Raw genomic sequence first — 57,671 nt, 5'->3', positions numbered from 1 at the left:
AGGCTCTACAATCCAGCCATGACTTATCTGGTACTGGCCCGCAAGTGGCGGCCGAGATCGTTCGATACCCTCGTGGGACAGGATCACGTGGTCCGCGCGCTGACTCATGCGCTCGACTCCCAACGCCTGCACCATGCCTGGTTGTTCACCGGCACGCGGGGCGTGGGCAAGACCACCTTGTCCCGCATTCTGGCCAAGTCGCTCAACTGTGAAACCGGCATCACGTCCAAGCCTTGCGGCGTTTGCCGCGCTTGTACGGAAATCGACGCCGGGCGCTTTGTTGACTACCTGGAGCTGGATGCGGCCTCGAACCGCGGCGTCGAGGAAATGACGCAGTTGCTCGAACAGGCGGTGTACTCGCCGGGCGCGGGGCGCTTCAAGGTCTACATGATCGACGAAGTGCACATGCTCACCGGCCATGCCTTCAACGCCATGTTGAAGACCCTGGAAGAACCGCCCCCCCACGTCAAATTCATCCTGGCCACCACCGATCCGCAAAAGATCCCGGTCACGGTGCTGTCGCGCTGCCTGCAATTCAACTTGAAGCAGATGCCGGCCGACTCCATCGTCGGGCACCTGCAAGCGGTGCTGGGCCAGGAAGAGGTCGCCTTTGAAGTGCCGGCCTTGCGCCTGATTGGCCAGGCCGCCCAGGGTTCGATGCGCGACGCATTGTCCCTGACCGATCAAGCCATTGCCTATAGCGCCGGCAACATGACCGAGGACGCCGTGCGCGGCATGCTCGGCACCATCGACCAGCGCCACCTGGTGCGTCTGCTTGACGCCCTGTCGGCGGGCGACGCCAAAAGCGTGGTGGCCGTGGCGGATGAGCTGGCCATACGCGGGCTGTCGTACGCGGGGGCGCTGGCTGATCTGGCCGTGCTGCTGTCGCGCGTGGCGATCGAACAGCGCGTCAAGGGCGTCACGGCTGCCGAAGACCCGCTGGCCGCCGACATTGCGCGGCTGGCACTTAGCCTGCATCCCGACGCGGTCCAGTTGTTCTATTCAGTGGCCGTGCATAGCCGCAGCGAACTGACGCTGTCGCCGGATGAATACGCGGGCTTCATCATGGCCTGCCTGCGCATGCTGGCGCTCAATGGCGACGCCGGTCCGCAGACCGCCTTGGAAGCGCCTGCTACTCCCGCCCGCCAGACGGCGGAACCGGCTGCGGCTTCCGCGCCCGAAGCGGTTGTTGCGGCGGCCGAGGTTGCGCCTGTTGTTGCGCCAGCCGCCGCAGCCGTCAGCGCGCCAAGGGTTGCGCCCGTTGTTGCTGATGTTGTTGCTTCCGTGGCTGAGCCAGTGGTTGAACCCGCAGCTGCTCCCGCAGCATCCCCGGTGACCACCCCCACGGCTGCGCCCGCGCCTGCCGCAGTGGACGAACCCGCGCCGCAGGCAGCGGTCGCGTCCGCCGCGCCGGTTTCCGAACCTGTCCAGGCGGTTTCCGCACCCGTCGTGCCGACGCCACAAGTTACGGCCCAAGCCGCACCGCAAGCCGCGTCTCAAGCCGCGCCGCAACCGGCCACTGCCGCAACGGCAGTGACGCCCGCGCCAGACAGCGTGCCGCCGTGGGAAGACCTTCCGGCTGGCACGACGTCTACCGCGCAAACGGCGGCAGCGCCTGCGCCCGAATCCATGCTGGCGCCTGCGCCGGAACCCACGCCAGAGCTGTCTCCCGCCGCGCCTGCCTTTGACGCCGATGCGGCCGCTGCCGTCGCGCCCGCCGCTGCTACCGCTCCCGCCGTCGACGCCGCCGCCAAGGGCGCAGGTTCCGCCGCGCTGGCGGTCACGCCCGCGGTTGCTGCCGTGCTGGCTACCGCGCCGGCCGAGGCCGACGACGACGGCCCGCCGTCCTGGGTTGACGAAGAAATTCCGTTTGAAGCCGAAGGCGGCTTTGTGCCGGAGGGCGGTTTCACGTCCAACCCGGACGACGACGAATTTGAAACGCTGGCCAGCGCGCCGTCGGTGGCGCCGCCACCGGCAGCCCGTCGCGAAGCTCCAGCGCCGTCTCGCAAGCGCGCCTCGCGCGCTCGGATGTCTGACATGACGCAGGCCGGCTGGCCCGAATTGGCCGCGCGCCTGCCCGTCACCGGCTTGGCGGCCGAACTGGCGCGGCAAAGCGAATGGGCCGGTGTGCAGGGCGATGCCATCGTGCTGCGCGTGGCCGTCAAGACGCTGGCCGAAAGCGAAAGCCGGGTGCGTTTGCAAACCGTCTTGTGCGAACATTTCGGCCAGGGCATCCGGTTGGATGTGCAAGTCGGCATTACCGGCGACGACACTGCTCACGCGGTTGCGAAAGCCGAACGCGCCGCGCGCCAGCAGGCCGCCGAAGATGCGGTGGCCGTCGATCCCTTCGTGCAAGCGTTGTTGGCCGATTTCGGGGGCCATGTCGTCCCCGACTCCATCCGCCACGTTGATCCCCCGGCCGCTGCCTGACGCGGCGGTCATCTCTTATTTCCCTCGTTCAAGGAACATCCATCATGATGAAAGGACAACTGGCCGGCCTGATGCGCCAGGCGCAGCAGATGCAGGAAAACATGAAGAAGGCGCAAGACGCGCTGGCTGAAATCCTGGTCGAAGGCGCCTCGGGCGGCGGCCTGGTCAAGGTCACCATGACCTGCCGCCACGACGTCAAGCGCGTCGTGATCGACCCGTCGCTGCTGGGCGACGACAAGGACATGCTGGAAGACCTGGTTGCCGCTGCGTTCAACGACGCGCTGCGCAAGGCCGAAACCACGTCGCAGGAAAAGATGGCGGGCGTCACCGCCGGCATGCCGCTGCCCCCGGGCATGAAGCTGCCGTTCTAAGCAAGGCTGCCCTGGGCTGCAATGGATCCCTTACTGCCTGAACCCGAACCGCTGGTTTCCCTGATCGAGGCGCTGCGGCGCCTGCCCGGCGTGGGCGTCCGATCAGCCCGGCGCATGGCTTATCACCTGTTGCAGCATGACCCGCAAGGCGCGGACATGCTGGGGCGGGCGTTGGCCGGCGCGGTGCGGGACTTGAAACATTGCGCCCGTTGCAACAGCTTTTCCGAAGACGAGGTCTGCGGCACCTGCGCCAACCCCAAGCGCGACCCGTCGCTCTTGTGCATCGTGGAAACGCCGGCCGACCAGAACATGATCGAGTCCAGCCACGGCTACCGTGGCCTGTACTACGTGCTGATGGGCCGGGTGGCGCCGCTTGAGGGCATCGGCCCGCGTGAACTGGATTTCGATCGCGTCATCAAGCGCGCAACCGATGGGGTGGTGCAGGAAGTCATCCTGGCCACCAACTTCACCGCCGAAGGCGAAACCACCGCCCACTTCCTGGGCGAAGCGCTGGGTGAACGCGGCCTGCGCGTCACACGCCTGGCGCGTGGCGTCCCGGCGGGCAGCGAACTTGAATACGTGGATGCCGGCACCATCGCCTGGGCGCTGATGGAGCGCAAGACCACATAGCAACGCAAGGCTCGCAACGTTAAAACAGCCTCCCGGCAACGTACCGGCGCGGCACGAAACGTGAGGAAGACAAACCATGTCAGCGCTGACCGGACTGAAAGTCCTGGAACTCGGCACGCTAATCGCCGGCCCCTTCGCCGCGCGCATCTTCGGCGAATTTGGCGCCGACGTCATCAAGGTGGAAACGCCGCACGGGCCGGATGGCACGGGCGGCGGCGACCCCATCCGCAGTTGGCGCCACCTGCATGAGGGCAATTCGCTCTGGTGGACGGTGCAGGCGCGCAACAAGCAATCCATCGCCCTCAATCTGAAAGACCCGCGCGCCCAGGAAATTGCCCGCAAGCTGGCGCTGGACGCCGATGTCGTGGTGGAAAACTACCGGCCTGGCGTGCTGGAAAAGTGGGGCTTGGGCTTTGAACAACTGCGCGCCATCAACCCGGCGCTGATCATGGTGCGCTTGTCGGGCTACGGCCAGACCGGCCCCATGAAAGACCAACCCGGCTTCGGCGCCATCGGTGAATCCATGGGCGGCCTGCGCTATGTGTCGGGGCACCCCGACCGGCCCCCGCTGCGGGTCGGCATTTCCATCGGCGACTCCATTGCCGCGCTGCACGGTGTGATTGGCGCCATGATGGCGCTGCGCCACCGCGACGCCACCGGCGGCCGCTGGAACGGCAAGACGGGCGATGCCTGCCAGGCCGGGCAGGGGCAGATGGTGGACGTGGCCCTGTACGAAGCTGTCTTCAACATGATGGAAAGCCTGGTGCCCGAATACGACGTGGCCGGCGTGGTGCGTGAGCGTACCGGCGGCGCGCTGCCGGGCATCGTGCCGTCCAACACCTACACCACCCGCGATGGCCAGAACATCGTTATCGCCGGTAATGGCGACGCCATCTTTCACCGCCTGATGCGCGCCATTGGCCGCGACGACCTGGCCGAAGACCCCGACCTGGTGCGTAACGACGGCCGCGCACGGCGCGTGGAAGAGATCGACGGCGCGATCCAGCAATGGTGCAACGGGCGCAACATCGAAGACGCGCTGGGCACGCTCAAAGCGGCCGATGTGCCGGTCGGAAAGATCTACAGCGTGGCCGATATGTTCAGCGATCCGCAGTTCCTGGCGCGCCGCATGATCGAACAACATCAGCTTGCCGATGGCAGCCCGGTGAAGCTTCCGGCGGTGGTTCCCAAGCTGTCGGAAACCCCCGGCCAGACGCGCTGGGTAGGCCCGAAATTAGGGGAACATACCGAGGAAGTCCTGAAAGCGCTGGGGTATGATTCAGCGGCTATTGAAGAGCTGGCGAAGACCGGCGCTATCGGTAAACCCGACAACTAAGGAGACAACCCAATGTCAGTTACTCGCCGTGACTTGCTCAAGATGGCTGGCGCCGCCGGCGTCATGGGCATGGCGCCCGCCATCGTGCGCGCCCAGAAGCTTGAAAAGACCAAGGTTCAGATCGCCGTGGGCGGCAAGCCCCTGATCTATTACCTCCCGCTGTCCATCGCTGAAGCCCGTGGCTACTTCAAGGACGAAGGCCTGGACGTCAGCATCGCCGACTTCGCGGGCGGCTCCAAGGCCCTGCAAGCCGTGGTGGGCGGCAGCGCCGACATCGTCTCGGGCGCGTTCGAACACACGCTGTCGATGCAGTCCAAGGGCCAGGCCTACCGCGCCTTCGTGCTGCAAGGCCGCGCGCCGATGATCGGCGTGGGCGTGTCCAAGAAGAACCTGCCGAACTACAAGGGCGCCGCTGACCTCAAGGGCAAGAAGATCGGCGTGACCGCGCCGGGTTCATCCACCAACATGGTGGTCAGCTTCTTCCTGGCCAAGCATGGCTTGAAGGCTTCTGACGTTTCCATCATCGGCGTGGGTGCCGGCGCGGGTGCCGTGACGGCGTTGCGCAGCGGCCAGATCGACGCCATCTCCAACACCGACCCCGTGGTGTCGATGTTGCAGATGCCGGGCGACATCGAGATCATTGTCGACACGCGCACGCTTAAAGACACGCAGGAGATCTTTGGCGGCAACATGCCTGCCGGTTCCCTGTACGCCCCGCAGGCGTTCATCGACGCCAATCCGAACACCACGCAGGCGCTGGCCAACGCGATCGTGCGCGCGGACAAGTGGATTCAGAAGGCGGGCCCCGACGAAATCGCCAAGATCGTGCCGGAAACCTACCTGCTGGGCGACCCGGCCATCTACAAGGCCGCCATCTCGGCCAGCCTGGAAGGCCTGTCGCCCGACGGCATGATCCCCGAGGACGGCGCCGCCACCGCGCTCAAGGCGCTGGCCGCGTACCAGGCAGAGTTCAACGCATCGAAGATTGATCCGTCGAAAGCCTGGACCAACGATTTCGCCCGCCGCGCCAACGAGAAGTACGCCAATGGCTGAAGCCGCACTATCGCTGGAAAATATCAGTTGCACCTTTGTTTCGCGCGACGACCGGTCGCAGCGCTATACCGCCGTCAGTGACACGAGCCTGGCCATTGCGCCGGGCGAGTTCGTGTCGGTGGTGGGCCCGACCGGCTGCGGCAAGTCCACCCTGCTCAACGTCGGCGCCGGCTTGCTGGCGCCGTCGAGCGGGCAGGTGAAGGTCTTCGGTCAACCCTTGTCCGGCATCAACGCGCGCGCGGGCTACATGTTCCAGGGCGAAGCGCTGTTGCCCTGGCGCAGCGCGCTGGACAATGTGGTGGCAGGTCTGGACTTCGCTGGCGTACCGCGCCCCGAAGGGCTGGAGCGCGGTCGCGAGTGGATGCGCCGGGTGGGGCTGGGCGGCTTCGAAAGCCGCTATCCGCACCAGATGTCAGGCGGCATGCGCAAGCGCACCATGCTGGCCCAGACGCTGATCCGCGACCCCGACATCATCCTGATGGACGAACCGTTCTCCGCCCTGGACATCCAGACGCGCCAGTTGATGGAAAACGAAGTCCTGGACCTGTGGATGGCCAAGCGCAAGGCCGTGTTGTTCATCACGCACGACCTGGACGAAGCCATCGCGATGAGCGACCGCGTGATCGTGCTGTCTGCCGGCCCGGGCACGCACCCAATCGGCGAATTCGTCATTGACCTGCCGCGTCCCCGCGACGTGGCCGAGGTACGCGTCCACCCGCGCTTTGTCGAACTGCACTCGGCCATCTGGGCGGTGCTGCGCGAAGAAGTGCTAAAGGGCTATGCCCAACAGAAGCGAGCCTGAGGTATGTCGAAGTCATTCAAATCTGGTAAGGCCAGCTTGCGCTTCTGGCAACTGCTGCTGCTGGTCGTCATCCTGGGCGTCTGGCATTTTGCGGCGCGCGATTCCCAGGTGGCTTTCTTCTTTGGCGAACCGCTGAAGGTCTGGGGCCGCATCTGGGCCTGGTTCGTCACCAATGCCGACATCTACGCGCACCTGTGGGTCACCCTGACGGAAACCGTGCTGGCCTTTTTCATCGGCACCATCGCCGGTTTGGTCTTTGGACTGTGGCTGGGCTTGTCGCCCCGCGCAAGCGCGATTCTTGATCCCTACATCAAGGCCGCCAACTCGATGCCGCGCGTCATCCTGGCGCCTATTTTCGGCATGTGGTTCGGCTTGGGGATCTGGTCGAAGGTGGCGCTGGCGGTCACGCTGGTGTTCTTCATCGTGTTCTTCAACGTCTACCAGGGCGTGCGCGAAGTCAGCCCAACCTTGCTCGACAACGCCCGCATGCTGGGCGCGCGCAAGCGCCAGTTGCTGCGCCACGTGTACCTGCCGTCGGCCACCAGCTGGGTGTTTTCCAGCCTGCATACTTCCGTGGGCCTGGCCTTCGTGGGCGCGGTGGTGGGTGAATACCTGGGCTCGGCAAGGGGCGTGGGCTACCTGATCCTGCAAGCGGAAGGCACGTTTGATGTGAACACCGTGTTCGCGGGCATCGTCGTGCTGACCGCATTTGCGCTGGTGCTGGACTACATCGTCGGCATTGGTGAAAAGCGCTTGATGAAGTGGCAGCCCAAGTCGGGCGAAACCGAAAAGCTGTAATCAATCGGGCGGCCGCGCCGCGAGCCTTTCAGGTTCGCAGCGCGTGCCGGCTGCGCAGCCAGGCCGTCAGGCTGTCGAAGGCGTCGCACGCGCCTTGCAAAGCGTGGTCCTCGCGCCCTTGGGCGCCGGCCTCGCTATCCAGAAACTGCAGAAACGTCTTCCACATCGGTCCCAGTTGTTCGCCATAGCCGCGCAGATAGCGCAGCGGTAGCTCGGGCGCGACCTCGGCCAGGTGCTTGGCCAGAAAGCGTCCGCCCAATTGCGACCCTTCCACCACATAGGCCACGCCCAAGGCATAGGCATCGGCGGCTTCGATACGCGGTGCATCGGCGCAGTGCGGTACGGGCGTTGCGTCGCCGGCAGCCGCCAGGTCGGCGCGTATCCAATCACTTTTTCCGGCGCGCGCCGCCGCTTGCAGGCTATCGGGCCAGTCCAGTTGCCACAGTTGGCGTTCCAAAGGTTCCAGCCAGCCCAGCAACGCGCGCAGATAGTTCAGATAAGCGGTGTGGTCGATGTCGCCGCCAGTCAAGGCCAAGCCCTGGTCCAGCGCTTCGTGCCTGTCGCGTGTGCCGTCTCGAAGCCGTAGGTGAACGGACGAAATCATGGCGGCTGCCTATTGAGCTGGGGTGGCGGCGGGCAGGCGCAGTGACCAGCACTGCGCCTGGCGCTCCAGCCGCCAGCCGGATACCGTTGCAAGCAGTTCCACTTCCTCGGGCGCGAAGGCGGGCGACGCGGTCGGCGCGGCCGACGCCAGGTCTTCCGGAAAATGGGCGTGCCAGGCATCGGGCTGCGAACAGTCCAGCGTCAGCGTGGCGTCCGCCGGCAAGACGGACAACAGGCTCAGCAGCCAGGCCAGCAGCAAATACCGCGAGGTGAACTGCGGCACCTGGATGTCGGCCACGTCTTCCGGCCAGATGACGCTGTGCCGCGACAGCAGCAGATGCGAGAACATCAGCTTGCGGCATTCGCGCAGCAAGGCTTCGGCGGACAGGGTGGCGTTGCTGTCCAGCAGCCATTGGTCCAGTTCGCGCACGATGGTGACGCTGTCTTCCAGCATGCCGGTCAGGTCGCCCGCCAGGCGATGGCAGCGCTGCTGCAAGGCGTCGGCATCGGCGCCGTCCGGTGTCTGGCGCAGCATCGCGGTGGCCAGCGTGGCGTTGGACAGTGGGCCCACGACTTCGTGGCGCAGTACCGGAAACACCTGCGCCAGCACTTTGAACCGCACGCCTTGCGCGGCCAGGGACGGAGAGATCGACATGGGCGGCCCTAGTGTGACGGGCACAAAATGGCCAGCAGCGCGTCGGGGTCGGCGGGCTTTTCAATCCAGCCGTCGAACATACCGTCCGCATCACGGCGTTCGTGGCGCGCCAAGCCGCTCAGGGCGTAGATGCGAGGCGGTGCGCCGCGGGCGCGCAAGCGCGACGCCAGCTCATAGCCGTCCATGTCGGGCAGCAAAATGTCCACCAGCACGGCTTCGGGGTGGAAGCTGTCCATCATCTCGAGCGCGGCTTCGCCCGAGGCGGCGCAGCGCGCTTGCACCCCAGAAAGCGCCAGGAATTCGGCAAGCAGCTCCGAGCCCATTTCATTGTCGTCAACCAGCAGGACGCGAACTGCGCGCACTTCGTTCAAAAGATGTCTCCAGGGTTCAAAGGGTGGGTGCGTCGCGACAGTCGCGCGGCAGCCTCACCGTAAAAATGACCAGGCCGTCCCGGCATGCCACCGAGATTTCGCCGTCATGGCCACGCACGACCTGTTCGGCGATATACAGGCCCAGCCCCAGGCCGTTGCGGTTGCGCGACTGGCCCAGCGATTCGGGTTTGAAAGGCGAAAAAAGGTGCGCCAACACCTCTGGTGCAATGGGTGCGCCATGGTTGATGACGCGCAGCTCAATGTCGTCGCCACGCTCGTGCGCCTGCACCAGGATGGGCTGGCGCGGGGCGCCGTGCTGGCGCGCGTTGCTCATCAGATTCGTCAGCACCTGGGCGATGCGGTCGGTATCGGCCATCAGGGTCAGGTCGGGCGCCACGTCGGGCTCGATGCGCAGCCCGGGGTAGGCCTGCCGCTTTTCTTCGATCAGCCCGTTGATCAGATCGCTCAGCGAGCATGGGCGCTTTTCAATGCCCAGGCCCATGCCGCCCTGCAGACGTGACAAATCCAGCACCTGCGAAATCAGGCGCTGCATGCGGCCGCTGGAATAGCGGATACGCTCGCCCATGCGTGCACCGGTATCCGTTTTGGACAGCAGCGTGGCCGCCATGGAAATCGATTGCAGCGGGTCGCGCAGATCGTGGCCCAGCATGGCCAGCAGCGCGGTGCGCGCGCGGTCCACGTCGGCGGTGCGGCTGGTGGCGATGTGGGAAAGTTCGTCGCGCAGATTGTCGGCGGCTTCCAGTTCAGCGGGCAGCCACGAAGTGCAGGTATTGCGCACCACTTCGCGCCAGGCCTCGAATGAGCCGCGTGGCGTCAGGCGCGGCCCCTGGTTGCCTACGGCGTATTGTTTCTCGGGCTTGCCGCCCCAAACCAGCGTTTCGATCTGCTCTTTGCGCAGCCATATCAGCCAGCCATTGTTCATTGGGTCGAACTTGCAAGCCAGCAGGCCGGCGTAGGGAACCAGGTCGGTCTGCAGGTCGGGGTAGTCGCGGGCGATGTTGTCGGTATGCACCAGGCGCTGGCCGCTTTGGTCCAACGCGCACAGAATGCCCGCCAGTTCGCCGCGCGGCGCGATGCCGCCAAACACGGTGACGCTGTTGCCCCATAGGCACAGCGCGGCGTCGTTCGGAATCAGCGACGCGGGCGTATCCGGCCCGCTGGACAAGGCCAGATGCAGGTTTTCCGAGGCGGATGCGCGTTCGGTCAGTTCGCTGACCAAGGCGGCATTGCGGCGTGCCTGGGCGGCGCGCTCGGCCCCCTCGATATTGGCCAACGCGGCGGATAGCACCTGCGCCAGCGCTTCGCAGGCCAGACGCGCGGGGTAGGGAATGGGGCGCGGCCCATGGTGATGGCAGGCGATCATGCCCCATAGCCGATCGCCGATCACGATCGACAGGCTCATCGACGCCTGCACGCCCATGTTGGCCATGTATTCCAGATGAATCGGCGACACGCTGCGCAACACCGAAAAGCTCATGTCCAGCGGCTTCGTGGTGGCCGAAGGCGCGCCACGTACGCGCACTGGCGTGTAGCGCGCGTCGGCAATCTGGCGCAACGTGTTGACGGTGTACAGGCGGCGTGCCTGTGCGGGGATGTCGCCCGCGGGGTAGCGGCGGCCTATCCAGTCTTCCAGGGATTCGTGGCGTTCTTCGGTGACGATTTCCCCGCTGTCGTCGGGATGGAAGCGGTAGGCCATGACCCGGTCGAACCCGGTGGCGCGGCGCACCTCGCGCACGGCGCTTTTAAGCAGGCCGTCGATATCGCGTTCGCGGCGCACGCGTTCGATGCTGCGGTAGATGCGCGCCGGGTCGGCAACGTCGGCGGCAGCCTGCACGCGCTGTTCCAGTTCGATGATTGTCAGACCGTCGCTGTTGCAGTGGCCGATCACGTCGAACGTAGCGTCGTTCAGCGTCAATGCGAAGGGGTCGAAAACAGGGTCGGGGTTGCCCAGCCACTCCGCCAGATAGTCCGCCAGGTCTGACGGCAGCGTGCCTGGGGGGCAGCATTGTCCCAGCGTCAGCGGCACACCCAGCAGGGCGGGAGCGTTTTCGCTGGCGAACTGCAGCATGCCGTCCGCGTCGAACGCAAGCAAGGCCCCCAGCGGCTGGATGGCGCCCGGTATGTGTATCGGTTCGCTGTCGCAGTTGGCGAGCGTGACGGGCAAATGAGACGGGGTGGGCGCATTCATTGTGGGTGGGGTACCTGGGACGCGCAATGAGCTGTCATTATGTCAAATATATTGTGTGAATGTATGCGTTTGCAGCCCCCATCAACTCTCTGGAGCGTCCATGGCCCGTCTTCCCTACGCCGATCTGTCTCATCCCGAAGCCCGTCCCCTGGTGGACCGCATCGTTGCTGAACGGGGCAGCGTGCTTCATCTGTACCAAATGCTGCTGCACAGCCCCGCAGTGGCCGCGGGCTGGTTGAACTACCTGACATCCATCCGGCAACTAAGCACCTTGCCGGGTGATGTGCGCGAACTGGTCATCATGCGCGTTGCCGCGCTAAACGGTGCGCCCTACGAGGCCGATCAGCATGCGCCGATCGCCCTCAAGGAAGGCCTGTCGCAAGCCCAGTTGGATGCCCTGGGCGATTGGGAAAATTCAATGCTGTTCGACGCGCGCGAAAAAGCCGTGCTGGCCTACACCGATGCCATGACCCGCAACGTCCAGGTGCCGGACCCGGTGTTTCAGGCGGCTCGCGCTGCCATGGGTTCCGAAAAGCTCATCGTCGAACTGACTGCAACGGTTGCGGCCTACAACATGGTGTCGCGGTTTCTGGAAGCGTTGCAGGTGCATTCGCACGATCAGCGTTAAGGTCACGACGCAGGTCAGCCCGTACGTCCAGCATCACCCAGGCCACCAGGCTAGTCAGCAAGTGGCGTGCCCAAAAACCGAGCACGCCACTTTTTTCTGCTCGCGGGCCGGATCAGCGGCGCTGTGCGTCGATCAGCGCATCCAGCTTGACCGCGTCGGCCACGAACAGGCGGATACCTTCGGACAGCTTTTCGCTGGCCATTGCGTCGTCGTTGAGCAGGGTGCGGAAGCTGACTTCATCCGCGCCGATACGGGCAATCGCAGGACCGGTGTCGTCGGCGCGCAGTTGCGCCGGTGCATCGCCTGGTGTGTTCGCCAACTGCTTGAGCAAGTCGGGGCTGATGGTCAGCAGATCGCATCCCGACAACGCCAGGATCTGACCCACGTTGCGGAAGCTGGCGCCCATGATTTCGGTAGAAATGTCGTGCTGCTTGTAATACCGGTATATGCGCGTCACCGATAGCACGCCGGGATCTTGTGACCCGCTGTTGTCGGCTTCCACCCACGCGGCGCCGGCGTTCTTCTTGTGCCAATCGTAGATGCGGCCCACAAAGGGCGATATCAATTGCACGCGGGCGTCGGCGCAGGCCACGGCCTGGGGCAGCGAAAACAGCAGCGTCAGGTTGCAGTGCACGCCTTCGGCTTGCAGCGCGCGGGCGGCCTGGATGCCTTCCCAGGTGGACGCGATCTTGATCAGCACGCGTTCGCGCGGCACGCTCGCGGCTTCATACAGAGCGATCAGGCCGCGGGCGCGTTCGATGGTTGCGCGGGTATCGAACGACAGGCGGGCATCCACTTCGGTGGAGACGCGGCCCGGCACGATGTTCAGAATGGCGCGGCCAAAGGCGACCAGCAGGCGGTCGACGAGCTCGGGGGCGGAGGCGCCTTGGTGATCGCGCACGGTTTGTTCCAGCAGGGGCCGGTAGGCGTCTTGCTGAACGGCTTTTAGAATAAGGGACGGATTGGTGGTGGCGTCCGTGGGACGCAACGCCTTCATCGCTTCGAAATCCCCGGTGTCGGCGACAACGGTGGTGTGATTGCGCAGGGCGTCAAGTTGGCTGGACATGGACAGTAACGGCTCACGACGGCAAGGGTTGAAGGTTCCCTAGCGTATCACTGCGGCCGGTGTCTCGCCGTCGCCCACAAGCGGGAGGCAGCACACAAGCCGTGCATGCGCCGTAAACGTGCCGCGCAAGGGTCAATCGGCGATTCCGGCCTTATTTGGCGCGGTTCGCCGGGGAATTTGCCCGGTCAAGGTATAATCCGAAGGTTTGATTATCGATTCTAAAACCGGGGTTTACTGTGCTGCCGCAACTTTTTCCCGAGGGGATCAACCGCTTCCCTCCTGCAATTCTGGCTCTGGCGGACGGTACCATTTTTCGAGGCGTGTCGATCGGTGCGCCTGGGGCTACCGTTGCCGAAGTGGTGTTCAACACCGCGATGACCGGGTACCAGGAAATTCTCACCGATCCCAGCTATAGCGGTCAGATCGTTACGCTGACCTATCCGCACATTGGCAACACCGGCGTCAACGCCGAAGACGTGGAAGCCAATCGCGTCTATGCCGCCGGACTTGTGGTCCGCGACTGTCCCGCCCGCGTGTCGAACTTCCGTTCCACGCAATCCCTGCCCGACTATCTGGCCGCGCAGGGCATCGTTGCCATTTCCGGCATCGACACCCGCAAGCTCACGCGCATCCTGCGTGAAAAAGGCGCCCAGGGCGCCTGCATCTTCGTCGGCACCGACGCCGAGCGCGCCGTTGAAATGGCGCAGGGCTTTGCCGGCATGACCGGCCAGGACCTGGCCAAGGTCGTGTCGCAGAAAGCCAGCACCGAATGGACCGAAGGCACCTGGCAGTTGGGCGAAGGTTTTTCCAAGCCCGACCAATCCAAGTTCCACGTCGTTGCTTACGACTTCGGCATCAAGACGAACATCCTGCGCCTGTTGGCCGATCGCGGTTGCCGCCTGACCGTGGTGCCGGCGCAAACCAGCGCCGAAGACGTCCTGAAGCTCAACCCTGACGGCGTGTTCCTGTCCAACGGCCCCGGCGACCCCGAGCCCTGCGACTACGCCATCGACGCCACCCGCACGTTCCTGGACAAGAAGTTGCCGGTCTTCGGCATCTGCCTGGGCCACCAGATCATGGGCCTGGCCGTGGGCGGCAAGACGCTCAAGATGAAGACGGGCCATCACGGCGCGAACCACCCCGTGCAAGACTTGCAGTCCAAGCGCGTGTTCATCACCAGCCAGAACCACGGCTTCGCGGTCGATGCGGCCAGCCTGCCGGCCAATGCGCGCGTCACGCACGTGTCGCTGTTCGACGGCACGCTGCAGGGCTTCGAGCTCACCGACCGCCCGGCCTTCTGCTTCCAGGGTCACCCCGAAGCCAGCCCGGGTCCGCACGACATCCTTGAACTGTTCGACAAGTTCATCGCCCTGATGTCCGGCCAAAAGTAAAGATTGCATCATGCCCAAGCGTACAGACCTAAAAAGCATACTCATCATCGGCGCCGGCCCCATCATCATCGGGCAGGCTTGCGAATTCGACTATTCCGGCGCACAGGCGTGCAAGGCGCTCAAGGCCGAGGGTTACCGCACCATCCTGGTGAACAGCAACCCCGCCACGATCATGACGGACCCGGAAACGGCCGACGTCACCTACATCGAGCCCATCACCTGGCAAGCGGTAGAAAAAATCATCGAGCGTGAAAAGCCCGATGCGCTGCTGCCCACCATGGGCGGCCAGACCGCGCTGAACTGCGCGCTGGACCTGGCCCACCACGGCGTGCTGAAAAAGCACAACGTGGAGCTGATCGGCGCGAACGAACACGCCATCGAAAAGGCCGAAGACCGCCAGAAGTTCAAGCAGGCCATGACCGACATCGGCCTGGAATCGGCCAAGTCGGGCGTGGCCCACAGCATGGACGAAGCCTGGGAAGTGCAGCGCCGCATCGCCGCCGAAGTGGGCACGTCGGGCTTCCCCGCCGTGATTCGCCCCAGCTTCACCATGGGCGGTTCGGGCGGCGGTATTGCCTACAACGCCGAAGAATTCGAAACGATCTGCCGTCGTGGCCTGGAAGCCTCGCCGACCAACGAACTGCTGATCGAAGAATCCTTGCTGGGCTGGAAGGAATTCGAGATGGAAGTGGTTCGCGACAAGGCGGACAACTGCATCATCGTCTGCTCGATCGAAAACCTGGACCCGATGGGCGTGCACACCGGTGACTCGATCACCGTGGCGCCTGCTCAGACGCTGACCGACAAGGAATACCAGATCATGCGTAATGCATCGATCGCGGTATTGCGCGAGATCGGCGTGGATACGGGCGGCTCGAACGTGCAGTTCGCCGTCAACCCGAAGAACGGCCGCATGATCGTCATCGAGATGAACCCGCGCGTGTCGCGTTCGTCGGCGCTGGCATCCAAGGCCACCGGTTTCCCCATCGCCAAGGTCGCCGCGCGCCTGGCCGTGGGCTACACGCTGGACGAGCTCAAGAACGAAATCACCGGCGGCGCCACGCCCGCCTCGTTCGAACCGTCGATCGACTACGTCGTCACCAAGGTGCCGCGTTTTGCCTTCGAAAAATTCCCCACCGCCGATGCGCGCCTGACCACCCAGATGAAGTCCGTGGGTGAAGTCATGGCCATCGGCCGCACCTTCCAGGAATCGTTCCAGAAGGCGCTGCGTGGTCTGGAAGTGGGCGTCGACGGCCTGAACCAGAAAACCACCGACCGCGAAAAGCTGCAAGTCGAACTGGGCGAGCCCGGTCCGGAACGCATCTGGTACGTGGGCGACGCCTTTGCGCAAGGCTTCACGCTGGACGAAGTGCACAACATCACGCACATCGACCCGTGGTTCCTGTCGCAGATCAAGGAAATCGTCGACATCGAACTGGCGCTGGAACAAAAGACGCTGGCCGACCTGGACTACGCCACGCTGTGGGAACTGAAGCGCCGCGGTTTCTCCGACCGCCGCCTGGCGTTCCTGCTGGATTCCGCTGAATCCGAAGTGCGCAAGCTGCGTCACCAGTTGAACGTGCGCCCGGTCTACAAGCGCGTCGACACCTGCGCCGCCGAATTCGCCACCCGCACCGCGTACATGTACTCCACGTACGAGGAAGAGTGCGAGTCCGCCCCCACCGATCGCAAGAAGATCATCGTGCTGGGCGGTGGCCCGAACCGTATCGGCCAGGGCATCGAGTTCGATTACTGCTGCGTGCATGCCGCGCTGGCGCTGCGCGACGACGGGTACGAGACCATCATGGTCAACTGCAACCCGGAAACCGTGTCCACCGACTACGACACGTCCGACCGCCTGTACTTCGAACCGCTGACCTTGGAAGACGTGCTGGAAATCGTCCACAAGGAAAACCCGGTCGGCATGATCGTCCAGTACGGCGGCCAGACCCCGTTGAAGCTGGCGCGCGCCCTGGAAGCCAACGGCGTGCCCATCATCGGTACCAGCCCGGAATCCATCGACGTCGCCGAAGACCGCGAACGCTTCCAGAAGCTGCTGAACAAGCTGGGTCTGCGTCAGCCGCCCAACCGCACCGCGCGCACCGAAGGCGAGGCCCTGGCCCACGCCACCGAGATCGGCTACCCGCTGGTCGTGCGCCCCAGCTACGTGCTGGGCGGCCGCGCCATGGAAATCGTGCACGAGCAACAAGACCTCGAGCGCTACATGCGCGAGGCCGTGAAGGTCAGCAATGACTCGCCCGTGCTGCTGGACCGCTTCCTGAACAACGCCACCGAAGTCGACGTGGACTGCCTGGCCGACGGCGAAACCGTCTTCATCGGCGGCGTCATGGAACACATCGAGCAGGCCGGCGTGCACTCGGGCGACTCGGCTTGCAGCCTGCCGCCTTACTCGCTGTCGGCGGAAGTCATCGCCGAGATCAAGCGCCAGACCACGATGATGGCCAAGGCCTTGAACGTCAGCGGCCTGATGAACGTGCAGTTCGCCATTCAGGGCGGCGATGTCTACGTGCTGGAAGTGAACCCGCGTGCCTCGCGCACGGTGCCCTACGTGTCCAAGGCCACCGGCCTGCAACTGGCCAAGATCGCCGCGCGCGCCATGGCCGGCCAGACGCTGGCGGCGCAAGGCATCACGAAGGAAATCGTGCCGCCTTACTTCTCGGTCAAGGAAGCCGTGTTCCCGTTCGTGAAGTTCCCGGGCGTGGACACCATCCTGGGTCCGGAAATGAAGTCGACCGGTGAAGTGATGGGCGTGGGCATGAGCTTCGGCGAAGCCTTCGTGAAGTCGCAACTGGCTGCTGGCGTGCGCCTGCCGGAGTCCGGCACGGTGTTCATCAGCGTGAAGAACCAGGACAAGCCCCGCGCCGTGGAAGTGGCGCGCGGCCTGCATGCCATGGGCTTCAAGCTGGTGGCCACGCGCGGCACGGCGGCCGAAATCGAAACCGCGGGCATTCCGGTGCAAGTGGTCAACAAGGTCACCGAAGGCCGTCCGCACATCGTCGACATGGTGAAGAACGGCGAAATCGCGCTGGTCATCAACACGGTTGAAGAGCGCCGCAACGCCATCGTTGATTCGCGCACGATCCGTACGCAGTCGCTGGCCGCCCGCGTCACCTTCTTCACCACCATTGCCGGCGCCCGCGCCGCGGTTGAAGGCATGCAGTATCTGCGCCAGGGCCTGGGCCTGCAGGTGTATCCCTTGCAGGACCTGCACGCATCGCTTAGCGGTCAAGACTGACGCGACAGCGCCAAGCCCGCGGGCTTGAGGTAGGATGCCGGGGCGGCCCTTGAACAGGGTCGCCCTTTTCATTTCTGCCTTTCCTACTCGCTTAAGACGAACCCATGAACAGAGTCTTCATCACCGGCGCCAGCAGTGGTCTGGGCCGCGCCCTGGCGCAGCAGTACGCCGCATCGGGCGCCACGCTGGGTCTCTTGGGCCGGCGCGAAGACGCGTTGCGCGAGTTGGCCGACAGCCTGCCGGGCAGCCATCGTTGCTATGCGGTGGACGTGCGCGACCGCGCCGCGTTGCATGCGGCGGCAGCCGATTTCATTGCGTTCTGCCAGGGCAGGGTGGATGTCGTCATTGCCAGCGCGGGCATCAGCGCCGGCACCTTGACCGAGCACGGTGAGGACTACGACGTCTTCAAAGCTATTGTCGATACCAATCTGCTGGCTACCGTGGCCACCTTCGAACCCTTCGTGGGCGCCATGCGCGCCGCCGGATCGGGCCGCCTGGTGGGCATTGCCAGCGTGGCGGGCGTGCGCGGACTACCGGGCGCGGGCGCCTACAGTGCATCCAAATCCGCCGTGGTGACCTACTGCGAAAGCCTGCGGCTGGAACTGGCGGCTGACGGTATTCGGGTGGTGACCATCGCACCGGGCTACATCAAGACCGCCATGACGGCGAAGAATCCGTATTCCATGCCCTTCCTGATGGAAGCGGACGCCTTTGCAGCACGCGCGCATGCGGCCATTGCGCGCGGCACGTCGTACACGGTGATCCCGTGGCAGATGGGCGTGGTGGCCAAGCTGATGCGCCTGTTGCCCAACGCGGTCTATGACAAGCTGGCGCGCAACGCGCCGCGCAAGCCCCGCAAAGCAGGGTGATGCGCGAACGGGCGGCAAAATGAACCTGCCGCCCGTGAACGCGGTGCCGTGTTACGGCACCACGTCGTCGCCGACCTCATCGGCCACGTGGCCCACGTCGCCCCAATCCAGCACTTCCCATTTACGCCCCTGTACTCCGACGCGGTTGATGCTGACGTTCAGCAGCGCGGCATCGCGCGCGCCGTTCAGCGGTACGCCCGAGGCATGGCGCCAGATGATGTCCAGCACGCCGCCGTGCGTGAACATCAGGATGCGTTCGCCGTCGTGGCGGCTGGCAATGTCGTCCACGGTGGAAATCACCCGCGACTGAAACTGGCCCAGCGTTTCGCCGCCATCCAGCGGTCGCAAGGGGTCGCGGCTTTTCCCGGCGGCGGCGGCTTCGGGCGCCTGCACGTCGATGTGTTCGTGGTCCAGCCCTTCCAGCACGCCGAAGCCGCGCTCGCGGATGCCGGGCTCTACCCGCACGCGCAAGCCCAGTTGTTCGGACACGGGCACCGCCGTGGCGTGCGCGCGTTGCAGGTCGCTGCTATAGATGGCATGGATGGGCGTTTCGCGGGCCTCGTCGCGCAGGCGCGCGGCAAGCAGGCTGGCCTGGTTGACGCCGAATTCGTTCAGGGGGATGTCTTTCCAGCCTTGCAGGCGGCGCTGGCGGTTCCAGTCGGTTTCGCCATGGCGGATGAACCAGATTTCAGTCATTACGGTCGTAGTGGGGATTAAGGCAGGGAGTGGGGCAAAGCCTGGGAATCAAAGCGGGGCCGGCACGATCACCGGGCGCGGCTTCCAAATGGCATGGATGATCGAGCTTAGCGCGACAAGCGCGGGCTCGCTAGCGCGCTCATAAGGCAGGATGAAGCCTAGCATGGCGTCGGCACGGGCCTGGCCCCACACGATGAAATCATTGGATGCGGCGCCCGCCAGCGCGGTCTCTTCGCGCAACAGCGCGCAGCCCGCGCCGGCGCGCACCAGCGCCTCCAGGTTGGCCTGATCATCGTTCTGCATGGCAATGCGCGGCGCCAGGCCGTGGCGTTCGAACATGTCGCGCAACAGCAGATGCGTATGGCTGCCCGACGGCCCATCCAGCCACGGCAACTGGGCTACTTCGCGCCAGCCGCCGCGCTTGAGCGCCGAGGCGTGTTCTTTCGGCAAGGCAATGCGATAGCGCACGCTGCGCAACGGCAGCCACAACACACCACGCGGCGGGTTGGCGGCGATGGTCAGCGCGGCCGGCAGGCGCCCGGTGCTGACCTGTTCGGCCAGCGTGGCGGTAGGCAAGGTCTGGGTCTTCAATTCCACCAGCGGCAGGCGCTGCGTGACGGCCGACGCCAGCTCGCCCAGGCGCAGGAAGTCCGGCTTTTCGCTGGGCACGCCCAGTTCCACGACCCCATGCAGGCTGCCCTGCAACTGCTGCGCTTCGGACTTGAACTGCGCGCCCAGCACCAGCAACGCTTCCGCCGTGGGCAGCAGCACCTCGCCCGCCTTGGCCAGCGCCAGCCGGCCGCCGCTGCGGTCGAACAAGGCCACGCCCAGGCTTTGTTCCAGCGCCTTGATCTGCGCGGTCACGGCGGGCTGGGTCAAGGACAGCGCTTCGGCCGCCTTGGTCAGGTTGCCCAGCCGGGCAACCGTGACGAACGCGCGGATCTGATAGATTTCCATGGCGGCAAGTTTAGGCCGCCAACAGCCGAACCTGGGTGGGCTCCAATCCAATGGATACGGGCGCGCCGACGGGGAAGGGCGACAGCCCCGCCAAATGCGACTGGTCGGCCGTCAGGCGCTGCTCACCGATCAGCACCTGATAGCGCGTGAATTCGCCCAGGAACTCGCTGCTTTCCACAATGCCCGGCAGCCATACATAGCGCGCATCGCCCAGGCCATCCGCCATTTCAATCTGCACGGTATGCGGCCGGAAGCTGGCCGCCAGGCGGCTGGCGGCGGGCGCTTCAGCCGTCAGCGGCAGATGCAGATCACCCACGCCCGGCACCGCCAGCACGACGCTGCCGCTGGTGCGCTCGCGCACATCGCCTTCCAGCACGTTCATCGTGCCCACAAAGTTGGCCACGAAGCGGTTCACGGGGTAGTCGAAGAGCGTGCTGGGCGCGCCAATCTGCTGCACCACGCCATGGTCCAGTACCGCCATGCGGTCAGCCGTGGTCATGGCTTCTTCCTGGTCGTGCGTGACGAAGATGGTGGTGATGCCCAGTCGGCGTTGCAGGCTGAGCAGGTCCTGGCGCATCTGCACGCGCAGCTTCTTGTCCAAGTTTGATAGCGGTTCATCCAGCAGCAGCACCTGCGGCTCGATGACGATGGTGCGGGCCAGGGCCACCCGCTGCTGCTGGCCGCCCGACAACTGATTGGGCCGGCGCTTGCCAAACTGCGACAGCCCCACCAGTTCGAGCGCGGCTTCGACCTTGGCGCGGATCTCGGCGCGGGGCAGCTTGCGTTCCACCAGCCCGAACGCCACGTTGTCCCACAGCGACATGTGCGGCCACAACGCATAGTTCTGGAACACCATGCCGATGTTGCGGTTCCAGGGCGGCGTGCCGCTGATGTCTTTGCCATCCACCAGCAACTGGCCCGCGCTGTGCCGGTTGAAGCCGGCAATCAGCCGCAGCAGCGTCGACTTGCCGGAACCCGACGGCCCCAGCAACGCGAAGAACTCCCCCGGCTCGACGTGGATGTTCACGTCCTTCAGCACTTCGGTCGTGCCATACGACAGGCGGATGTTGCGGCACTCTACGCTGACTTTCTTCATGCGGATTCCCCTTCAGTGCGTGCCGGACGCTGGCGCGACTGCGCGCGCTCCACCAGCAGGTGCGATACATACGTGCCGATAGCCACCGCGGCCACCGCCAGCACGCCCAGAGCGGCGCCCGGCCCCCGGCCCGCCGCGCTTTGCATATACAGATAGATGCCGTAGCTCATGGGCGCCTGGCTGTCCTTGGTGACCAGCATGATGGTGGCCGACAGCTCGACCGCCGCCGTCACGAAGCTGGTCACGAAGCCCGCCAGCATGCCGCCCGCCATCAACGGCACCACCACGCGGCGGATCGTGCTCATGCGGGTGGCGCCCAGTGATTGCGCGGCTTCCTCCAGCGATACGTTGATCTGCTGCAAGGACGCCACGCAGGATCGCAGCGCGTACGGCAAGCGCCTGACCGAATACGCAATCATGATGATGATCCACGACGAGGTCAGCAGCGTGCCCGTGCCGGGAAGCTCGATCCCACGGAACGTGCGCAAGAAACCGATGGCCAGCACGATGCCCGGTATCGCCAGCGCCGCCGATGCCATGAAGTCCAGCCACTGCCGCGCCGGCAGCCGGGTGCGCAGCATCAGGTAGGCGATGGCGGTGCCGATGATGACATCCAGGCCTGCCGCCAGCCCGCAATAAAGCAGCGTGTTGGCGATCATGCCTTGCGACTCGGAAAACACCGCGGAATAATGCGCCAGCGTGTAGCCATCGGGTAGCGGCGCATAGCTCCAGACACTGGCTAGCGACAACAGCAGCACGCCCATGTGCGGCGACAGCACCAGCAGCAGCACCAGGATGATCCAGCCGTAGGCCAGCACGCTTTCCATCGGCCCCAGCTTGCGCTTCTGGATTGAATTGCCGCCCTTTTGCAGCGTGGAATAATCACGCCCCTTGAGCACGCGCGCCGACAGCCACAACGCCAGGATGGAAAACGCGATCATGATCACGCTGATCACATAGCCCAGCGGATCTTCCAGGCCCACCTGCGTAATGCGCAGGTACGCTTGCGGCGCCAGCATGTTGGTGGTGCCCAGCACCAGCGGCGTGCCCAGGTCGTCAAACACCTTCACGAACACCAGCGACGCGCCCGCCACATAGCCGGGCAGGGCCAACGGAAAAATCACGCGACGGAACAGGCGGAACCCGCGCGAGCCCAGGTTGAACGCGGCTTCCTCCATGGCGCCGTCGATGTTGCGCAGCGCCACCACCAGGTTCATCAGGATGAACGGAAAGTAATGCAGGGCTTCCACGAAGATGACGCCGTTCAAGCCTTCCATGAATGGAATCGTGAAGCCGAACCAGTCATTCAGCAGCAGGTTGACACTGCCCGATCGTCCGAAGATCAGCTGCATCGCCACCGCGCCCACGAAGGGCGGCATGATCAGCGGCAGCACGCCCAGCGTCTGGATGATCAGCGCACCCCGGAAATCGAAGCGCACCGTGAAGTACGCCAGTGGCACCGCGATCAGGGACGCCAGCAGGGCAGACCAACCCGCCACGTACAGGCTGTTGAAGAACGCTTCCTGCATCAAGGGCTGGTTGAAGAACGCGCCAAAGTGGCCCATCGTGAAGCTGCCGTCAGCGTTCACGAAGGCGCTGTAGAACACCGTGCCCACGGGCACGGCAAGAAAAAGCAGCAGAAAGCCGAACACCAGCAGCGCCGTCAATACGGGGCCGGCGGGCAGGCGTGAGTGGCCCGAAGAAGTCATCGAGATTCCCGAATGTGTTGCCTGGGGACTGCGCGCGCGGCGGGGCAAACCGCTTTGCCTGCCACGCGCGCGCTGCGACGGGTGGTTTAGAGCGCCGCGGCCTCTTTGGCCAGCTTCACGGCTTCTTCATAGTTCGCCCGTGCTCGGCCGTTCCACTCGCCTTCCAGCTGGGTGATCTGTTGGTTCACCGAGGCGTCTTTCTTGTTGCCCGCGAAGACCGCCAGGAACGCCGGGTCGGCGGCCTTCTTGCCATCGATAAGCGGCGCCCACGCCAGCTTGCGCGCTTGTCCCAGCAGCTCGGCGGCGCGCCCGCTATTGGCTTTGTCGCCCAGCTTGGCCTCGGCGTCGTAGATCGCCTTGGTGGCAGCCTGCAATTCCTTCAGGCGGAATGTGATGGTCTGGTCGTACAGCGATTGCACAACGTAGTAGCGGCTTTGCGACAGGTCGGCATTGAACTGCACCTTGCTGCGCTTGGCGATCTCGGCGGGGTCCGGGTAGCCCGCCGGAATCTTGCCGGCCAGGGCAGAGTACGGCAACACCGGCAGGCGCGAGATCTTGGGTTGCAGCAGCAGTTCCTGGCCAGCCTGGCTAAGCGTGAAGGCAATGAATTTCTTGCCTTCCTCGGTGTTCTTCGCGCCGTCGATCAGCGCAATATTGGCCGGCACGATGGCCGTCTCGGAGGGGTAGACGAATTCCACCGGGAACTTGGAATATTTGCTGGACAGCCCAAAGAAGTCGATGACCGGGCCGGCGCCGAACTGGCCGTTGTTCACGCCGTCGGGCACGCCGAAGGATCGTTCAGTAATGGCGCTGGCGTTGCCCGACATGCGCAGCAGGGTGTTCCAGCCGTCATCCCAGCCTTCGCCTTGCAAAATGGTTTCCACCGTCAGGTGCATCGTGCCCGAACGCGATGGCGAGGTGATGCCGACATGCCCGAACCACTTCGGCGACAGCAGGTCCTTCCATTCCACCGGTGCGGCAAGCTTGTGCGCGGCAATATAGCGCGTGTTGTAGACGATGCCGTAGCCCGCCAGCGCCTGGCCCAGGTACATGCCGGACGGGTCGTTGATGGGGTAGTTGCCGATCTTGTCCGGCACATTCTTGTTCGCCACGTCAGACGACTTGGCCAGCAACTTGTCGCGGCCCAGCACTTCGAAGGCGTCGGGCGCGCTGGCCCAGAAGACCTCGGGGCGTTGGCCCGCAGGCGTTTCACGCACGTATGCAATGCCGGACACGGTGTTCTTGTTCAGGATTTCCAGCGTGATGCCGGGGTTGGCCTTTTCGAACGCGGTCTTGTAGGCCTGGGTCAGGTCTTTTGGGAACGACGTGATCACCGTGACGGTGCCGGCCAGGGCAGGGGCCGAACAAACGGCCAGCAGGACTCCTGCAAAGGCTGTGCGCATTGCATGCATGGTTTGTCTCCGTAGTTTTAATTTGTCTGGAGACAGTAATGTCAGGCCTGCTATGCGTCCAATCAGAAATTTTGATGCGCCTCATCAGCGCGGGCGCCCTGAAGGCGCGCCCGCGCTGGCGGGGCTGTGGCGCTTATGCCGTGGCGGACACGCCGTTGGCCATGGCCGCCTTGGCCTGCTGGATCAATACCTGCTGGATCTGGCCTTGAATCTGCATGGCCTGGGCGTTCAGCGACTGCAACTGCTGCGCCTTCATCTCGTCCGACATGCCGCTGGCCTGCACCTTGGCAATCTGGTCCATGATGCGCTTGAGCTGCTTTTGCAGCATTTTGATCTGGCGGGTGAACTCGTCGTCGTTGTCGGTCTCTTCAGTGGCCTTGGCGCCGCCAATGCCCATCGCCCCGGCGTTGTTGACGCGGATCTTGCCGTCGGGTGCAACGGTCGTCGCCTCCGCACCGGCGGATTCCTTCGCTTCTTTGTTGGCCTGAATCTTCTGCGCCCACAGTTCGGCCAAGCTGCCGATTCGGGATGTGCCGCCGATGGAATTGATAGCCATGATGTCTCCTGCTGCCGGGTGGTACTTCGGGGGTCCCCTTGGATTTCCGGGGTTTCCCTAAGTACGGCACGGCGCTAGCCATACTTAAACGTTGCCGCCGCTTCGCAGCCCCCTTTACACTGGCGCCCGCTCACCCAACCCCTTATTTGGGATATTTATGTCGAATTCGTACTTTCCGCGTTGGCGCCTGGCGGACGATGCCGAACCCGGCGTCATCATCGCGCCTGATGAAAGGCTGTCCTGGCCCAAGAACGTGGCCATGGGCGCGCAACACGTGGTCGCCATGTTCGGCTCGACGGTGCTGGCGCCGCTGCTGATGGGCTTCGATCCCAACGTGGCGATCCTCATGTCCGGCATCGGCACGCTGATCTTCTTCCTGTTCGTCGGCGGCCGCGTGCCCAGCTACCTGGGATCCAGCTTCGCCTTCATCGGAGGCGTGATCGCGGTGACCGGCTACGCGGGGGGCGGGGCAAACGCCAATATCGGCGTGGCGCTGGGCGCCATCATCGCCTGCGGCCTGGCCTACACCTTGATCGGCGTGATCGTGTGGATTGCCAACGCCCGGTCGGGCAGCGGCGCCAACTGGATCGACGCGCTGATGCCGCCGGTCGTTACGGGCGCGGTGGTGGCGGTCATCGGCCTGAACCTGGCGCCCATCGCGGCCAAGGGCGCCATGGGCGCGTCGGGCTTCGACACCTTCATGGCGCTGGTCACGATCGTCTGCGTCGGCGGCATCGCCGTCTACACGAAAGGCATGGTCCAACGCCTGTTGATCCTGGTCGGCCTGATCCTGGCCTGCGTGGTGTACGCGGTGCTGGCCAATGGCATGGGGCTGGGCAAGCCCATCGATTTTTCGGGCGTGGCCACCGCCGCCTGGATCGGCCTGCCGCATTTCGCGGCACCCGTCTTCAAGGCCGAAGCCATGGGCCTGATCGTGCCGGTCGCCATCATCCTGGTCGCGGAAAACCTGGGCCACGTGAAGGCGGTCAGCGCCATGACGGGCCGTGACCTGGACCGCTACCTGGGTCGCGCCTTTGTTGGCGACGGCGTGGCGACCATGGTGTCGGGCGCGGTGGGCGGCACGGGCGTTACCACCTACGCCGAGAATATCGGCGTGATGGCCGTTACGCGTATCTATTCCACGCTGGTCTTCGTGGTGGCCGCGCTGATCGCCATCGTGTTGGGCTTTTCGCCCAAGTTCGGCGCGCTGATCCAGACGATTCCCGGGCCGGTGCTGGGCGGCATGTCGGTGGTGGTGTTCGGTTTGATCGCCATTGCGGGCGCTCGGATCTGGGTGGTCAACCAAGTCGATTTCAGCGACAACCGCAACCTGATCGTGGCCGCAGTCACCTTGGTGATGGGGGCGGGCGACTTCACCATCAAGATCGGCGACTTCATGCTGGGCGGCATTGGTACGGCTACGTTCGGGGCCATTATCTTGTATGCCTTGCTGCGCCGCAGGAAGCCTGTTTCGGCATAAAAATGGGCGGCTTTGGCATGCGCCACCGGGCAAAATGACAAAATACTATTGAAAAGTATCTTTTCAGCAACGCGCGGCGGCGGGCCCTTGCCCGAGGCGGTCGTCGTGGTTGAAAATTCTTGAGGAAATAGCCGGTTTTCGCGGGTTACAGCAGCGAAATGCGTGCAAAAGCACGTTTTCCGCGGTGGCTTGCAATTCCGAGGGACTTTGCCCACAATATGACTTTGATTGCCCCGGTTCCGACCCGAGCCGGGGTTTTGTTTTGGTCGTCCGCGCCGCTTGCCTCGCATTGATTGATGTCCCGATGGCTGGTGCGCGCCGGGGTAACGACCTTCACCGAGAACGCTCCCTTCGGGGCGTTTTCTACTTTTTGTTTGGGAAACGACATGTCTGCCATTCCTTTGACCGTGCGCGGGGCCGAGCGCTTGCAAGAAGAGCTCCAGCGGCTGAAAACCGTGGAACGCCCTGCCGTTATCAATGCCATCGCCGAAGCGCGTGCACAGGGTGATCTGTCGGAAAACGCCGAATATGACGCTGCTCGCGAGCGCCAAGGCTTTATCGAAGGCCGGATTGCCGAACTTGAAGGCACGCTTTCCAATGCCCACCTGATCGACCCCACTTCTTTGGATGCCGAAGGCCGTGCCGTATTTGGTGCAACCGTCGACATTGAAGACCTGGATTCCGGTGACCGCGTCACGTACCAGATCGTGGGCGACGTCGAAGCCGACATCAAGGCCAACCTGATTTCCGTCTCCAGCCCGGTGGCGCGCGCGCTGATCGGCAAGAGCGAAGGCGACGTGGTCGAGGTCAAGGCCCCGGCTGGCGTTCGTGAATACGAAGTTCTGGGCGTGCGTTACATCTAACGCGAGCGCCTTAGCGGTAAACTGTCAAAACGCCATAGCTCGAAGCCTGATTCAGGCTGAGTGTCCGCGGAAACTGCGCGGATCGCTATGGTGGACCGGGCGCGTAAAGCGCCCGTTTTTGTGCCCGGCCTTACCTTTTCGACGTCTTGCGGCTGGTGCCGCTGCGGGCTCCGGCCCGCAGGCTCAGCGCGCTGCCGGCGCGGCGAGGAATGCCGTGGCCGCTTGCGGTGGCCCGCTTGCTGCTGGGGCGCATCGGCTTGCCGTTCTTGTTCAGTTGGTCTTGCGGCACGAAACGCGCCTTGGCCGGCTTGGGCTCTTCGGACTCGCTGCGGCGCGGACGCTTGGCCAGGGTCTTGCCTTCGGCGGCCAGCTTCTTCGGCGTGTACGGCTCGGAAGCACGGCGCTTGGCGGGAGCCTCGGGCTCCATCGCTGCCAGGGCGGCGGGCTTGATGTTGCCGGCCAGCGGGCGGAAAAGAATCAGGGTCTTGCCCAAATGGTGCACCGGGGCGCAGGACAGGGTGTCGCAGATGGTCGACAACATGGTCTCGCGGGCCTCGCGGTCATCGCCGCCGGCGCGCACCTTGATGAGGCCGTGGGAAGCCAGTGCCAGGTCAATTTCCTTGAGCACGGCTTCGGTCAGGCCATTGTCGCCAATCAGGACGACGGGGCGCAGAGGGTGAGCGGCGGAGCGAAGGTCGCTGCGCTCACGAGAGGTAAGTTCTAATATAGGCATGCGTGGAATTGTACGGTAATGGCCAAGAATAAATTCTCTAAAGACTGGATTCACCAGCACATCAACGATCCCTATGTGAAGCTGGCGCAACAGAAGGGCTATCGCGCCCGCGCCGCCTTCAAACTGATCGAGATTCTGGACACCGAAAAGCTGATGCGCCGGGGCGACCTGGTCATCGATCTGGGGTCGGCGCCCGGCAGTTGGTCGCAAGTGGCGCGCGAGCGGCTGGCGGGGCCGGGCGGTGTCGTGGACGGACGTATCATTGCGCTGGACCTGCTTCCGATGGAGCCGGTGGCCGGGGTGGAATTCATCCAGGGCGACTTCCGCGACGATGACGTTCTGAAACAATTGGAAGACATGGTCGGATCTCGTGCCGTGGATCTTGTAATCTCGGATATGGCCCCCAACTTGTCAGGCGTGGGTAGCGCCGACTCCGCGCGCATTCAGCATGTGTGCGAGCTGGCGATGGAGTTTTCCCGCGCTCACCTAAAGCCCAATGGGGCGCTGATCGTCAAGGCCTTTCACGGCAGCGGCTTTTCGCAGATCGTGCAGTCCTTCAAACAGCACTTCAAGCGGGTGGTCGAGCGCAAGCCGAAGGCGTCACGGGATAAATCCTCTGAAACCTTTCTGGTTGCCCGCGATCTGAAGTAACCCGGGCCGAGGCATGGTGCCCCGGATCCCGCAAAAGACCTACCTGCTTGCCGAGACAACGACCACCATAAGTACAAATCAGACGTAACTACACCGACCCCAGGGATCCCAGGACGCAATCGAGTCCGACAGGGTAGAATGGGCTATTGACATACTTGTGACTGTGCCATATGCGGGTGCGCGGTTGCCGGTCGGAATCGAAAGCAGGAGATCGACCTTGAATAATTCATTTTCGAAAGTCGCTGTCTGGATGGTGATAGCCCTGGTGCTGTTCACCGTCTTCAAACAGTTCGACGGACGCGCTCAGACCCAGGACGGCGTGAGCTACACGCAGTTCATGGACGACGCCAAGGCGGGACGTATCCGCAAGGTCGACGTCCAGGGCGATGTGCTGTACGTCACCCCGGACGCGGGCCGCGCCTATACGCTGACTTCGCCGGGCGACCTCTGGATGGTTTCCGATCTGCTGAAGTACGGCGTCCAGGTTTCCGGCAAACCGCGCGAAGAGCAGTCGCTGTTGATGAGCATCTTCGTGTCGTGGTTCCCCATGCTGCTGTTGATCGGCGTGTGGGTATTTTTCATGCGACAGATGCAGGGCGGTGGTAAAGGCGGCGCATTCAGCTTCGGCAAATCGCGCGCCCGCATGCTCGACGAAAACACCAATCAAATCACCTTTGCCGACGTCGCGGGCTGCGACGAAGCCAAGGAAGACGTCCAGGAGCTGGTCGATTTCCTGCGCGACCCCAGCAAGTTTCAAAAGCTGGGTGGCCGTATCCCGCGCGGCGTGCTGATGGTGGGTTCGCCCGGTACCGGCAAGACGCTGCTGGCCAAGGCCATTGCCGGTGAAGCCAAGGTGCCGTTTTTCAGCATCTCGGGTTCGGACTTCGTTGAAATGTTCGTCGGCGTGGGCGCGGCCCGTGTCCGTGACATGTTCGAAAACGCCAAGAAGCACGCGCCTTGCATCATCTTCATCGATGAAATTGATGCCGTGGGCCGTCAGCGTGGCGCCGGCCTGGGTGGCGGCAACGACGAACGCGAACAGACCTTGAACCAGATGCTGGTTGAAATGGACGGCTTCGAGTCCGGCCAGGGCGTCATCGTGATCGCCGCAACCAACCGTCCCGACGTGCTGGACCCGGCACTGCTGCGTCCCGGCCGTTTCGACCGTCAGGTCGTGGTGCCGCTGCCCGATATACGTGGCCGCGAGCAGATCCTGAAGGTCCACATGCGCAAGGTTCCGCTGTCGCCCAACGTCGACGCGACCATCCTGGCGCGCGGCTGCCCCGGCTTTTCGGGCGCCGACCTGGCCAACCTGGTCAACGAAGCCGCCTTGTTCGCCGCGCGCCGCAATGGCCGCACGGTGGATATGTCCGACTTCGAAAAGGCCAAGGACAAGATCATCATGGGCGCCGAGCGCCGCTCGATCGTCATGCCCGAAGAGGAACGCAAGAACACCGCGTACCACGAGTCCGGCCACGCGATCGTTGCCCGCATGTTGCCCAAGACCGACCCGGTCCACAAAGTCACCATCATCCCGCGCGGTCGTGCGCTGGGCGTGACGATGCAGTTGCCTGAAACCGACCGCTACAGCATGGACAAGGGCCGCTTGCTGTCCACCATCGCCGTGCTGTTCGGTGGCCGTATCGCCGAAGAACTGTTCATGGACCAGATGACGACGGGCGCCTCGAACGACTTCGAACGCGCCACCGCCATCGCCCGCGACATCGTCACGCGCTACGGCATGACGGACGAACTGGGCCCCATGGTCTACGCCGAGAACGAAGGCGAAGTCTTCCTGGGCCGCAGCGTCACCAAGACGACCCACATGTCGGAAGCCACCATGCAGAAGGTGGACACCGAGATCCGCCGCATCATCGACGAGCAGTACAAAGTGGCGCGCAAGATCCTGGAAGACAACCGCGACAAGGTCGAAGTGATGACGTCCGCGCTGCTCGAATGGGAAACCATCGACGCCGACCAGATCAACGACATCATCGAGGGCCGTCCCCCGCGTCCCCCGAAAACGCCGCAAGGCCCGTCGGATTCCACCGACACGCCGCCTCCCAGCACTGGTCTGGCGGCAGACGGCAGCACGGCTGCAGCAGTCTGAGGTTCTTTGTCCTGAGTTATGGCAAATAACTTCCTTTGCGGGCGCTTCGAGTTTGATCTCGAGCGCCCGCTTGTCATGGGTATCGTCAATGTCACGCCGGATTCGTTTTCCGATGGCGGCCAGCACGACGATACGGATTCCGCGGTGGCGCACGCGCGCCAGTTGATCGCAGAGGGCGCGCAGATCCTGGATCTGGGCGGAGAGTCCACACGCCCTGGCGCCGATCCGGTTTCCGTGGCCGATGAGCTCGACCGCCTGTTGCCCGTAATCGAAGCGTTGCGCGATTGTGGCGTGCCCTTATCCATCGACACCTTCAAGCCGGAAGTCATGCGCGCCACGCTGGACGCGGGCGCTGACATGATCAACGACATCTATGGCTTTCGCCAGCCCGGCGCCATCGAGGCGGTGACGCAATCGCGCTGCGGGCTGTGCGTGATGCACATGAAGGGCGAGCCTCGCACCATGCAGGCCTCGCCCCCCGAGTACACCGACCTGATCGGTGAAATCGGATTCTTCCTGGGATCTCGCGCGCAGAAGCTGCGCGCGGCCTGGGTCGACCCTCGCCGCATCGTGTTGGACCCGGGATTCGGGTTCGGCAAGACGGCGGACCAAAACTTCCAATTGCTGCGCCGCTTGTCCAGTTTGCGCAGCACCGGTTATCCATTGCTGATCGGCCTGTCGCGCAAGAACATGATCGGACAGGCCACTGGCCGACCGGTCGGCGACCGGTTGTCCGGCAGCATCGCCGCAGCGCTGGCCTGCGTGTCCCGGGGGGCTTCCATCGTGCGTGTGCACGATGTCGCCGCCACCGTGGATGCCCTTAAGGTTTGGCAGGCGGCTGAACAAGGAGCTATCAGTCCATGAGTCAACGCAAGTATTTCGGCACCGACGGGGTGCGTGGTGAAGTCGGTGGCCCGGTGATCAACGCCGAATTCGCGCTGCGCCTGGGTTATGCCGCCGGCCGCGTGCTGGCGCGCGAACACGCCGTGCGCGGCGGTAGCCGCCCGCAGGTCGTTATTGGCAAGGACACGCGTATTTCGGGGTACATGCTGGAATCCGCCCTGGAAGCGGGCCTGTCCGCGGCTGGCATCGACGTGTTGTTGGCCGGCCCTATCCCGACACCAGCCGTGGCCTATCTGACCCGCGCGCTGCGTCTGGTGGCGGGCATCGTCATCAGTGCGTCGCACAACCCGTATCAGGACAACGGCATCAAGTTCTTTTCGGCGCAGGGCATGAAACTGCCCGACGAAACCGAGTCGGCGATCGAGGCCGCGCTGGACGAGCCGCTGGGCTGCGTCAGTTCCGAAGGCCTGGGCCGCGCCCGCCGCATGTCGGACTCGCAGGGCCGCTATATTGAATTCTGCAAGAGCACCTTCCCCAACGATCTTGACCTGAACGGGATGAAGATCGTTGTGGATGCCGCCCACGGCGCCGCCTACAACATCGCCCCCCATGTGTTTCGCGAGCTGGGCGCCGAGGTGCATGCCATCGGCGTGCATCCGGACGGTTTCAATATCAACAAGGGCGTGGGCGCCTTGCACCCCGAATCCTTGGCCAAGGAAGTGCAGGCCCGTGGCGCGCACCTGGGTATCGCCCTGGATGGCGACGCCGACCGCTTGCAGGTCGTGGACGGCGAAGGCCGCATCTACAACGGCGACGAACTGTTGTACGCCATCGTGCGCGAACGCATGCAGCGCGGCAAGGTCGACGGCGTGGTCGGCACCCTGATGACCAATTTCGGTTTCGAGCGCGAAATGAAGCGCCTGGGCGTGGGCTTCGAGCGCGCCAACGTGGGCGATCGCTATGTGCTGGAGCAAATGCAGTCGCGCGGATGGCAGTACGGCGGCGAAAGCTCTGGCCATCTGCTGTGCCTGGATTGCCATTCCACTGGCGACGGCATCATCGCCGCCTTGCAGGTGCTGACCGCTCTGCGCCGCAGCGGCGAGACGATGTCGCAATGGGTGCGTGATCTGCGGATGTACCCGCAAAAAATGATCAACGTGCCCTTGGCGCCCGGGCAGGACTGGAAGACCCACGCGGGCCTGACCGCCGCGCGCGAGGCCGTCGAGGCTGAACTGAATGGCCGCGGCCGCATTCTGATCCGTGCTTCGGGCACTGAGCCGAAACTGCGCTTGATGGTCGAAGCCGAAGACGAATCGCTTGCGGTCTCCTGCGCAGAAAAGCTCGCCGCCAGTTTGGCTTGAGCCCAGGCTCCTGGCTGCGTCCCCCAAAGCCACTCTCCGCGTAGCGGGGGGTGGCTTTTGTATATCTTTAGTAAGTATTGTTTTGTAAAGTTTTGTCGAGAATTGCCCGAAATCGACCTATCTCCTCCGAACTAAACTTCATAGTCACGTAACATATCGGTCAAGTCTTTGACATACAGGGCGTCCAAACTGACTGGACTCTCTAGGAGCTTCGCGCAATGCTTGAATTAGCACGCACCACCCCAAGCCGTAATCCCGCTGAACCCTGGAAGGGCAACACCCCGAAAGTGTTGGTGGTGGGCCTGGCGCGCACGGCTGAAGAAATCGAGCAGATCCAACGTCTGCGCTACGACGTCTTCACCGAAGACATGGGCGCGGTGTTTCCCGACGCGCATGATGGCATCGAGCACGATCGCTTCGACCCTTTTTGCGAACACCTGATGGTGCGTGAGATGGATACGGGCCGCGTCGTGGGCACGTATCGCATCCTTACGCCGGAAAAGGCGCGCGAAGCGGGCGGCTACTACGCGCAATCAGAGTTTGATCTTTCCGGGCTGGGTCCCATTCGCGACCAACTGGTTGAAGTGGGCCGGTCGTGCACCCATTCCGATTACCGCAACGGCGCGGTGATCATGTTGCTGTGGTCGGGCCTGACGGAATACCTGCGGCGCGGCGGCTACGAATACGTGTTGGGTTGCGCCAGCGTCAGCTTGCGGGACGATGGCGTTACCGCCGCCGAAGTCTGGCGCACCATCTCGTCGCAATTGCCTCGCAATGGCGACCCCCATGTGACCCCGCTGCACCGTTATCCGGTGGAAAAGCTCAACAGCACCTTGCCTGCCCGCGTTCCGCCGCTGATCAAGGGCTACTTGAAGCTGGGCGCCAAGGTCTGTGGCGAACCCGCCTGGGATCCGGACTTCAATGCCGCGGACTTCCCGGTGCTGCTGAACATGGAGTGGATGGACGAGCGCTACCGCCGCCACTTCGGCCTGGACCAACCCACCACGGCCATCAACGGCCAGCGCTGATCATCATGCGCCGCTTGCTCCGCCGTATGAAAATCAGATTGATACGGCGGGCCACTCGGCCTGTCCGCCTTGAACTCAGGCAGTTGCGCCGGCACACGGATCTATCCCCGTTCTGAGCGCGCCAAAAAGCAAAATCGGGCGTTGGCATTGCCGCCATCGCCCGATTTTTTTGCGGGTTCCCCAGCGCGTAGAGCCCCTAGAACTCCAGCAGCTCGAACGAAAAGCCTACCTTGTTCCATTCCGCTTCTTCGGCGCGTAGCGTGAAGTCGCTCAAGGGGTGTTGGGTCAGCCAGTCGCGGTTGACGCGCACGACGATGGAGCTTTCGCGCACCGATGCGGTCAGCGGCAGCGGCTCGATTTCGCCACGGCGGCGGAACAGCAGCACGGCCAGGCGCAGGCTCAGGATGGCTTTCCATTGCGCCCGGGTGCGAATCAACGGCTCCAGCTTGGTCAGCTTGCCCTGGTGGCCAAGCGCCAGCAATGCCAGCAGTTGTTGGTCGGCACGCGAGAAGCCCGGCATGTCGGCGTTTTCCAGCACGTAGGCGGTGTGCTTATGGTACGCATTGTGCGCAATCGACACCCCCACTTCGTGCAGGTCAGCCGCCCAACCCAGCGCGGGGCGCAGTTCAGCGCGTTCCTGGCCTTCGGGGAACATCGCATCGAATAACGTCAGGGCGGCATGGCGGACACGGCGCGCTTGATTCACGTCTACGTGGTAGCGCTTCATGAACTGGCGCACCGATTCGTCGCGCTTGTCGTGTTCGTCGTCGCGGCCCAGCAGGTCATACAGCACGCCCAGGCGCAGTGCGCCGTCGCCGGTATGCATGACGTCGATGCCCAATTCGTCGAACAGGGCGGTCATGATGGCCAGCCCGCCCGGCAGCACATCCGAACGCTCGATCTTGATGCCGGGCAGCTCGGAAGGGATGACGCGTCCCGAGCGCACGATGCGGTCTTTCAGCTTGGCCAGGCCAGCGCGGGTGATGCCGCGGTCGGAAAAGCGGCTTTCGGTCAGGATGGCGAATAGCGCCTTGGCCGTACCGGACGAGCCATAGGCTTCTTTCCAGCCCATCTTGCGGTACTGCTTCGCGATGACTTCGATTTCGCGCCGCGCCGCAAGCTCTGCCTGCTTCATCTGGTGCGCGTCCACCACGCCGTCCGAAAAGAACTGGCGGCTGTAGCTGACGCAGCCCATGTACAACGACGACATCAAGCCGGGCTCATGGCCCTTGCCGATGATGACTTCGGTGGACCCACCGCCGATGTCGATGACCAGGCGCTTGTTGGGCGACGGGGGCAGCGTGTGGACCACGCCCGAAAAGATCAGGCGGGCTTCTTCGCGGCCAGCGATGACTTCAATGGGAAAGCCCAGCGCGGCTTCCGCGCGCGGCAGGAAGTCGCGCGTGTTGCGCGCGACGCGAAACGTGTTGGTGGCAACCGCGCGCACCCGGTTGGGGTGGAAGCTGCGCAGGCGGTCGCCAAATCGTTCGAGAACGGCGATGGCGCGTTCGATGGCGTCATCGCCCAGGCGTTTCTCGGCGTCCAGCCCGGCGGCAAGCCGAACGGTTTCCTTGAGACGATCGATCTGGTAGATCTGGGGCGTACCGTCCTGTTGAACGATGCGTCCGATAGAGAGGCGGAAGCTGTTGGACCCGAGGTCCACCGCGGCCAGAAGTTGATCCATGCGGCTCGTAATATAGGCTTTGAGGTGGCCTGATTATAGAGATCCCATGTGACAGTGCCCTTGGATACGGGTTTTCGCTTATGGATCAGGGGCTTGGCGAAATTCGGACCTGCGCTATATGTCCCGCTTTTGACGTACGCTACGGTTTTGCTGTTATGTCATAGAACCGTCACTTTTTTGCAGTAAAACTCCACGCTCCTCCAAAACGTATGGAATCCGGTATGCCCACACGCCCGCCTGGCGAGCCTTTGCTCATGAATCGCGAGTTGTCGCTGCTCAAATTCAACGAACGCGTGCTGGCGATGGCGGAAAATCCGAAAACGCCGCTGCTGGAGCGACTGCGCTACGTGTGCATTGTCAGCTCCAATCTGGATGAGTTTTTTGAAATCCGGATTTCCAGCCTGAAAGAGCAGCAGCTTCAATCGCCCAATCTGGTGGGTCCCGATGGGATGACGCCGGACCAGGCCTTTGAAAACGTCCAGCATGCCGTGCATGCCCTGGTGGCGCGGCAATACAACCTGCTTAACGACGACATCCTGCCCGCCATGCAGGCTGAGGGCATTACCCTGCATCACGCTTCCGAATGGAACGCCGAGCAGCAGGAATGGGCGCGTCAGGTGTTCAACCGCGATGTGATGCCGTTGCTGACGCCCATCGGGCTGGATCCGGCGCATCCCTTTCCCCGCGTCTACAACAAGAGCCTGAACTTCATTGTGTCGCTGTCGGGCGCCGACGCCTTTGGCCGGCAAGCTTCGATTGCCGTGGTGCAGGCCCCGCGCGCCCTGCCGCGTCTGATCAAGATGCCGCCCGAGCTGTCCGGCCACCCCGAAGGCTTCATCCTGCTGACGTCCTTGCTGCGGGCCTTCGTGGGGGAACTGTTTCCTGGCCTGGAAATGCTGGGCTGCTACCAGTGGCGCGTCACCCGCAACAGCGACCTGTTCGTGGATGAGGAAGAAGTCACCAACCTGCGCCATGCGCTGCAGGGCGAGCTGTCACAGCGTAATTTCGGCGCCGCGGTACGCCTGGAAATCGACAAGCTCACCCCCGTCGAACTTGAAACCTTCCTGCAGCGTGAATTCTCGCTGAAGGCCGAGGACACCTATCGCGTGCCCGGTCCGGTGAACCTGTCGCGCCTGATGCAGTTGTGCAATTCCGACCTGCGCCCCGATCTGCTGTTTCCGGAGTACCGGGCCCCGGTTCCCGCGCCGTTCGACCGGGTGGGCGACAAACCGCACGAACTGTTCGAGGCGGTGGCCGCCCAGGACCGCCTGCTGCATCACCCCTACCAGTCGTTCCAGCCCGTGATCGACTTCCTGACGGCGGCGGCGCTGGACCCCGACGTCATGGCCATCAAGCAGACCATCTACCGCACGGGTGAAGATTCCGAGCTGATGAAGATCCTGCTTGCGGCGGCGCGGGCCGGCAAGGAAGTGACGGTGGTGGTGGAGCTGATGGCGCGCTTTGACGAGCAGACCAACATCAACTGGGCGTCCAAGCTGGAAGAGGTGGGGGCGCATGTGGTGTACGGCGTCGTGGCCCACAAGACGCACGCCAAGATGGCCGTGGTGCTGCGCCGCGAAAAGGGCCGTTTGCGCCGCTACGCCCACCTGGGCACCGGCAACTACCACCCCCGCACCGCGCGCCTGTACACCGACTTTGGCTTGCTGACCGCCGACCCGAAGTTGTGCGAGGACATGGACAAGGTGTTCGCGCAACTGACCGGGCTGGGCGCGCGTCGTTCGCTCAAGGCGCTGATGCAGTCGCCCTTCACCATGCACGACGGAATGGTGGCCCTGATACGCGCGGAGGCGCGAGCGGCCAAGGCGGGCAAGCGCGCGCGCATCATGGCCAAGATGAATTCACTGCTGGAAGAGCAGATTATCGAAGAGCTCTACAAAGCCAGCCAGGCGGGGGTCAAGATCGACCTGATCGTGCGCGGGGTGTGTGCGCTGCGCGCCGGTGTGTCGGGGTTGTCGGAAAACATCCGCGTGCGGTCCATCGTGGGCCGCTTCCTGGAGCATTCGCGCGTGTTCTATTTCTACGCCGACGGCGAGGAAACGGTCTACTTATCTTCGGCCGACTGGATGGACCGCAATTTCTTCCGCCGAGTGGAAATTGCCTTCCCCATCTACGACAAGACCCTGAAAAAACGGGTGATAGACGAAGCGTTCACCTACGCGCTGCGCGACAACCAATTGGCGTGGCAACAGCAGGCCGACGGCGATTACGCCCGCGTAAAAAGCCGCCGTGAACCCTTCAACCTGCACCAATACCTGATGCAGAAGCTGGGCGTTTAAGCCGTCCGTTGTTGGGCCGGGTTGTGTCCCCCAAACCGTGGCTGCCCTTGTTTCCCGGGCGGCCACGGTTTTTTTCAGGGTTTGGGGACAGGGCCACATGAACCGTATGTGACTGTCACTATCTTGTCACGTTGCCCCCCTAAGATGCGAAGGTCGCTGAAAGACAGGCAGCAAAGAAAAGCCTGATACGACTTCTCCAACAAGCACTGAAGGAACCCAGATGTTCAAACGTGTCTTCAAACAAGTTTCCGTGGGCGTCGCGCTGAGCGCCGCTGTATTTGCCGTGCAAGCCGCCAACGTGACTGGCGCCGGCGCCTCGTTCCCGTACCCGGTCTACGCCAAGTGGGCGTCGGACTACAAGGCAGCCACCAACAACGCCATCAACTACCAGTCGATCGGTTCGGGCGGCGGCCAGCAACAGATCATCGCCAAGACCGTCGATTTCGGCGCTTCGGACGATCCCATGAAGGCGGCTGACCTGGAAAAGAACGGTCTGCTGCAGTTCCCCGCCGTGATCGGCGGCACCGTGCCCGTCGTGCACATCGACGGCGTGGAACCGGGCAAGCTGAAGCTGTCGGGCCCTGTGTTGGCCGACATCTTCCTGGGCAAGATCAAGAAGTGGGACGACAACGCCATCAAGGCGCTGAACCCCGACGTGAAGCTGCCTTCGGCCGACATCATCGTGGTGCATCGTTCGGATGGCTCGGGCACGACCTTCGGCTGGACCAACTACCTGTCCAAGGTCTCGGCTGACTGGAAGTCGCAAGTCGGTGAAGGCAAGGCCGTCAAGTGGCCCACCGGTCAAGGCGGCAAGGGCAACGAAGGCGTCGCCGCCTACGTTGGCCAGCTGAAGAACTCGATCGGCTATGTGGAATACGCCTACGCCAAGCAGAACAAGCTGGCCTGGACGCAACTGCAGAACAAGGACGGCAAGTTCGTCCAGCCCGAGCAGTCGGCATTCGCTGCCGCGGCCGCCAACGCCGACTGGAAGAGCGCGCCGGGCATGGGCGTGATCCTGACCAACGAACCGGGTGCCGATTCGTGGCCCGTTACGGCAGCCACCTTTATCCTGATCCACAAGTCGCAAGCCAAGCCGGCGCAAGGCAAGGCCGTGCTGGACTTCTTTGACTGGGCGTTCAAGAACGGCGCCAAGTCGGCCGCGGATCTGGACTACGTGCCGCTGCCGGAAGCCGTGACCAAGCAAATCCGCGCCGCCTGGGGCGAAATCAAAGCCACCGACGGCACCCCCGTCTGGAAGTAGGATGGGTGTAGCGCGCGAGGGCCGCAATAAGAAAGCAGCCCTACGCCGCGCGTAACCCATCAGCAGCCGCCCCGGAATTCATGCCTTGCAAGAAAACCGGGGCGGCTCGCCCCAGCAGTTCCCGTTTCCACCCAGGTTACCTAAGGAAAGTCCATCCATGAGCGCGGTAATGGATAATAGTGTGCCGCTTCCGCCCAGCGTGGCGGACTCCGTGACTACCGGCACGCCTTCGCCTATGAAGCAAAATAAAAACGCGCTGATGGATGCGCTATTCAAGAATCTGACCCGCCTGTTCGCCTTCCTGGTGTTCATTTTGCTGGCGGCCATTCTTGTGTCCCTGATCTACGGCAGTCGAGAATCGCTGGCCAAGTATGGCTTGTCGTTCCTGTGGCTGAATGATTGGGATCCCGTCAACCAGAACTACGGCGCCGTGGTGCCCATCATCGGCACGCTGCTGACCTCGGCCATTGCCTTGATCATCGCCGTGCCGGTCTCGTTCGGCATCGCCATCTTCCTGACGGAACTGTCGCCGACCTGGCTACGCCGCCCCTTGGGCACGGCCGTGGAAATGCTGGCGGCCATTCCGTCCATCATCTACGGCATGTGGGGCCTGTTCGTCTTCGTGCCGGTGTTCCAGCAGTATGTGCAGCCGTTCCTGATCGCCACGCTGGGCAACGTGCCCATCATCGGCGGACTGTTCGCGGGGCCGCCGTTCGGCATCGGGATCTTCACCGCTGGCCTGATCCTGTCGATCATGATCATCCCGTTCATCGCCGCGGTGATGCGCGACGTGTTCGAGCTGGTGCCGGCCATGTTGAAGGAATCGGCTTACGGCTTGGGCAGCACAACCTGGGAAGTCATGTGGCGCGTGGTGTTGCCCTTCACCAAGTCGGGCGTCATCGGCGGCGTCATGCTGGGTCTGGGCCGAGCCTTGGGCGAGACGATGGCCGTCACGTTCGTGATCGGCAACGCCTTCAAGTGGTCGGGGTCGCTGTTTTCTCCGGGCAACTCGATCGCCTCGGCGCTGGCCAACGAATTCAATGAAGCGGGCGGCATTCAAAAGTCGGCGTTGCTGGAACTGGGCTTGATCCTGTTCCTGATCACGACGATCGTGCTGGCCCTGGCCAAAGTGCTGCTGGTTCGCCTGTCCGCCGGCGAAGGCAAGAAAACCTGACGCACCGCGAGCACAAGGAAAAGATCATGGCTGTATCCGTACTCAATATGCAGAATGGCATTTACCGCCGGCGCCGCGTGATCAACCGCATCATGCTGACGGTGTCGCTGACCACGCTGGTGTTCGGGTTGTTCTGGCTGTTCTGGATCATTCTGACCCTGCTGACCCGCGGCGCGCCCGCGTTGTCCTACACGCTGTTCACCGAGATCACACCGCCCCCCGGTCAAACGGGTGGCCTGATCAACGCGATTTTCGGCAGCGTGGTGATGGCAGGCGTCGGCACGCTGATCGGTACACCGATCGGCATTCTGGCGGGTACCTACCTGGCAGAATATGGCCATCGCGGCTGGCTCGCGCCCGCCACGCGGTTCCTGAACGACGTGCTGCTGTCGGCGCCGTCCATCATCATCGGTCTGTTCATCTACGCCGTGTATGTGGCGCAGGTGGGGCATTACTCGGGCTGGGCCGGTGCGCTGGCGCTGTCCATCCTGGTGATTCCGGTGGTGGTGCGCACCACCGACAACATGCTGATGCTGGTGCCCAACAGCCTGCGTGAAGCCGCGGCGGCGCTGGGTTGCCCCAAGTGGCGCATGATCACGCTGGTGTGCTATCGCGCCGCCAAGACTGGCATCATCACTGGCGTGCTGCTGGCCATTGCCCGGATCTCGGGCGAGACCGCGCCGCTGCTGTTCACGGCGCTGTCCAACCAGTTCTTGTCGTTCAACATGAACGCGCCGATGGCCAACCTGCCGGTCGTGATCTACCAATACGCCGCCAGCCCCTTCAAGGACTGGAATGACCTGGCCTGGGCCGGGGCCACGCTGATCACGCTGCTGGTGCTGGGCATCAACATCCTTGCCCGCAACATGTTCCGCAACAAGTAAAGATCGCTTTGCCGGCGCGCGTGGCGCGCCGGAGCCAAGGGAAGAGAAATGGAAAACACTGCTACCGCCGTCAAGAACAAGATCGAGGTCAAGAACCTGAACTTCTACTACGGCAAGTTCCATGCGATCCGCAATGTGAACATGTCGATCCAGGAGAAGAAGGTCACCGCCTTCATCGGCCCCTCGGGCTGCGGCAAGTCGACGCTGTTGCGCACGTTCAACCGCATGTTTGAACTCTATCCGGGCCAGCGCGCCGAGGGCGAGATCGTTCTGGACGGCGAGAACCTGCTGACGACCAAGACCGATATCTCGCTGATCCGCGCCAAGATCGGCATGGTGTTCCAGAAGCCCACGCCGTTTCCGATGAGCATCTACGACAACATCGCTTTTGGCGTGCGTCTGTTCGAACGCCTGTCCAAGGGCGAAATGGACGAACGCGTCGAATGGGCCTTGAGCAAGGCCGCGCTGTGGAACGAAGTGAAAGACAAGCTGCACCAAAGCGGCAACAGCCTGTCGGGCGGCCAGCAACAGCGTTTGTGCATTGCGCGTGGCGTGGCCATCAAGCCGGAAGTGCTGCTGCTGGACGAGCCGTGTTCCGCGCTGGACCCGATTTCCACCGCCAAGATCGAAGAGCTGATCGCCGAACTGAAGAACGACTACACCGTCGTGATCGTGACGCACAACATGCAGCAGGCCGCGCGCTGCTCGGACTACACCGCCTACATGTACCTGGGCGAGCTCATGGAATTCGGCCAGACCGACCAGATCTTCGTGAAGCCCTCGCGCAAGGAAACCGAGGACTACATCACGGGCCGCTTCGGCTGATTCCCGTGCTGGGTTGACCTGGTGATGCAAGAAAGCGGCGCGCCCGGAATGGCGCGCCCCAGAAGCACCGCGTGCCGCGCAGCACCCCGGGCGGCCTGGATTCTGGTATAGTTGCCACCCTTCGGGGCGTAGCGCAGCCTGGTAGCGCATCTGCTTTGGGAGCAGAGGGTCGTGAGTTCGAATCCCACCGCCCCGACCAATAAAATCAAAGGGTTAGCTCAATGTCATTGAGCTAACCCTTTTTCTTTGCTTGGCATATGGGACAACATATGGGACAACGAACTTGCAGTTGGCGGTGAGCAAGTTCAGGCGGCATCAAGGCAAGGATGTGCACTCGGTGGCAATAGCGCATTTCGGCACTTGCCGGGTCTCTGCTTGGTTGGGGCGGGCAGCTCGCTGCACTTTGGGCTCATCAGGCCGTGCGCTGGGGCAGCAACGTGAGAGTTCCGAGCCCAGGTCGCAGAGCATCGGCGGCACCACGCGACAGTTGAATCGTTACGACCCCTCGCCCCTTCCATCCTCGCGGCCTTATTCGTTAGCGGAGCAAATGCCGAGCTGTGCTGTGGACCGGTCTTCCCCGGTGGCACTTTTAAAGCGTCGCGGCCTGTACTCTGCATGTGCTGTGTGCATTGCACTGAGACCATACTGCACACCTCAGTGTCAAATGCGCTATGAGCTGCGCTGAGAGAAATCAAAGTCGACGGTCTATCCGACCCGAACCGCGGAGACTTGGCCTAGTACGGGAATGAGGGGATAGGGCATCCTTTAACCTAGTACTGATACGAGGGGTGCCCTTTCGACAATGGAGGTAGGAGTTGCCAGCGCAATGTCTGAGTGGCTGCGACAGGGACACAGAGTCTTTCAGACGGCTAACAGATTATTTCGCTGAGTCGACACCGGGCTGGCCGCGGGCCGCGATCCCGCGTATGAGGCGCTGAAACTTGTCGGCAGGTCCGTAGATTTCACGCCGCCGCAACCGTCCGGCTCGTGGCGTTGCAAATTAACTCCCACCTTGAGACGCCGGCGCCGGACAGTTGCCGCCACGGTCACGTACGTCTGGAACATCATGAACCGTTGATTGTTCCACCTTCACTGACGGTGGGCGGGGAGCGGGGCGGTTGTCCCGTTGTGGACCATCGAACAGACCCGGAGTGCTTAGCTGGCGTAGAGATCAAGTGCCGACGCCATCAGTCAAAGCCCTTTTCAAACACCTTATCAAAATCCCCTATCAAATGTTCCCAATGTGCGGGGAAGCTTGGCGCTCCGGTGGGCATCGATTCTTGCCACGGACAAAGGGGAAGGCTGGCTCGGCGGTCTCTCGTTCTAGCGAGCGGAGTCGTTGGATTGTGCAATACAGGACTCTGGCCAGACCCTCGGACTTGCCCACTTTCTTTTGCACGGCGCCCCAACCGTCTTCTAGACCCTGCAAGGCAAAAATTCGGAGATTCGACTCGCGTTTCAGAAACAGAGCGCGAGACCGCGCAGAACGCGCTCTGGACTGCAATGGCTCTAATGTGGCTGCCTACCCGTCACCCGGGGTGTTTCGACCGCTCATGCGGGCTGTGGACGCGTCTAAGGACCATCACTGCATCTGCGAGGGCGTCCCATCTGGAATTGGTCCGGCCTATTGTGGCTTATCAGGTCAGACAGCGGCGCAGACGCTGTTGACACTGGCGTAGCCAGTAAAAGATTTGGGATTGGGAATGGGATTGGGATTGGTAGCTTTGCATCCGGTTTGCACTGGGTTCGAAAGTAAAACCTGGCCATAACCTGCTGGGTTTCCGCTACAGGCCCCCAGGTTCCCTCGCTTCGTGGGTATTTCTCCTATGAGGATGGCCATGGATCCTGTGTCAGCGGCGCTCATGGACCTCAAGATCTGAACAACTGTGCTGGGGCACAGCGCGCTCCTGTACGCGGTGTTTTAGAACCCAACTGGTCGAGTGCCGCTCTAGGTTTTGTTGTGGGAACCGGCGGTTAACCGAGTAGGAACCCAGCAGGATCCCAACGGGTTTCCTGTTACGAACGATGTTGCGTTGTGCTGCGGATTCGCAGTTCATATCCGGCGGTGATTGCTATCATCAGGCGTACCGATAGGGCTGTGTTTGTGGAGAAAAGTGTATGGACTTGGGTACTACGGTGATGCTCGGAGTACTTGTAGCTGTTATCGCATTCGGCCTTTGGGTCGCGAATAACATCGCTCGTTCCGAAGGGCGCAACAAAGAAGACCATCAGACCTGAAGCGGCAATAATTCGGAGTAGGTCTCAAAGATTAGGCTGGCTTGTTATGTTCTTTGAAGTAACAATTGGTCATCTAGTTCATTCCGGGAGGGGGACGTGGCCGATTTCTTCATTGAACATAGCCACATGCTGGCTTTGAAACCCATTAGCAGTCCGAACTCGGGTTTTAGGCCAGGCCAGTTGGGCGCTCTTCATTCTGTGGCGGCCCACTTTTCGGTCTACGACGAGCCGGCCATAGTGTCTTTGCCGACTGGATATGGGAAGACTGCCGTGATCATGGCGCTTCCTTTTTTGTTGGGCTCAAACCGTGTGCTGGTGGTGGAACCCACGGATGTGCTGAGACGACAGACCTCGGCTCACTTCGGCGAACTGTCGACGCTACGCAAGCTCAAGGTCTTACCGGCGGAGGCAGAAAATCCTCATGTACATCCACAGAAGGGCAGGCCATTAAGCGCCGATGAATGGCTTGCCCTTCGAACTTTCGATGTGGTCGTGTCCACGCCAGCGAGCACATCGCCGGTCCTGGAGCCCGTAAGCCCCGCAGACCTATTCGATTTGATTATCTTTGACGAGGCGCACCATGCTCCAGCAGACACTTGGAGTGCGTATCTCGGTCACTACTCCCGCGCCAAGTTTGTCTTCTTGACGGCTACTCCATTCAGGCGCGATAAAAATCCAATTCCGGGCCGTCTGGCATATAGCTATCCAGTTTCCAAGGCGTCTCGCGAACAAGCGTTTGGGAGCGTCTCCTTTCGTCCAGCGCCTGTGCATAACGATCACGATGAGGACGAGGTGGACCTCGCCATCGCAAGGGTGGCGATTGCACAGCTGCGGGAAGATCAGGCGCAAGGATTCGACCATCGACTGTTCGCGCGAGCATCCTCGATATCCGCTGCTAGGAAGCTAACGGGGATTTACGCCGGGCTTGGGGTGAGGGTAGAAGCGATCGACAGCGGAATTTCCAAACGGAGGCAGGAGCAACTGGAGGTCTCCTTGCTCCGGGGGGAGCTGGAAGGAATAGTCTGCGTTGACATGTTCGGGGAGGGCTATGACTTTCCAAAGCTGAAGATCGCAGCACTCCATGCGCCGCACCGCTCCCTAGTTCCAACGATACAGTTCATAGGGCGGTTCGCGCGAACAAACGATGAACGGACGGGCAACGCTACTTTAGTGTCGACTGTGAGTCGTCTGCAAGATGCCACCGCAAGGCTCTTTCAAGAGGGAGTGGACATCGCTTCCCTTATCGACGAAGAGGCGAGGCGTCAGCTCGCCGAAGGGGCTGCCGATGAATCAATCTTGGAGATCTTGAAGCCGAAGAGGCAGACAGTCTCGGACTACGACGCCGTGTCGCCAATGTCATTTGAGCTATATGCCCATGCTCGAATCTTTCAGTGCGACGTGGCCCCGGACTTCACTTTGTTTGAGGCATTGATAGGGCGAAGGCTTCACTTGGCTAAGCAGTGGATCTCGGATGATGGATTGATCACACTGCTTTTGACCGTCGACAATGAGCCGCCGAACTGGGCGACTGCTGACGTGCTTGTAAATGTACGACACGACGTTTTCCTGCTGGCCTACAACGCTGCTACACGATTGTGCTTCATCGGCTCCACTCGTAGAACAGATCGCTTATATATCGCACTAATGCAGGTCGTGGCCAAGGATCACCATAGACCTTTGAGCTTCGAGGAGACCATCCGTGCGCGCGCCGGCCTTACGGATATGCGCTTCTACGCTGTTGGCTTGCGTAATACGGCCATAAATTCGCAAGCAGAATCCTATCGCATGCTAACTGGACCTCGTGCTGAGCGAGCGGTCACGCCGGGCGATGGGCGCGCCTACGTACAAGGACATTACTTTGGTAGTGGATTGGAAGATGGCGAGCGTGAAACCATCGGAGCAAGCAGTAACTCGCGTATATGGAGCAATCAACGTCTCTCCGTATCGCAATACCTTGACTGGATATCGAAGCTGAACAATCGCTTGAATGGCGACGAAACGCTGGCAGAGTCTCAGCTAGATCTCGTCCAGCATTCGCAGACGTTGCGGCGAATCCCAGATGTTGTCATTGGTGGAAGCTGGTCGCGCAATGCCTACAAGCAGGCGCACCGGTTGAGATATCGACGTGTTGGACAGCAGCAGTGGCTCTATCGCCAAATCACTGATCTAGAGCTCTCGTCATTCGCTTCAGGACCTGATGGCCTGGATTTCGAAATCGTCTCGGACTCAGATGCGGTGCCCTACCGCATGTCTTTAGCCGGGGGCGCATTGTTTCGACAGCACGGCGCTGGTTGGGAAGTCGAAATATCTAGCACGCACGATGACTGGTTGGATTTTGACCAGTGGCTTTCTATGCACCCTCCAATCTTTTACGCAGCCGACAAGTCATCGTTCGAAGGGATGAACTGCTACCCGCCTCCGAAGCTGGCCAGCAATCGGCTTCTTGATGAGGACGTCGAGAACCCTGGGTGGGATGGCTGTGAGATCGGTAGAGAGTTTGACGCCGATAATCCCGAACGAATGACCGTCCACAGACATTTGGAATTGTGGATCAGGGCGAAGGAAAATCTCGAGGTCCTCGTTTATGACCACAGGACTGGGGAGGCCGCCGACTACATCGCGGTCACACGAGAAGAAGACGACAGAGTCCTCGTCAGTCTGTATCACTGCAAGGGAGCTGGGGGCGAACCGAATGGTGCCCGTGTTGACGACGTCTACGAAGTCACCTGCCAGCTACTAAAGTCAGTTGTTTATTGCGAATCCCGTGTGTTGGTCGAGCATGTGGAGCATCGGATAAATGAAAGGCGGCATAGGCGTCCGTCAGTCTTCAAGATCGGCAATCTTGCAATGTTGCAAGAGATCTTGCTGAACCGGGGCGCGGAAAAAGTCAGTTTCGCCATCTATGGCGTGCAGCCGGGGATTTCGAAAGGACAGATTGATGCCCACCTCGCTGATCTTATGGCCTTCAGTATTGACTACGTGAAAAGAGGGGGCGCGGCCGTTGGGAAGTGGTTGGTGAACGCATAGCCGAGACTTCCATCAGGTGGGGCCGCCTTTGTCACGAGAGACTTAAGGGCGTGGGCGCAACACTGAAGTGGTTTCTGAGCAAACTTGGACAACTGCTCGCAACGCGTCGAAGGTGGCCCAGATGCAACAAATGTACTGGGAAAGCTTTGCCGTGCTTCGCGGTGCCGAAGACCAGGCGGACCAGCGGCTCTCCGCTTCGCACACTGAATAAAACCTGTCGAGGAGTGCGGCGGCTGGTCCAGGTTCGGCTCTGTGGGCGATCTTATTCCGTACCGTATTGAGTTGCTCCGCAGCAACCCAGCATGCGCCCTCATTAAAGTGTCCGGCGACTGCTCTTGCCAAGCACAAGGCATTAGAGAATGTGAGCTTCGCTTCGTCAAAGTAGCGAGGGTTGGCGACTGACGAACGGGTAATGGATCGCAGTTGCTCTTCGACCAGGAGGTGTCCTTTCAGTATTGCTGTGAGTTCGTCCGCTGTTGGAGGAACGAGCCGAAAAAATCGTTCGTCATTCTCCGCAAAATCGGCTTTATGGTTGGCAGGACTCTTCGCGGGGGCGCTCGCATGAGATATAGGGGCGCGACGAGGTTAGCGCGCAGTAGCGGGGAGGAGCAATCTCGGCTTTGGCAGGGACTACCTTATCTCTTGCTAGGCGGAATTCACCAGCCCGAACTTTCAGCTGATGTCTGTGGTCTCGGCTCCGAACGAGGTACGGTCGTACCTGGGAAAGTTGCGTACCGTACATTCCTTCATGTAGGTACGGTACGGAGGGATCACAGCTTGCGATGGCAACAGTCCGCGTATGTAGGTGATTTTCTGGGAGAATTTCGGAACTTCAGGCGGGTGAGCGCACGTAAAACCGGCCTCGATCCGCTGTCTGGTGACTTGCGTCATTCCCCGCGTGGCCTATCGCAGGCGTTCTGCCTGTGGAGGTTTGATTTTGTGTCTCAACCCCAAAAGGGGCCGCTGTTTGTTCGGCATGGAGCCCTTGCTCGTGGAGGCGACCTGAGCTTGTCCGGCACACTGCTGGCGTGGTCTGGTATCGGCCATGCGGCCACGCCCAATACGCTTGGCTGCATGGCCTTCCCGGGCTTGGACTGCGTTGGCGACAGGCCGATTTCGACCCATTGCCGCCGTTCGCTTCTCAATGGCGGCGCCTTTCAGCATTGATGCGACTGAAGGGCGTGCATGCGGGAACCGATCGTGCCCCCACAGCGCGTCAACGAGCGAACGCCGGCTCTGACTCCGCATTCATTATTCATGCTGTTATTCACCAACGCACAGCCCGCGCCGCGCACGGCCTGCGCCACGTTACAACGGGCAGAAGGGCCGATCAAGTTCATCGGGTTTGATATTCGATTTATCGAACTGACTATGAAACCCTTCGCACAACTCCTCAGAACGCGCGATCGTGACTTGCGCTGGCGCCGGGCGAACCGCGGGCGGCGAATTCTGCGCGACGGCCGCAGCGGGGCAACGGCGACTGATCGAGGTGCATCTACACTCGTCGCCTCGCTGGCCTCGCGCCCGGCGGTCGACGCTGCCCGGCGATGGCTGAGGCCCGTAGAAGACGCTTCAACCTCTGCCAGCGCACTCGCCCCGGTGACAGCTGAGCTGGGGCGGCTTTCGAGAAAAAGTTGAAAAGTATCAACGTTACATCGAACCTGCGCACCAAATCTACTTCGCGCGCCCTTTTTGTGCTGCCAACCAGGCGTCAAATTTTGCGATTTCGCTTTTCTGCGCCGTGATGATCTCCTTTGCCATTTGTCTCATCTCCGGATCTTTTCCATGCTTGAGTTCGAATTCGGCCATGTCCACTGCTCCCAAATGATGCATGCGCATCATGGCTGCAAAGTCTCGATCTGGATCGCCCGAGGCCTCAAATGTGTTCATGCGCTTTTGCATGTTCATCATTGAATCCCGCATATCGGCGGGAGTGTCGACCTTTGAGGGGTTTGACCCCATTGTCGATCGATTCTCTGGGCTAGCTGCCGTTTGAGCTGGGGCGGCGAAAGGAATGATGGCTATGCTAGCTCCGAGTAGAAGGGCGACCAAGCGGCTGACTACTCCGGTGCGCGCATAGAGTGAAATTTTAAAATGGCCCATGATTTTTCCAAGAAAGGTGGTGCTGTCCATATCCTGGGCAGCGGACCTCGCGCAGCAAATCTCATGCCCACCACCGCGCGAATCGGGGGCCGACGACCACCTTTGCCACCAATCGCGGTCCGGTAGCCCCATCGAGGTGGGCAGTGAAGCGAACGAGTCTCTCGCTGCATCCTTTGATGGTTGGCCTAATCGCGCCGCTGCGGGTGAACTTTTCTCATCGACTAGGCACTAGGAACGAGGCTGTACTCGTCCCACTTAAATGGTCGCTCACGATCTGGCGACGGCTGCGCGGGGCTTTGTCCGGCGGCCGAGTACGACCTAGGTGATTGTCGAAGAGCACAAAGCCGAAGCAACTTCGAACTTCTCCCGTTTCTGGCCAAAGAGATGCGCGTGGATACGAAATGAGCCGAAGTTGATGATGCTGCCACATAGCGATGGGTGCAAGTCCGGAGTTCGTCCACGCTCCATTCCACTAGCAAATCGCGGAGGCTTGCCATGAGTTCAGCCCCTGTGTGCACCGAATCAGTTAAACCCAACAAACGCACCCTCACCGAGCTCCGCACGCTGCGCGAGCCAAGGGCCAAGCAGTTAGCCGTTAGTGTCCGGAGGATAGTCCAGTTCACCGAAAGAGATCTGGCCGGCGGCCTTGGCGGCATCGAGTTCCGCGCGAATTTCCCCACGAGGTTTGGATTGGGACAACGTCTCGAGAAGCGCAGGCGGATAGGCTTGTTCCGCGTTGTTTACAAGCCCAGCAGCTTTCGCCTCGCGCAATTCCTCACCGACCTGGGCGCGCGTCTTCGCACTCAGTTGCGAAAAGGGGGGTGGATAAGCCTGCTCGCCATACGTAATCAGCCCGGCCGCCCGCGCCTGTTGCAATTCCTGCAGGACCTGCTCTCGGGTCTTCGACTGTGCGTATGCAGTGGACGCCATGCCGACCGAAAGCACAGAGACGAGAAGGGAAAGAGTGAAGCGATTCATAAGATTTCTCATAGTGAATAGAAGTCCGCTGGCTGGCGAAAACGAGCTCTCCATCACCCAGCGACGGACCTCCAGTGAACGGGGTACGGTCGGTCCAGGCTCTTCCTGTGGCCGCGCTTCGAGGATGCCGCTGGAGAACTCCGCAGAAATGGACCGCGGTGCGATCTCAAATCTGAGTGCGATGGAGGAAGCGTCGTGCCTCAAGTTCCGAGGGCATTGAGCCAACCGGCTTCACCGTCCACAGCCTGCCAGTGTGGATGGGACGTCTGCGACAGAATGCTGTGTCGGTCACCCGGTGCATCGCCTCTTCCGAAGGCGGCAGTCCACCCTTCCTCGCCGTCGGTCAATGTCCATCCATCGGCCGTAATGGGGCGCTTCTTCCAAGCTGCCAGGTCTTGAGCGACCTGCTCTCGTGTGACAGCGGAGGGCGCATAATGTGTCGCAACGCCGATTTCGTCGTTGGTAACTTCGAAGGTAGTGGATGCGCCGGCGATGGCCGGCCCGAGCGCTGCCGCAGCCACAATAAGTGAAGTGATCGATTTGCGAGTTCGCATAAATAGTCCTTGGGTTCAGAGTTCAACGGCGTGGTTGTCCTACAGGCTGAACTCTACGTGGGCTGTCCTGACATGACTCGGACTGCCTGATTACATTTATGCAATGAATTGAGGTGGACTATGCGTATTCTGGTCATTGAAGATGAGCGCAAGCTTGCGCACTATCTTCAGAAGGGATTGAGGGAACACAACTACGTCGTCGACGTTTCACTGGACGGGACAGACGGCAGGCATGCCGCACTGGAGAACAACTACGACCTGATAGTGCTGGATGTCATGCTTCCCGGTATCGATGGGTTCGGTATCTTGAGTGACCTGCGCCGGGTTAAGGACACGCCTGTGCTCATGTTGACCGCGCGCGATAAGGTGGAAGACCGCGTTCGAGGTTTGGAGGGTGGAGCGGACGACTACCTTGTAAAGCCATTCGCGTTTTCGGAGCTCCTTGCTCGGATACAGGCATTGCTGCGCCGCGGCCGAGGGCAAGAATCCACGCTTTTGCGACTGGACGACTTAGAGTTGGATCTAGCCCGTCGCAAGGCTCACCGTGCGGGAGTCAGACTTGATTTGACCGCGAAAGAATTTTCCTTGCTCGCGCTGATGTTGCGCCGGCAGGGTGAGGTGCTGTCCAGGACAATGCTCGCGGAGCAGGTGTGGGATATGAATTTCGATGGCGACACAAACGTCATTGAAGTGGCGGTGCGCCGACTCCGCGCGAAGATTGATGACCCTTTCGAAAAAAAACTCCTTCACACCGTGCGTGGGATGGGCTACGTGCTCGAGGCTAGAGCATCGTGAGAGGCTGGCGCATACCGTCAATTGAAATCCGCCTCACGGTCCTGCTGGGCGTGATCGCTTTCGTCGTATCCTGCATCGCCGGCTATACCCTGTTCTGGGCACTTAAGCGGGAAGTGCAGCGCCAGGAGATGAGTGAGGTGGCGGGAAAGTTGGAGCTAATAGACCATCTAATTGACATGCTCGATACGCCTCAGGACATGGAGCAGTTTCGGGAGACTCTCGGCAATATCCTCGTCGGCCATGTCAATCTGAGGGTGTGGATCTTGGGCCGTGATGGAAAAGTACTCTATGGCACCGACGCGCCTCCCGCCCTGCGGCAAGTGGGCGAGGACGAAGTGTGGCTAAAGACTCTGGACGGATGGGACATGCGTGGTTTGAGTCTGAAGATTGACAGTCCGGTTCTCAAAGACGCCGACCTGATCGTCGCGGTGAATATTCGGCCAAGCATGCAGTTCCTGTATGCGTTTGCCACTGCACTTATTTTCATCTGCGCACTGTGGGTCGGCGCCACGGTGGTTCTATCCGCCTGGGCGGTTCGGCGTTCGTTAACGCCAATACGCAGGCTATCCGTCCAGGCCTCACTTATCCAGCCCGAGAACTTGGCGGTACGGCTTCCAGAGCGCGGGATCGACCGGGAGCTACGCGAATTCACGCACACGTTCAATAACACGCTGGATCGTTTGCAAGCCGCGTATCAGCAGATGGAGGGCTTCAACGCAGATGTAGCGCATGAGCTGCGTACTCCGTTGGCGACGTTAATCAACGGTACCGAAGTCACACTTTCCTCGGCTCACTCCGTTGATGAGCTGAAGGATCTGCTCGCCTCAAACTTGGAAGAACTGCAGAGCCTGACGGCGCTTGTCAATGATATGTTGTTCCTTGCTCGTGCAGACGGCGGGGAGCTCGCTCAGGATCCGCAACAAGTCCAGCTGCTTGATGTAGCAACGCACGTCGTCGAGTACTACGAAGCTGCATTGGAGGAGGCCGGACTGTCGGTCACTATTCACGGTGGAGGGGCGGTTCGAGCAAATCCGCGCTTGCTGCGCCGGGCCTTGGCAAACCTGTTGAGCAACGCCATAAAGGCGAGCCCAAGAGGTCTCAACATTGATATTTTCTGTCGAGGCAGTGGCAGCGAAGGCGAAATCAAGGTCCGCAACATGGGAACCCCCATCGAACCAGAGGCATTGCCGCGAATTTTTGATCGTTTCTTTCGGGCTGACAGCGCCCGCAGCGGGAGGGCGGAGGGACATGGGCTAGGTCTCGCGATCGTTGATGCAATAGCACGCATGCATGGTGGTACTGCGTTTGCGGCATCTAATCGAGGCGGCACAGAAGTGGGCATATCAATCGGCCATACAGCTAACATTACAAAAAAGTAATCTCTCTGACAGCTTGGGGTTGGGTGCGGCTATCTATAGTGCCAAATACTACCTTTCCATCTAAGCTCAGAGGATTGCGATGGCTAAGAAAAAGATATTGGCTAAAGCGGCCACAGCCACGGCTGCGTTGATGATTTCCCTGGGTGCGGCGGCCTCTGGGGACCACGCCGGGGGTCATCGCGACGGCCATGACACGGCCGCGGTGATCGGCAAACCTGGTTCGTCCGACAAGGTGTCTCGAACGATCGACGTCAACATGACAGACGCCATGCGGTTCATGCCCAGCGACGTTGAGGTCAAGGCCGGCGAGACGGTTCGGTTCAACGTGACCAATTCGGGGAAGATTCGTCACGAAATGGTGTTGGGGACAGAAGCAACTCTCGATGCCCACTATCAGATGATGCTGAGCGATCCCCGTATGCGTCATGAGGAACCCAACTCGATCTCATTAACGTCCGGAAAGACGGGCGAAATCGTGTGGCAGTTCGACAAGGCAGGGCGAGTCGCGTTCGCATGCCTGGAACCGGGCCACTATCCCGCAGGCATGAAAGGCGCAGTGTCGATCAAGTAACCAAGACCGGGGGCCTTATTGGCCGCCCCGGGGAGATAGCGAATGACAAGTGCAGTTTCAAACCCACGCCGCCGCTTCGTTCAGGGCTTGGCTGCCGGAGGTACGTTGGCCAGCCTCGGTCTTTGGCGCACGCCCGTCTGGGCGGCCACCAACGCGTCGCAGAATACAGTGCTGTCTGGCACCGATTTTAAGTTGGAAATCGCGCAGACTCCAGCGAACCTCACGGGTGCGCCACGTATGGCCACAACGGTCAACGGGACACTGCCTGCTCCGACATTGCGCTGGAAGGAGGGCGATACTGTCACGCTACGCGTGACTAATCGCCTGAAAGAGGATACCTCGATTCACTGGCATGGAATCCTTCTTCCCACGGGCATGGATGGCGTGCCGGGGCTCAGCTTTCCTGGTATTCGTCCGGGGGAGACGTTTGACTACCAATTTCAAGTGCGCCAAAGCGGCACCTATTGGTATCACAGCCATTCGGGCTTCCAAGAGCAAACCGGGCTGTACGGCGCGATCGTCATCGATCCTGAACGTCCCGACCCGGTAAGCGCAGATCGCGATCACGTCGTACTGCTTTCGGACTGGACCGACGAAGATCCGATGAGTGTCTTCCGCAAGCTGAAGGTGTCGCCCGATTACTACAACTACATCCAACCATCGGTTGAGAGTCTCCGAGAGGATGCGAAGAGGGTCGGATGGAAGCAGGCATTGAATGAGCGTCTGATGTGGCAGCAGATGCGCATGAACAATACGGACCTCGCCGATGTGTCCGGCGCCACGTATACCTTTCTGACGAATGGGAAATCGCCCGCTGGGAACTGGACTGGACTCTTCAGGCCAGGAGAGAAAGTGCGCCTCCGCTTTATTAACGGCTCGGCAATGACTTATTTTGACGTCCGGATCCCCGGTCTGAAAATGACCGTGGTGGCCGCTGACGGGCAGCCCGTCAGGCCGGTGGAAGTGGATGAGTTCCGGATCGCTGTCGCAGAGACCTTCGACGTTATTGTCGAACCGGCTGAAGACCGTGCCTACACCATCTTTTCGCAAGCTATGGATCGGTCTGGCTATGCGCGCGCTACGCTCGCCCCGCGCGAGGGAATGCAGGCGGAAGTTCCCGCATTAGACCGCGTGCAAGTTTTGACCATGATGGATATGGGCATGGCTCACGATATGCCTGGGATGGAGGTGGGCGGCTCGAGTGGAGCCGCGATGGAGGGAATGGATCATTCCTCCATGGGAAGCACACCATCGTCAGGGCCAGGCGCTATGGATCATGGTTCGATGCAGGGCATGGATCACGCCGGCATGAGCGGTATGGGCGCAATGTCGGGAATGGCAGGAATGAACCATGGCAACAATGGAAATGAAGGGGGCATGGTCGAGGTCAAGCACCCCTATCCGGAAGAGCGCAGTCCTGCCAATACGATGCCCCCCGACGTCGTCTCGACGAGATTGGACGACCCGGGCCCTGGCTTGCGCGATAACGGCCGCAGGGTTTTGACATATGCCGATCTCCATTCCGTGATGGAACCGGCGGACAATCGAAATCCCACGCGGGAGATCGAGCTCCATCTGACGGGCAACATGGAGCGCTACATGTGGTCATTCAACGGTCTTAAGTTCACTGAGACAAAGCCCATTGTGCTGAAGTTTGGAGAGCGGGTCCGCTTTGTTTTGGTCAATGACACCATGATGACTCATCCCATTCATTTGCACGGAATGTGGAGCGACATGGAGTCCCCAGATGGGAAGTTCCAAGTCCGCAAGCACACAATAAGCTTGAATCCTGCGCAGCGTATCACCTACCGAGTGAGTGCCGACGCCCGAGGAAACTGGGCATATCACTGTCATCTTCTTTTTCATATGGAAGCTGGCATGTTCCGTGCAGTGGTCGTGGAGTGAAGGCAAATGACAAACCATAAAGGTACGAAAAATCGGTTCGCGGCGATTGCAGGAGGGGCAGTTCTGGCTGTCACTGGGGGGTTAGCGATGGCTCAAACGAATCCCGGCGCAATGCCTGGTATGGGCCATGGTTCGGTGGATGGCATGAACCACGGTTCGGCGGAAGGATCTAGCCAGGATTCGGGGAAAGGCATGGACCATGGCTCGATGAAAAACATGAGCCAGGATTCGATGAAAGGCATGGACCATGGCTCGATGAAAGGCATGAGCCAGGATTCGATGAAGGGCATGGACCATGGCTCGATGAAAGGCATGAGCCAGGATTCGATGAAGGGCATGGACCATGGCTCGATGAAAGGCATGAGCCAGGATTCGATGAAGGGCATGGACCATGGCTCGATGAAAGGCATGAGCCAGGATTCGATGAAAGGCATGGACCATGGCTCGATGAAAGGCATGAGCCAGGATTCGATGAAGGGCATGGACCATGGCTCGATGAAAGGCATGAGCCAGGATTCGATGAAGGGCATGGACCATGGCTCGATGAAAGGCATGAGCCAGGATTCGATGAAAGGCATGGACCATGGCTCGATACAGAACATGGCGGGCGGAGCGAATTCAGGCGAAGTGCCGGTTGGAACTTTACCCACAAGCGACGGCACAACAGAACAACGATATTCCGCTTACGACATCCATCCACACATGATGGACAACATGATCACGAGCCATCTGCTTTTTGACAAACTGGGAATGGCGTATGACAGAGATGGCAACACTGGTGTTCAATGGGACGGCCAGTTCTGGGTCGGGCGTGATCTGAATAAGCTCTGGATAAAGAGTGAAGGTGATCGGGTCAATGGCAGCACTGACGGAAAGATCGAGGCGTTCTGGAGTCACACCGTTTCACCATTCTGGGATCTACAGTTGGGTGCGCGACGCGATTTCGGCACTGGTCCAAAGCGCAACTGGGCCGCGATCGGTGTTCAGGGAGTGGCTCCCTATAACATCGAGACGGAAATAACGGGTTATGTGGGAGGTTCTGGACGAACCGCGCTCGCGCTGAAGGCTGAATACGATCTGCTACTTACACAGCGCCTAATCCTGACTCCAGAGATCGAAGCCAGTGTGTACGGAAAAGACGACAAGGCGCGAGGTGTCGGTGCGGGCTTGTCGGATGCCTCGCTCTCCTTTCGCTTGCGCTATGAGCTGACCCGCGAAGTTGCACCGTACATCGGTGTTTCGTTCGGACGAAAGTTCGGAAAGACGGCGAGCTATGCGAGCGAAGAGGGAGAAAGCCGGTCTGAGCGCGCGATCTTGGCTGGGGTTCGCATCTGGTTTTAGCGTCTAGCGCCGCCCAACGCATTTTGTCGGTACCCTAGCTCTCTTAGCAACGACACGCCGGCTTTGGGAATGAGCCTTTCCAACTCGTGGTTCGAGTTGGATGGGATACGAACCGAGCAACCGACAACAGTTTGACACTTCCAACATCCCAAATGGCAGGGCGGAACGCCGCTCCAATGATTTTAATCCGCAGTGTATTTAGGACCTCACAATGCCAACCTTTTTCGCAACAATTCGCGCCACTTTGACTATGGCCGCTATGCTCGCCAGCGTCGCGGCCATCGCTCATCCGAAGTTGCTTTCTTCCTCGCCCAGCGACAAGGCCGAGGTGACTGCACCTCCGAAGATCGAGCTGAAATTCTCGGAAAATCTGACAACGCAATTCTCAGGAGCGACGCTGGTCATGACCGGTATGCCCGGTATGGCGAACCACGGGCCGATGAAGGTGAACGCCAAAATCTCAGGTAGCGATGACCCGAAGGCTATGATCATCACGCCGGCGCAAGTGCTTGCGCCTGGCAACTACCGAGTGGATTGGCGTGCGGTGTCCTCCGATACGCATCCAGTCACCGGCAGTATCGCGTTTACCGTCAAGTGATTCCTGAATGGACTGGCCGACTGTCGTCGTGCGTTTCGCACTCTATCTTGACCTTGCCATGCTTTTCGGGCTGCCGCTATTCAGTATGTACGCG

Annotated in this window: 48 protein-coding genes and 1 tRNA gene (1 of these 49 cut by a window edge); 32 read left to right on the top strand and 17 right to left on the bottom strand. The window is 61.7% G+C overall.

The window, feature by feature from the left end:
- Nucleotides 1–18: 18 nt before the first annotated feature.
- The 7 genes from dnaX (at nt 19) to WBR68_RS14805 (ending at nt 7,420) form a co-directional block, all read left to right on the top strand.
- Nucleotides 19–2,430 (top strand): DNA polymerase III subunit gamma/tau, encoded by a 2,412-nt coding sequence (gene dnaX, locus WBR68_RS14835; protein WP_230694612.1) that lies wholly within the window; start codon nt 19–21, stop codon nt 2,428–2,430.
- A 44-nt stretch (nt 2,431–2,474) separates the two neighbouring features.
- Entirely contained in the window at nt 2,475–2,801 is a 327-nt protein-coding gene (locus WBR68_RS14830) for a YbaB/EbfC family nucleoid-associated protein (protein WP_006221090.1), read from the top strand.
- Between the two features lie 21 nt (nt 2,802–2,822).
- Nucleotides 2,823–3,431: a recombination mediator RecR gene (gene recR / locus WBR68_RS14825; protein ID WP_050449018.1), complete on the top strand. Its 609-nt coding sequence runs from the start codon at nt 2,823–2,825 to the stop codon at nt 3,429–3,431.
- A 76-nt stretch (nt 3,432–3,507) separates the two neighbouring features.
- A complete protein-coding gene (locus WBR68_RS14820; protein ID WP_127185461.1) occupies nt 3,508–4,767 on the top strand; it encodes a CaiB/BaiF CoA transferase family protein in 1,260 nt (419 codons plus the stop codon).
- Nucleotides 4,768–4,779: 12 nt separating this feature from the next.
- Nucleotides 4,780–5,820, top strand: coding sequence for an ABC transporter substrate-binding protein (locus WBR68_RS14815; RefSeq protein WP_050449020.1), 1,041 nt, complete (start codon nt 4,780–4,782; stop codon nt 5,818–5,820).
- Nucleotides 5,813–6,622, top strand: a complete 810-nt coding sequence (locus WBR68_RS14810) for an ABC transporter ATP-binding protein (RefSeq protein ID WP_050449021.1) — start codon at nt 5,813–5,815, stop codon at nt 6,620–6,622. The genes WBR68_RS14815 and WBR68_RS14810 overlap by 8 nt, the downstream gene beginning before the upstream one ends.
- 3 nt (nt 6,623–6,625) lie before the next feature.
- Nucleotides 6,626–7,420 carry an ABC transporter permease gene (locus tag WBR68_RS14805; protein ID WP_050449022.1) on the top strand — a complete coding sequence of 265 codons (795 nt, stop codon included), beginning with the start codon at nt 6,626–6,628 and terminating at the stop codon, nt 7,418–7,420.
- A 28-nt stretch (nt 7,421–7,448) separates the two neighbouring features.
- On the opposite strand, the gene WBR68_RS14800 is transcribed toward WBR68_RS14805, so the two are convergent.
- Genes WBR68_RS14800 through WBR68_RS14785 form a run of 4 tightly spaced genes read right to left on the bottom strand, consistent with a single transcriptional unit; the run spans nt 7,449 to nt 11,258 of the window.
- Nucleotides 7,449–8,024 (bottom strand): biliverdin-producing heme oxygenase, encoded by a 576-nt coding sequence (locus tag WBR68_RS14800; protein ID WP_230694611.1) that lies wholly within the window; start codon nt 8,022–8,024, stop codon nt 7,449–7,451.
- A gap of 9 nt (nt 8,025–8,033) precedes the next feature.
- A complete protein-coding gene (locus WBR68_RS14795) occupies nt 8,034–8,678 on the bottom strand; it encodes a hypothetical protein (protein WP_230694610.1) in 645 nt (214 codons plus the stop codon).
- Between the two features lie 8 nt (nt 8,679–8,686).
- Nucleotides 8,687–9,040 carry a response regulator gene (locus WBR68_RS14790; RefSeq protein WP_230694664.1) on the bottom strand — a complete coding sequence of 118 codons (354 nt, stop codon included), beginning with the start codon at nt 9,038–9,040 and terminating at the stop codon, nt 8,687–8,689.
- A gap of 25 nt (nt 9,041–9,065) precedes the next feature.
- The gene (locus WBR68_RS14785; RefSeq protein ID WP_050449026.1) at nt 9,066–11,258 is read right to left on the bottom strand and encodes an ATP-binding protein; all 2,193 of its coding nucleotides are present in this window, start codon (nt 11,256–11,258) and stop codon (nt 9,066–9,068) included.
- Nucleotides 11,259–11,358: 100 nt separating this feature from the next.
- Here WBR68_RS14785 and WBR68_RS14780 point away from each other — a divergent pair, with 100 nt between their 5' ends.
- Nucleotides 11,359–11,886: a carboxymuconolactone decarboxylase family protein gene (locus WBR68_RS14780; protein ID WP_230694609.1), complete on the top strand. Its 528-nt coding sequence runs from the start codon at nt 11,359–11,361 to the stop codon at nt 11,884–11,886.
- Nucleotides 11,887–11,998: 112 nt separating this feature from the next.
- Here WBR68_RS14780 and tal read toward each other — a convergent pair whose 3' ends face one another.
- Entirely contained in the window at nt 11,999–12,952 is a 954-nt protein-coding gene (gene tal / locus WBR68_RS14775) for a transaldolase (RefSeq protein WP_050449028.1), read from the bottom strand.
- Between the two features lie 236 nt (nt 12,953–13,188).
- Here tal and carA point away from each other — a divergent pair, with 236 nt between their 5' ends.
- From carA to WBR68_RS14760, 3 genes are all read left to right on the top strand, one after another.
- Nucleotides 13,189–14,343 carry a glutamine-hydrolyzing carbamoyl-phosphate synthase small subunit gene (gene carA, locus WBR68_RS14770; RefSeq protein WP_230694608.1) on the top strand — a complete coding sequence of 385 codons (1,155 nt, stop codon included), beginning with the start codon at nt 13,189–13,191 and terminating at the stop codon, nt 14,341–14,343.
- Nucleotides 14,344–14,353: 10 nt separating this feature from the next.
- Nucleotides 14,354–17,599, top strand: a complete 3,246-nt coding sequence (gene carB / locus WBR68_RS14765) for a carbamoyl-phosphate synthase large subunit (protein ID WP_127185456.1) — start codon at nt 14,354–14,356, stop codon at nt 17,597–17,599.
- Nucleotides 17,600–17,703: 104 nt separating this feature from the next.
- Complete coding sequence (locus WBR68_RS14760; RefSeq protein WP_050449031.1) at nt 17,704–18,468, top strand: SDR family oxidoreductase; 765 nt, start codon at nt 17,704–17,706, stop codon at nt 18,466–18,468.
- 51 nt (nt 18,469–18,519) lie between these two features.
- On the opposite strand, the gene WBR68_RS14755 is transcribed toward WBR68_RS14760, so the two are convergent.
- The 6 genes from WBR68_RS14755 to WBR68_RS14730 all read right to left on the bottom strand — a co-directional run bounded on the left by WBR68_RS14755 (nt 18,520) and on the right by WBR68_RS14730 (nt 24,894).
- Nucleotides 18,520–19,164, bottom strand: a complete 645-nt coding sequence (locus tag WBR68_RS14755) for a histidine phosphatase family protein (RefSeq protein ID WP_230694607.1) — start codon at nt 19,162–19,164, stop codon at nt 18,520–18,522.
- 48 nt (nt 19,165–19,212) lie between these two features.
- Nucleotides 19,213–20,121, bottom strand: coding sequence for a LysR family transcriptional regulator (locus WBR68_RS14750; protein ID WP_230694606.1), 909 nt, complete (start codon nt 20,119–20,121; stop codon nt 19,213–19,215).
- A gap of 10 nt (nt 20,122–20,131) precedes the next feature.
- A complete protein-coding gene (locus tag WBR68_RS14745) occupies nt 20,132–21,217 on the bottom strand; it encodes an ABC transporter ATP-binding protein (RefSeq protein ID WP_230694605.1) in 1,086 nt (361 codons plus the stop codon).
- Nucleotides 21,214–22,926 carry an ABC transporter permease gene (locus tag WBR68_RS14740; protein ID WP_230694604.1) on the bottom strand — a complete coding sequence of 571 codons (1,713 nt, stop codon included), beginning with the start codon at nt 22,924–22,926 and terminating at the stop codon, nt 21,214–21,216. The genes WBR68_RS14745 and WBR68_RS14740 overlap by 4 nt, the downstream gene beginning before the upstream one ends.
- Before the next feature lie 86 nt (nt 22,927–23,012).
- Nucleotides 23,013–24,338: an ABC transporter substrate-binding protein gene (locus WBR68_RS14735; protein WP_230694603.1), complete on the bottom strand. Its 1,326-nt coding sequence runs from the start codon at nt 24,336–24,338 to the stop codon at nt 23,013–23,015.
- Between the two features lie 133 nt (nt 24,339–24,471).
- Nucleotides 24,472–24,894, bottom strand: coding sequence for a FlxA-like family protein (locus WBR68_RS14730; protein WP_050449037.1), 423 nt, complete (start codon nt 24,892–24,894; stop codon nt 24,472–24,474).
- A gap of 157 nt (nt 24,895–25,051) precedes the next feature.
- Here WBR68_RS14730 and WBR68_RS14725 point away from each other — a divergent pair, with 157 nt between their 5' ends.
- On the top strand, nt 25,052–26,374 hold the full coding sequence (locus WBR68_RS14725; protein WP_050449038.1) for a solute carrier family 23 protein: 1,323 nt from the start codon (nt 25,052–25,054) through the stop codon (nt 26,372–26,374).
- 145 nt (nt 26,375–26,519) lie between these two features.
- Here the strand turns inward: WBR68_RS14725 and WBR68_RS14720 are convergent, their stop codons facing one another.
- Nucleotides 26,520–26,762: a hypothetical protein gene (locus WBR68_RS14720; RefSeq protein ID WP_230694602.1), complete on the bottom strand. Its 243-nt coding sequence runs from the start codon at nt 26,760–26,762 to the stop codon at nt 26,520–26,522.
- Here WBR68_RS14720 and greA point away from each other — a divergent pair.
- Nucleotides 26,761–27,237, top strand: a complete 477-nt coding sequence (gene greA, locus WBR68_RS14715; RefSeq protein WP_006221068.1) for a transcription elongation factor GreA — start codon at nt 26,761–26,763, stop codon at nt 27,235–27,237. The genes WBR68_RS14720 and greA overlap by 2 nt on opposite strands.
- 130 nt (nt 27,238–27,367) lie before the next feature.
- Here the strand turns inward: greA and WBR68_RS14710 are convergent, their stop codons facing one another.
- Nucleotides 27,368–27,970, bottom strand: a complete 603-nt coding sequence (locus tag WBR68_RS14710) for a YhbY family RNA-binding protein (protein WP_050449039.1) — start codon at nt 27,968–27,970, stop codon at nt 27,368–27,370.
- An 18-nt stretch (nt 27,971–27,988) separates the two neighbouring features.
- On the opposite strand from WBR68_RS14710, the gene WBR68_RS14705 reads away from it, so the two are divergent.
- From WBR68_RS14705 to WBR68_RS14685, 5 genes are all read left to right on the top strand, one after another.
- Entirely contained in the window at nt 27,989–28,621 is a 633-nt protein-coding gene (locus tag WBR68_RS14705) for an RlmE family RNA methyltransferase (RefSeq protein WP_046806891.1), read from the top strand.
- Between the two features lie 217 nt (nt 28,622–28,838).
- A complete protein-coding gene (ftsH, locus tag WBR68_RS14700; protein WP_050449040.1) occupies nt 28,839–30,731 on the top strand; it encodes an ATP-dependent zinc metalloprotease FtsH in 1,893 nt (630 codons plus the stop codon).
- Nucleotides 30,732–30,749: 18 nt separating this feature from the next.
- A complete protein-coding gene (gene folP, locus WBR68_RS14695; protein WP_230694601.1) occupies nt 30,750–31,595 on the top strand; it encodes a dihydropteroate synthase in 846 nt (281 codons plus the stop codon).
- Nucleotides 31,592–32,935: a phosphoglucosamine mutase gene (gene glmM, locus WBR68_RS14690; protein WP_230694600.1), complete on the top strand. Its 1,344-nt coding sequence runs from the start codon at nt 31,592–31,594 to the stop codon at nt 32,933–32,935. Before folP ends, glmM begins: the two co-directional genes overlap by 4 nt.
- A gap of 218 nt (nt 32,936–33,153) precedes the next feature.
- Entirely contained in the window at nt 33,154–33,963 is an 810-nt protein-coding gene (locus tag WBR68_RS14685; protein ID WP_230694599.1) for a GNAT family N-acetyltransferase, read from the top strand.
- Nucleotides 33,964–34,159: 196 nt separating this feature from the next.
- Here the strand turns inward: WBR68_RS14685 and ppx are convergent, their stop codons facing one another.
- Nucleotides 34,160–35,647, bottom strand: coding sequence for an exopolyphosphatase (gene ppx, locus WBR68_RS14680; protein ID WP_050449044.1), 1,488 nt, complete (start codon nt 35,645–35,647; stop codon nt 34,160–34,162).
- Between the two features lie 221 nt (nt 35,648–35,868).
- On the opposite strand from ppx, the gene ppk1 reads away from it, so the two are divergent.
- From ppk1 to WBR68_RS14645, 7 genes are all read left to right on the top strand, one after another.
- Nucleotides 35,869–37,944 carry a polyphosphate kinase 1 gene (gene ppk1, locus WBR68_RS14675; RefSeq protein ID WP_050449045.1) on the top strand — a complete coding sequence of 692 codons (2,076 nt, stop codon included), beginning with the start codon at nt 35,869–35,871 and terminating at the stop codon, nt 37,942–37,944.
- Between the two features lie 220 nt (nt 37,945–38,164).
- Nucleotides 38,165–39,205, top strand: a complete 1,041-nt coding sequence (gene pstS, locus WBR68_RS14670) for a phosphate ABC transporter substrate-binding protein PstS (protein WP_050449046.1) — start codon at nt 38,165–38,167, stop codon at nt 39,203–39,205.
- Nucleotides 39,206–39,362: 157 nt separating this feature from the next.
- Nucleotides 39,363–40,379, top strand: a complete 1,017-nt coding sequence (pstC, locus tag WBR68_RS14665; protein ID WP_050449047.1) for a phosphate ABC transporter permease subunit PstC — start codon at nt 39,363–39,365, stop codon at nt 40,377–40,379.
- 26 nt (nt 40,380–40,405) lie between these two features.
- The gene (gene pstA / locus WBR68_RS14660; protein WP_083447511.1) at nt 40,406–41,263 is read left to right on the top strand and encodes a phosphate ABC transporter permease PstA; all 858 of its coding nucleotides are present in this window, start codon (nt 40,406–40,408) and stop codon (nt 41,261–41,263) included.
- A 48-nt stretch (nt 41,264–41,311) separates the two neighbouring features.
- A complete protein-coding gene (gene pstB / locus WBR68_RS14655; protein ID WP_050449049.1) occupies nt 41,312–42,088 on the top strand; it encodes a phosphate ABC transporter ATP-binding protein PstB in 777 nt (258 codons plus the stop codon).
- A gap of 122 nt (nt 42,089–42,210) precedes the next feature.
- A tRNA-Pro gene (locus tag WBR68_RS14650) sits at nt 42,211–42,287 on the top strand.
- Between the two features lie 2,135 nt (nt 42,288–44,422).
- A complete protein-coding gene (locus WBR68_RS14645) occupies nt 44,423–47,353 on the top strand; it encodes a DEAD/DEAH box helicase (RefSeq protein WP_230694598.1) in 2,931 nt (976 codons plus the stop codon).
- 1,674 nt (nt 47,354–49,027) lie between these two features.
- Here the strand turns inward: WBR68_RS14645 and WBR68_RS14640 are convergent.
- From WBR68_RS14640 to WBR68_RS14630, 3 genes are all read right to left on the bottom strand, one after another.
- The gene (locus WBR68_RS14640; RefSeq protein ID WP_050449051.1) at nt 49,028–49,486 is read right to left on the bottom strand and encodes a DUF305 domain-containing protein; all 459 of its coding nucleotides are present in this window, start codon (nt 49,484–49,486) and stop codon (nt 49,028–49,030) included.
- Between the two features lie 558 nt (nt 49,487–50,044).
- Complete coding sequence (locus WBR68_RS14635) at nt 50,045–50,434, bottom strand: DUF4148 domain-containing protein (protein WP_050449052.1); 390 nt, start codon at nt 50,432–50,434, stop codon at nt 50,045–50,047.
- A gap of 200 nt (nt 50,435–50,634) precedes the next feature.
- A complete protein-coding gene (locus WBR68_RS14630; protein WP_083447512.1) occupies nt 50,635–50,988 on the bottom strand; it encodes a DUF4148 domain-containing protein in 354 nt (117 codons plus the stop codon).
- A gap of 120 nt (nt 50,989–51,108) precedes the next feature.
- Between WBR68_RS14630 and WBR68_RS14625 the strand changes: the two genes are divergently transcribed.
- From WBR68_RS14625 to copD, 7 genes are all read left to right on the top strand, one after another.
- The gene (locus tag WBR68_RS14625) at nt 51,109–51,783 is read left to right on the top strand and encodes a heavy metal response regulator transcription factor (protein WP_175234529.1); all 675 of its coding nucleotides are present in this window, start codon (nt 51,109–51,111) and stop codon (nt 51,781–51,783) included.
- Complete coding sequence (locus tag WBR68_RS14620; RefSeq protein ID WP_175234528.1) at nt 51,780–53,162, top strand: heavy metal sensor histidine kinase; 1,383 nt, start codon at nt 51,780–51,782, stop codon at nt 53,160–53,162. Before WBR68_RS14625 ends, WBR68_RS14620 begins: the two co-directional genes overlap by 4 nt.
- 79 nt (nt 53,163–53,241) lie before the next feature.
- Entirely contained in the window at nt 53,242–53,733 is a 492-nt protein-coding gene (locus tag WBR68_RS14615; protein WP_050449055.1) for a cupredoxin domain-containing protein, read from the top strand.
- A 42-nt stretch (nt 53,734–53,775) separates the two neighbouring features.
- On the top strand, nt 53,776–55,638 hold the full coding sequence (locus WBR68_RS14610; RefSeq protein WP_050449056.1) for a copper resistance system multicopper oxidase: 1,863 nt from the start codon (nt 53,776–53,778) through the stop codon (nt 55,636–55,638).
- 519 nt (nt 55,639–56,157) lie between these two features.
- Nucleotides 56,158–56,979, top strand: coding sequence for a copper resistance protein B (locus WBR68_RS14605; RefSeq protein WP_370641235.1), 822 nt, complete (start codon nt 56,158–56,160; stop codon nt 56,977–56,979).
- A gap of 211 nt (nt 56,980–57,190) precedes the next feature.
- Complete coding sequence (copC, locus tag WBR68_RS14600) at nt 57,191–57,577, top strand: copper homeostasis periplasmic binding protein CopC (RefSeq protein ID WP_050450192.1); 387 nt, start codon at nt 57,191–57,193, stop codon at nt 57,575–57,577.
- A gap of 7 nt (nt 57,578–57,584) precedes the next feature.
- On the top strand, nt 57,585–57,671 hold the 5' end (the start) of the coding sequence (copD, locus tag WBR68_RS14595; RefSeq protein WP_050450193.1) for a copper homeostasis membrane protein CopD. It continues 834 nt past the right edge of the window; 87 of the gene's 921 nt are visible here — the first part of the coding sequence; it begins with the start codon at nt 57,585–57,587; its stop codon lies beyond the right edge, outside the window.

It is taken from the genome of Achromobacter sp. JD-1, from assembly GCF_038594925.1.
Lineage (GTDB): Bacteria > Pseudomonadota > Gammaproteobacteria > Burkholderiales > Burkholderiaceae_B > Achromobacter > Achromobacter spanius_C.
This window is presented reverse-complemented; position numbering and strand designations above follow the sequence as displayed.

Coding starts and splice junctions, on each gene's coding strand:
- dnaX (WP_230694612.1), top strand. CDS start 19: ATGACTTATCTGGTACTGGCCCGCAAGTGGCGGCCGAGATCGTTCGAT.
- WBR68_RS14830 (WP_006221090.1), top strand. CDS start 2,475: ATGATGAAAGGACAACTGGCCGGCCTGATGCGCCAGGCGCAGCAGATG.
- recR (WP_050449018.1), top strand. CDS start 2,823: ATGGATCCCTTACTGCCTGAACCCGAACCGCTGGTTTCCCTGATCGAG.
- WBR68_RS14820 (WP_127185461.1), top strand. CDS start 3,508: ATGTCAGCGCTGACCGGACTGAAAGTCCTGGAACTCGGCACGCTAATC.
- WBR68_RS14815 (WP_050449020.1), top strand. CDS start 4,780: ATGTCAGTTACTCGCCGTGACTTGCTCAAGATGGCTGGCGCCGCCGGC.
- WBR68_RS14810 (WP_050449021.1), top strand. CDS start 5,813: ATGGCTGAAGCCGCACTATCGCTGGAAAATATCAGTTGCACCTTTGTT.
- WBR68_RS14805 (WP_050449022.1), top strand. CDS start 6,626: ATGTCGAAGTCATTCAAATCTGGTAAGGCCAGCTTGCGCTTCTGGCAA.
- WBR68_RS14800 (WP_230694611.1), bottom strand. CDS start 8,024: ATGATTTCGTCCGTTCACCTACGGCTTCGAGACGGCACACGCGACAGG.
- WBR68_RS14795 (WP_230694610.1), bottom strand. CDS start 8,678: ATGTCGATCTCTCCGTCCCTGGCCGCGCAAGGCGTGCGGTTCAAAGTG.
- WBR68_RS14785 (WP_050449026.1), bottom strand. CDS start 11,258: ATGAATGCGCCCACCCCGTCTCATTTGCCCGTCACGCTCGCCAACTGC.
- WBR68_RS14780 (WP_230694609.1), top strand. CDS start 11,359: ATGGCCCGTCTTCCCTACGCCGATCTGTCTCATCCCGAAGCCCGTCCC.
- tal (WP_050449028.1), bottom strand. CDS start 12,952: ATGTCCAGCCAACTTGACGCCCTGCGCAATCACACCACCGTTGTCGCC.
- carB (WP_127185456.1), top strand. CDS start 14,354: ATGCCCAAGCGTACAGACCTAAAAAGCATACTCATCATCGGCGCCGGC.
- WBR68_RS14760 (WP_050449031.1), top strand. CDS start 17,704: ATGAACAGAGTCTTCATCACCGGCGCCAGCAGTGGTCTGGGCCGCGCC.
- WBR68_RS14755 (WP_230694607.1), bottom strand. CDS start 19,164: ATGACTGAAATCTGGTTCATCCGCCATGGCGAAACCGACTGGAACCGC.
- WBR68_RS14750 (WP_230694606.1), bottom strand. CDS start 20,121: ATGGAAATCTATCAGATCCGCGCGTTCGTCACGGTTGCCCGGCTGGGC.
- WBR68_RS14745 (WP_230694605.1), bottom strand. CDS start 21,217: ATGAAGAAAGTCAGCGTAGAGTGCCGCAACATCCGCCTGTCGTATGGC.
- WBR68_RS14740 (WP_230694604.1), bottom strand. CDS start 22,926: ATGACTTCTTCGGGCCACTCACGCCTGCCCGCCGGCCCCGTATTGACG.
- WBR68_RS14735 (WP_230694603.1), bottom strand. CDS start 24,338: ATGCATGCAATGCGCACAGCCTTTGCAGGAGTCCTGCTGGCCGTTTGT.
- WBR68_RS14730 (WP_050449037.1), bottom strand. CDS start 24,894: ATGGCTATCAATTCCATCGGCGGCACATCCCGAATCGGCAGCTTGGCC.
- WBR68_RS14725 (WP_050449038.1), top strand. CDS start 25,052: ATGTCGAATTCGTACTTTCCGCGTTGGCGCCTGGCGGACGATGCCGAA.
- greA (WP_006221068.1), top strand. CDS start 26,761: ATGTCTGCCATTCCTTTGACCGTGCGCGGGGCCGAGCGCTTGCAAGAA.
- WBR68_RS14720 (WP_230694602.1), bottom strand. CDS start 26,762: ATGTCGTTTCCCAAACAAAAAGTAGAAAACGCCCCGAAGGGAGCGTTC.
- WBR68_RS14710 (WP_050449039.1), bottom strand. CDS start 27,970: ATGCCTATATTAGAACTTACCTCTCGTGAGCGCAGCGACCTTCGCTCC.
- WBR68_RS14705 (WP_046806891.1), top strand. CDS start 27,989: ATGGCCAAGAATAAATTCTCTAAAGACTGGATTCACCAGCACATCAAC.
- folP (WP_230694601.1), top strand. CDS start 30,750: ATGGCAAATAACTTCCTTTGCGGGCGCTTCGAGTTTGATCTCGAGCGC.
- glmM (WP_230694600.1), top strand. CDS start 31,592: ATGAGTCAACGCAAGTATTTCGGCACCGACGGGGTGCGTGGTGAAGTC.
- WBR68_RS14685 (WP_230694599.1), top strand. CDS start 33,154: ATGCTTGAATTAGCACGCACCACCCCAAGCCGTAATCCCGCTGAACCC.
- ppx (WP_050449044.1), bottom strand. CDS start 35,647: ATGGATCAACTTCTGGCCGCGGTGGACCTCGGGTCCAACAGCTTCCGC.
- ppk1 (WP_050449045.1), top strand. CDS start 35,869: ATGCCCACACGCCCGCCTGGCGAGCCTTTGCTCATGAATCGCGAGTTG.
- pstS (WP_050449046.1), top strand. CDS start 38,165: ATGTTCAAACGTGTCTTCAAACAAGTTTCCGTGGGCGTCGCGCTGAGC.
- pstC (WP_050449047.1), top strand. CDS start 39,363: ATGAGCGCGGTAATGGATAATAGTGTGCCGCTTCCGCCCAGCGTGGCG.
- pstA (WP_083447511.1), top strand. CDS start 40,406: ATGGCTGTATCCGTACTCAATATGCAGAATGGCATTTACCGCCGGCGC.
- pstB (WP_050449049.1), top strand. CDS start 41,312: ATGGAAAACACTGCTACCGCCGTCAAGAACAAGATCGAGGTCAAGAAC.
- WBR68_RS14640 (WP_050449051.1), bottom strand. CDS start 49,486: ATGGACAGCACCACCTTTCTTGGAAAAATCATGGGCCATTTTAAAATT.
- WBR68_RS14635 (WP_050449052.1), bottom strand. CDS start 50,434: ATGAATCGCTTCACTCTTTCCCTTCTCGTCTCTGTGCTTTCGGTCGGC.
- WBR68_RS14630 (WP_083447512.1), bottom strand. CDS start 50,988: ATGCGAACTCGCAAATCGATCACTTCACTTATTGTGGCTGCGGCAGCG.
- WBR68_RS14625 (WP_175234529.1), top strand. CDS start 51,109: ATGCGTATTCTGGTCATTGAAGATGAGCGCAAGCTTGCGCACTATCTT.
- WBR68_RS14615 (WP_050449055.1), top strand. CDS start 53,242: ATGGCTAAGAAAAAGATATTGGCTAAAGCGGCCACAGCCACGGCTGCG.
- WBR68_RS14610 (WP_050449056.1), top strand. CDS start 53,776: ATGACAAGTGCAGTTTCAAACCCACGCCGCCGCTTCGTTCAGGGCTTG.
- WBR68_RS14605 (WP_370641235.1), top strand. CDS start 56,158: ATGAAGGGCATGGACCATGGCTCGATGAAAGGCATGAGCCAGGATTCG.
- copC (WP_050450192.1), top strand. CDS start 57,191: ATGCCAACCTTTTTCGCAACAATTCGCGCCACTTTGACTATGGCCGCT.